Genomic DNA, 52,210 nt, shown 5'->3' on the forward strand with positions numbered 1-52,210 from the left:
AGCAACGGCGGTGGAAGCGACAAGGGCAGCGGACAGAACAGCAGCAACAACTTTCTTCATGAAATCTCCTGAAGCGCCGACTCATCTGAGTAAGACGCCTGTGACACGGCGACGAAAATCGCAGACCTGTGAACTTTACTGTATGAAGTGAATATGAAGTTTCCGACAATGGGTGTACCACCATCGACCGGCACTGTGAGCGAAAAAATGCGCGTCGGTGTCGGCGAATCTGGTCAAAGTAAGAGAAAAATGACCCGCTGATGTGACTAAGTTAAAGTTAAATTTGTTTCAATAACAAAACTCTTACTGATTCCTGTCAGCCGCCGCTGCGCGTGTCAGATGAAGAAAATTCTGTCAGTGGTTTGTGACACTTGCGGTCTCAGGGACGTGAATATTGCTGCTCGCTCGGTTGCAGAGCAGCATGTAGACCTTCCCAGATCTTGAGCAGGGGCCGCCCGTCTCTCGCCGCCGCCCACTGGGTCCACACCGGGCCACTCAGCAGACCCAGTTGCATGGCCTCAGCCAAGCCCGCCGCCACCCCAGCCGGCACGGGATACGGCACGGCCGCCGGAACAGCAGGCCGGGTCCGATCCCTAAAGTCCGGCAGGATGCGGCTGTTCAGATCCTTCGGCGCTTCCGCACCCCAGGCAATCGCGCCCGCCCAGACCTGGCGTTGCCACTGCCGCTGTTCCGCGTTGGTGTAGGCCCCGAGCGCATGCTGAATTCGGTCAAGTGGGGCGTCATACCAGTCGGCAGCAGGACTGACCAGGGCGAGGGTGCCGAGCGCCCCCGCCCAGTCGAAGGGGGGCCGCTATCGCCGTCCTTCTGGGGTGCCCGTATGGCCACCCACCAAGCCTGGAAATGCTCCGGGCCGGTCAAATCCTCAAACTCAGCCGGAGTCAGGTCCGGTAGCCGGCGCTGAATCAGGCCATAAATGGCCCGCGCCTGGTCGGGCAACTCCATCTCGTGCAAATGCCCCACGATGGCGATTTCTCGCCAGCTGGGGGACAGGTACGGCACCAGAATCGGGCCAAATGGGTCAGCGTAGTCGGGGTTGGGTTCCCCAAGGGCCGCCTCTGGGGCAGCGACCCGCAATTGGTGTTTCTCGTGTTGGTCCATCAGGTTCCCTGCCTTGTGATGGGAAGCGTCAGCCCGGCATGAATGCTCACAGCTCCTGCCTGCCCCTCAGGTGGCATCAGGCGGGGTGCGCGGGCTTGCAGGGCACCTCTCGGCACCCCCCAGCCATGCGCGGCCTTCTGCATGCGGGCCAGCGTCTTCCCGCGCTTGAGGGGTGCATGCAGGATGTACCCCTGGGCCTCAATGCGGTCGGGGTGCACGGTGCAGCCCAGCAGGCTCAGCTGTGGGAGGCGGCCACGCTCTCCTAAAACGATCAGTGGTATCTGCATGACTCACCTCCCAGGGTCAGGGCTTACAGATTGACGGTGGTCCAAGTCGGAGTCGTTGCGTTGGTGTCGCTCCAAGCCAGGGTGCCGCTCAGGTTGGCCGCAAACTGGGCCCGCTGGGTCTGGTTCGGCCCCGCCTGACGGTTGGGCGCCCCGATGTTCACCGTGGCCAGCAGGGCAAAGCCGTCATCGTACAGGTACACAATGCGCTCCCGGTTGTTCGGGCTGATGCTCATCCCCTTCGCGGTCAGGCGCCGCACCACGGGGTCGTCAATGGCCGCCAGCGTGCGGATGTTGGCCGTGAAATCGATACCGTTGGTGGTGCGAATCGGGGTGATGCGCCCGTGCACGTTGATGCTCTCTTCCATGCTGCTCAGCGTGGGGCTGAGTTCCTCAGCCAGTGGAATCTCCAGCAGATTGCTGAAGTTCGCTGTCGCGCCGCTGGCCACCGCCGCCGGGGCGGCCTGAATGGCCACACTGGTCGCTGTGGTTGCCACCGTGATGTCCGCCGTCGTGACCAGGGGCGTGGTGCCGAACACCAGCACACTGCCGGCGGGCACGAAGGTGGCGCTGGCCGCCGTGAGGCTAGCCGTGGTGGCCGCGCTGGAAATGTTGCTGGCCGCCGTCAGCACCGCAGCGGTGACGAGTGTCGTGCCGCCCGTGAGGATGAAGGCGCGGAGCTTGGTGCCGCTGTAGGTCTTCGGCGTGTTGTCAGCGGGTACGGCGGTAGGCAGATTGGCAACGTTGCTCATGTCAGAACTCCTTTGCTACGTGCTGTGCACGTAGGTGAGGGCGAAGCGCTGCCCGGCGTAATGGGTGCGCGTATCTCTATCGAATCGAGTGGGCATGGTGTCGGCCGGTGAGGCGCCGCCGTGCCGCAGGCGAAGAGTCGGGTGCCGGTCCACCTCGCCCGCACGGGCTTTCAGATGGGCCAGCAGAAGGTCCAGCGTGCGTTTGCCAGCCGCATTCGGGGCCGCGCCGTAGAGCATGACCAGCACCAGGCGCTGCCGCTCTTGAAAGCCGTGGCCCTGAACCGGGGCGCCTTCGGTCTCGCTGGTCACGGCGTAGATGGTGCCGGGTTCGGGCAAGGGGTTGGGCACCATGTGACTAGCCACCGCGCCGGTGTCATCGCGGGCCAGCCGCACCCCTAGACTGTCAAGAAGTTGATCCAGGGTCATCAGCAAACTCCGTGGTCGGTGCGATGATCTGCACCTCAAAGTGAGCAATGGCGCGCTCCGGTGCGGCCCAGACCGCGCGGCCCAGGATGAAGCCGTGCTGGGTGCACAGCGCGGACAGTTCCCTGAAAAAGGCATGGGCCTTTTGAGGATCAGCGGGCAGGACCGGCCCGGCTGTTCGGGTCAGAGTGGGCAGGAAGAACACCTCCAGAGCGTGGATTTCTACTGCAAGGCCGCCAGCGCGACCCGGATGCGCTGCACCAGTTCTGTGTCACTGGCCACTTTACTGAGCCAGGGCCGGGCGCCGTACCCGGTGGCGCGGCTGATGGGGCTGTTGGGTGGTATCGGAAACTCCAGGGCCCAGGCTTCCGGCGGCACCGGCGCCACGCTGTTCAAGGCACCGACAACCCAGCCACCGGCCCCCTGTTCCTTCCCCAGGCAGGCCAGCAACGCGCCGCCTTGCTTGGCTGGGTACTCCCCGGGGTTGCTGCTGGGGTTGGGCAGCCCAGGGTGATGGATGCCGCTGCCCGCTTGATTCAGCTTCTCGCGGAGAAAGACGAGCGTGGTGTCCGCGATGACTTCGAGGGCGGGCTGAAGATGCCGCCGCAGCCGCTCTTCCACGTCCGGGTGAAGCCGCAGGACGGTCATGCTGACCGGCCTTCTGGCGCACGGGCGGTGAACGTCCAGCACAGGCGCTGCGTGCCTTCATCCACGATGTCCCCGAGTGGGGTCAGCAGCAGCGGTTTGGGCAGCTCGCCGCCGAACACCTCGAACAGCAGGCCGGGATCATGCAGCGGCGCAGACCAGTGCGCCACGACCTCCCAGAGCGGCACCGCCATATCGGCGCCCAGGTCGGCTTTGTCCTTGGCGTCCAGCTGGTAGGCAATGCAGGGGAACTCGCCCAAAGACGTGCCGGCGCCAGGTGTGGTGGGGGTGGGGTTGGTCGGCAGCGGTGTGACCAGCTCCCCGCGCTCGTCGTATTCCGGCAGAGGCTGCTCGCCAGGGTCAGACGTGGCGGCCTGAGCCCTGAACACGTGCAGGGTCTGGCCCAGGGCAGGAAACACCTGATCCAGAATCGGGCGGGTGACGCTCTGGAGGTCTGCCGTGGTGATCAAAAACTCACCTCCACGTCCAAGCTCATGCTGCCCTGCTGCTGGGCTTCGCGCCGATCAGCCTGAACCTGGGCCCGTAGGTCAGCGGCCAGCGCACACCAGGCATCCGCATCACCAGATTGCGCGCCTCCACTCTGGCTGGCCGCCAGTTGCACCTCGACCTTGCCAATCTTCACCCCCTTCACAGCCGCCGCGACAGTCGCGCCAGCCCGCCGCGCGGCTGTGCACGCCGCTTCCAGCACCGCAGCGGCCACGAGCGCAATGCTCTGCCGGACACGAAAGGCGCGCTCCACATTCACCCGCTGGTCTGCCGGCAGCGCCTGGTGGTAAGCCCAGGCCGCAGGGCCAACCAGCTCTTCAAGTTCGTCCTGCTGGTCCTGGGTCAGCGCCACGGCTGATCACCTCCTGTCTATGATTGGGGCGCTTACTTCGCCTGCAAAGCCGTGAGGATGCTGTCAGCCAGTGCCTCTCCGATCTTGGGGAGAGCCACCAACCGCTCACGCGCGTCAGTCGGCAGCATCTGACGGCCTTCCAGCTCCGTCACGCGGGTTTCAGCCGTTTTGGCGCGCTCCTCGCTCTTGAGCCAGATCTTGCCGCCGCGTTCCAGGCGCTCGGCCTGATCCTGATGTTCGTCCAGCAGACGGCTCAGCACGGCGTCAGGGGTCTCGCCTTCCTGCGCCAGAGGCTTGAGCTGACTCAACAGGCTGTCCAGGTTCCCTTGCAACTGCCCGTTCAGGGTCTGGGCGGCGCGCAGGTCATCCGCACTGCTGCCTGGCCCAACTTCCGCTTCCTGCACCTCGCCCCCGTCTTCTGGGGCCAGGCCAAGAGCTGCTGCCAGCTCTTCAGGAATGGAAATCGGCCCTTCAGAAGGGCCGTAGGTCTTGCCGTCAAACTGCACCGTTTGCGGCATCCGCTTTACTTTGATCATTTTCACGAGGTCACCTCAGGGTGAGTGGAGTTGAAGGCCCGCGCTTACAGCATCGCGGTGGTCAGGATGACCAGCCGCTCTGGCGCGTCGTAGACCACCAGCCCGTTACTGGCGCCCTGGGCCACGGCGTGCATCGGGCGGCCCTGGGGGGTGTAGGCGTTCAGCCAGATGCCGGGCCGGCCATCGCCCTCCACCGTGGGGCCGATGTGAGTGCGGCCCAGACCCGGCCGGGTCAGCACCGTGCCGTCCTGCATGGTCACCATCACGTCGTTGCCGCCCACCACCGCGATCTTGCCGTCCGGCAACACCTGCTGATCGGCGTAGGTTTTGCCCACCTTGATCTTCACCGTGCGGCGGTAGCCCACCAGGGTGTAGCCCTCGCGCACATCGTTGCTCAGCGTCTGCGCCGAACCGATCAGGCGGCGCAAGGTCACGATCTTGATGTTGCCGCCCGCGCTGGTGGTCTCGCTCGTTACGGCCACCCGGTCAGCCTGGCTGTCCAGAATCTGGTGCAGCGTGTTCATAGACATGATGCGGCTGCGCGTGGTGCCCACGATGGCGTCAGCGCGGCGCATATCTGTCCAGAACTTGCTGGCCGAACCGCCATAGGCGTCATTCCCTGTACGGGAAGCGAACTTATTCGCGCTGGGCACGCCGTAGTCCACCGTGCCGCCGCGCAGCACCAGCTGGCCGGTGGTTAGGGCTTCGCCGCGCATCAGTTCGTAGCGGTCGGTGAAGCTCTGGCGGATGACCTTGTTCAGCCAGTTCACCACGAAGTTGCGAATGTAGGTCAGGCCGTTGCCCGCGATGACCCCGCCGCGAATGTTCAGGACCATCTGCTGCAACTCGCGTTGCTGCTGTTCGGTCATGACGGTTTCGGCCGTCCACTTCGCAATGGGCCGGCTGAAGGCGTCGATCTCCATGCCGCCCACTGGGGTGTAAGGGCTGTCCATCCCGGTTTCGCCGGCGGGCGTGGTGATGACCTTCATGGTGCCGCTCTTGGCCTCATAGCTGGCCCGCAGCTCTTCAGGCAGGATGGCCAGCAGCGGGTACTCGCTTTCCGGCACGGGTTGATTGGCCAGGGTGAAGAAGTCCTGAGGGGTGAGGGTGCTCAGGATGGCCTGAACGGTCAGGGCGTCGCCGCGCGGACCCAGGGCGGCGGACAGCAGCGTAGCGGCCAGCCAATACATCGGGGTGTGCTTCATGACTCTCCTTAGAGGCAGGGGAAAGAGGGCGAAGGGCTAGGTGACTTACTGCTGCAGGTAGAACCGCGCGGCCTTGGTCCGCACGGCCGTGGCCAGCACGGCGGGCGCGCCGGTGCTATCAGGGAGCTGGGCCTCGTACACGTTTCCGGCTGTCACCAGGCCGTAGCCACTGGGGCTGTCGGTGGGGGCGTCCTCGCGGGCGTCACTGAACAGCAGCAGGGTGTCCAGCGACCCGTCCGCCGGCACGATCTTGCCGCTGACCAGGCTGACAGCCGTGCCGCTGGGAATCAGGCGACGGCCAGCGGTGCCGTACTTGGCGTCGGTCCAGGCCGCCCAGTTCATCGGGGCGCCGGCGCCGTGGAAGTTCAGGGACGAGTAATCGGCAATCCACTGCGGCATACCGATGGTGCGCTTCTCGCCCCGCAGGGCAACAGCAGCGGCGCTGCCCAGCAGCAGCGCCGTGAGGGTCAGGAGTTTCTTCATGGGGAACGTCCTTTCAGGGCCAGAGAGGCCACTGGAATAGGGGCGGGATGTCCGTGAGGCCTCGCTTACTTGGCCGCCGCGCCCGGTTGCAGGGGATCGACGTAGGCACCTCCTTGCGTGGATTTCAGGGCATCCGTGAGCCACCCGGACCCACCAGAACTGCCGCCCTGATCACCCGACGAACCCGCGCTGCTGCCAGCGTCCTGACGGGCATAACTGGCCCCAGAGCCAGATCCGTCACCAGACGCACTGACCTGCAAGGCGGGCAGGTAGTCGTTCCAGTGCTGTTTGGCGTAGGCGGCCAGTTCATGCTCCGCGCCCTGGGCGTCTTTCACGTAGGCCACCTGCACCTTCTTGCCTTCGCGCTCGACCTCGCGGCTGGGCAGCACGGTCAGGCCATCGGCCTTGATACGGTCGCCCAGCACGGTGGGCTTGAAGCCAGCGTCGGTGGCGGCCGTGGCCAGGGTGTCCTTGAAGCGCCGATCAGTCAGTTCGGTACTGTCTTTTGCCCCCTGGTCCAGCTTGGTTTTCACCTCGTCGGGTTTGCCCAGAGCCACGTAGGCGTCGTAGGCCTTCGCTTCATCAGCCGTGAGCACGCGGGCGTCTTTGGGCACCTGATTGGCCTTGAGCGTTTCGTTCTGGCGTTCCAGGGTGGTCACGCGCTTCACCAGATCCGCATGGCTGGACTTTGCATGAGCAGCTTCGTTGCGTGCCTGCCACTCCTCTTCGGTTAAGCGGCCGTCGTTGGCGGGTGGGTCACCCTCCCCACGAATAGCGACGGTGTGGCTCAGCAGCAGGGCGGTCAGGGTCAGTAGATTCCGTTTCATGGTGTCCCTCCAAGGGGGCGAAGATCAGGTGGGTAGGCGTCCAGCTCCAGCGGCGCCAGCATCTCGACGCGGTGGGCGCGGCTGTAGTCGGACAGCAGGAACGCCGCCCAGCTGAAGGTGAGCGGCGTGTCGAAATTCGAGTCAGAGACCTGCACGGTCTCTTCGGTGGGTGTGATGGGCAGGGCCAGCGCCACCGAATGCAGCATGGGCGGCCCCGTGCCCGGAATCGCCACCAGCAGCGGCGCGTGCGAGGCGCCCACCACGTTGTCACGGGTGAAGCGGTCGCGGAGCGCAGTCCAGAAGGAGGTCTCTGTCACGGGCCCGTCTGACGGTGTCACCCAGAGCGGGAAGGCCATGAGGCCCTGACCAGCCAGGCGCACCGCAAATCGGGCGTCACTGACATCTTCCACGTGGGCCAACTGCGCTTCATCCCCGGTCAGGGCGTAGAGCGAGTGGTACAGGCAGCCCACGAGGCCGCTCTGCTGACGATGATGCAGGATCACGGCTTGACCTTGCCCTTCGGTTCCTTCAGATGCTTCAACCAGCGCACCGCGGACCAGGGAATGTGCAGGACATGGCAGACGCTGCCACCCTCAGACACGCTCTGGGCCAGGGAGATGCAGCGCCGGTTGGTGGCCACCACGAAGCCAGACGAGAAGCACAGCGCGACGGGGGTGTTCGAGCGCAGGGCGTCCCGCAGTTTCTTGGCCGGTAGCCAGTCGGTGCTGGCCACTTCGGTGGCGCTGTCTTCCCAGCGGACCAGCACCAGCGCGCCGGCCTTCAATTTGATCGGGGCAGCCTTCTTCACGATTTCACCTGGTGTTCCTGTGGCTTCTCCCGCTCGATCTGGGCGTCTTCCTGGCGGGGGTCGTCAATCCCCTGCCGTTGGCGGGCCCGCGCTTTGCTGATCAGGCCAGCGGCCACGTCCTCACGGTCTGCGCGGCGTTCCTCGGGGCTGGGGGGCACCACGCGGGGCCGCACCAGGCCTTCCACCTGCAAGGAAGCGAAATGGCCCGGCTGATTGGCCAGCGCCGCCACCAGGGCCAGAAAGGTTTCGATCACCTCGCGCACCGTGCTTTCGGCCAGGGCCACGGTGGGTTCACGGGCCACGTCGAAATCTGCAATGGCCACTTCCCGGCTGCGCCCGCTCGCGGTGGCGTCCTTGCCCATCAGCACGAAACTCTGGCCGGCCTCGCTGTACATGTTCAGCTGGCTGTGCTCCGTCGCACTGATCAGGGCCGCCGGGCTGACCGGCTCAAAGCGCCCGTACTCCGCTTTGCCCAGTGGCTCGTCACCCTGATATTTCCCCGCCGCATCCGCCTTGCGGTAGGTGGCTTGGCGCCAGAGCACCATGCTGCCTGCACCGGGCCGGGGGGCCTTGTAGACCCGCTTGGTCTGCCCCGGCTTCTCTGGATCAGGTACCACCTCGAACGGGGGTTCCACGTTGATGCCGTAGCGTTCCAGGAATCCGGCCAGCTCCGTGTTCCGCAGAATCATGGTGCTGGCCGTGTTGTACGCCATCTGGTTTTGCAGGAACTGCGCCGTGATCAGCGCCGGGGCAGTGAGTTCCAGGTAGTGAATCCGGCCGCCCAAGTCCAGGGCGGCACCGACAGGTGGGCCTATGTCACCTCTGAGCACGCGCAGCTGGGTTAGGCCGTCGTCGCCTACCGTGCTGACCTCGGCGCACTCGCGGTCCTCAGCATCTTGGTAGGCATAGACCGCGCTGCGGGTGAGGGTGTCGGGATGCTCCCAGACCCGCACCTGTTCCGGCTGGCCCAGGCATTCCAGCCGGACATACCGGGCGATGCCGGGCAAGTCTAGGCCCGCACGCACCTGCGCCTTTCCGTCTTGGCCCGCCACGAGTAGACCACCCGCCACCCGGAAGCGCAGAACGCCGCGACTTTCCCGGCGAGCAAACCGCAGCCCTTCACGGATGGTGCGCTCGATCAGGGCATTCCACCAGCCACTCACCAGGGCGTCTGCTTCCTGTTCGAGGGCGGTGCGGCTGTCGTCCTGTTGGCGGGTAGCGCCCAGCTGCGCCAGGTTCCAGCTGATGCGGGCACTGCTGCTGAACACATCACGGGTCAGGACTTCTTTGACCGTGTTCGTGCTGGTGAAGCTGCGGCGCAGAGCGGTTTGGAACTCATTCACCATGCCCTGCGCGCGGCGTTTGTCGGCTTCGGTGCCTTCATCTGGAACACGCACCATCGGGCCACGCCAGTAGGCAAAGTTCTGCTCACCGGCGCCGATAGGCTCGCCCAGGTGATGGCCGTGGTCCATATAGCGAGCCTGCTGGGCAGTAGCACTCAGGCCAATCTTGGCGGCGTCACGCAGCTCGCCCAGAGTGGCCGTGAGCAGGTTCAGGGTCAGGTACTTCATGCTTCACCTCCTTTAGCCCGTCCAGCCGGACCAGCCATACGAGCCGGTTTCTTCCGGCACTGGTTCGATTTCTTCTTCCAGCATCAACTCGGTCAAGGCCCACACCAGCGCGTCCATACGGTCAGGTGACTTCTCGCCCGGCACCCAGGTGGTCATCTGCCCTTCCAGGTCTGGGAAGACACCCACGTGAAAGACCTTCTTCTGGACGTACAAGGAACTGACCGGCTCAGCGCGCGTCTGCTTGCCCCGACTCGCCCACACCGGCACCACGTTCACCCGCCGATCAATGGTGCTGATGGTGTGCGCCACCATGTCACCGCCGTTGTTCTTCTCCGGCACGATGGCGTCGGCGTGGTGGTACTTGTAGGCGTCAATGCTCGTCTGTGCCCACTCGCTCGGGCTGAAGTTCCCGGACAGGTCGCCCATGACGTAGGCGTTCCCATGCGCGTCCTTGCCGGCCACGATGATCCCGGTCTCGGCACTGTCGCTGCTTTGGCTGGCCTGTGGATCCACCGCCACCACGATGCGCACAAGGTCCGGCAGATCCTCAAACTTGAGGCGGAAGCCCTCGCGGTTGAACATCTCGTATTTCCACAGCGCCCCTGGCGTGTCTTCCAGCAACTCGCCTTCAAGCTCCTGGCGGCCCAGGCGTGTCCCTTCGTACTTGCTGATGACGTTCCGCTTGAACTTCTCCGAGAGGTTGCCCAGATTCTCTGCGGTGCTGCCACCAGTCAGGACCGTGGTGTCTCCCTTCTTGAGTTCTCGGATGAGCCGCACCGGGCGCGGTGTGCCGGTCAAGACCACACGGGGGTCTTTCCCCAGGCGGAGCCCGAACAGCAGGTTGCTCCACGTGGTGTCCTCGGCGGTGCCCTGGTCGGCGTCATTCCACGTCGCTGGCTCATCCCCCCAGGCACCGTGATGCTGGGGGCCGCGCAGGCTTCTGGCCTTCTCACTGCTGAAACACTTGAACTTCGCGCCGTTGCGCAGGTACAGCTCCCCCATGCTCCGGTTCCAAGCCGTGTCTATGCTGCCACCCCGCAGCTCACTTTCGTCCAGCACGCTGAGCAGACCGGACACCCCTTCGACCATCACATCCCGAGCATCCGCTGCGGTCTGAGCCACCAGGGCGAAGCGGCCCCGCGGCGTCTCCCTGGCCCACTGGGCAATGGTCTCGGCACCCGTGCGAGTCTTGCCGAACCCACGGCCGGCGAGGATGAGCCACACGAACCAATCACCAGCAGGCGGCAGCTGGTTCAGGCGGGCGGTGGCGAGCCAGGTCTGCCGGCGGGACAGGCCGGTGCGGGCTTTCGGTGCCCTGGGGGTGATACGGGCGACGCGCTTCTGGGTGGCTTTAATCCGCGTCACCATCTCCAGCATCGTCCACCCCCTGCCCCAGCACGTCCCGGGTAATGGCAATCTCGCTCAGCGCCTTGATGGCGCCGGTCACCGCGCTGATGGTCTCAGCGTTCCCACCCTCAATGCCCCGGATCATCTCGCCCTGCTTGCGGATGGCCACGGTCAGGGTGAGGTTCAGTTCATTGGCCCAGTTCTGGGTGGTGACGGTGCGCGAAAGCTCTGCGTAGAACCGCGCAAGCTCGTCATCGGTTTCGAGCAGCTTGCGGTAGTTTTGCAGCGTCCTGATCGCAATTCCGTGGTGTTCGCAAGCTTGCGCGTCCCCTCGGAGGGCGGCGTCCACCAGCGCGCGGGCTGCTTTGGCGTTGTCTCGTTTGGGGGATGCCATAGGTCACCTCCTTAGGGGTATGAAAAAGCCCCACCTCAGCAGTGGGGCGGCCCTCTCCGCCTTCACTCGGGCGAGGTGTGTTGTTGGGTGAGGCTCAGCTGTCCAAGTCTGCGGTCACCGACTGAATCAGCACCCCCGACACACTGAACCCTGTGGGCTTCACCGCCACGTCGGTGAACCAGAACATGCGGTTGTGGTGGCCCTGCACGTCGCGGGCTTTCTGCGCGGCTGTCGTGACCCACTCGTCAGAGCCGGTGAACGTGTGCGTGGTGTCGTCGGTCAGGTGCAGGGTCAGCGTGGCCATGTCTCAGGGTAAGGGGAGCGCGCTTAAGCTGTCTGGTGGAAGCGGCAGGACTTGAACCTGCACGCCCTTGCGGGCAAGCGATGAGACCGCAGGGCTGATCAGGCCCACTCAAAGCCAACTCTGCCAATTCGTTCACGCTTCCAGAAGTACCCAGCCGCACGCATTCCACGGCAGTGCGGCTGGGGATCGTCTTTGGCCGTGCGTCGGTCACACGGGTGCTGGCGCGAATCATTCCAGCAAAAACCCCCGCAGGGAGCGGGGGCTCATCAGGTCAGGTTCACTTCAGGACACAGCCGAATGTCGCTGTGTACCGCTTGCCGCTGGCATTCACATTCACGATCTGCATGTATGAGTGATCAGCAGCAAGGTAAATCTCTGCGCCTCCATCAGTAGCCCGGCGCAGTTTGGTAGGCGTAATTCCGCTCTGAAGGTAGACGTCGAGCACATAGTTGACTGCGAAAGTCGTGGCTTGAACACGCTGCGCTTCAGTGGCCCAAGTGGGCAGTTCCTTGAGTGTGTAGCCGTAATGGGTGCAGGTTCCACCCGTAAAGGCTTTTGCATTGCGACTGATGGCTTTCTGCTGCGCCGGGCTGGCTGGCTGCATGTTGGGAATAGTTTGAGCCTGGGCCATACCGAAGAGAACGACAGCCGCAACCAAGAGTTGACGCATGTGAACAAGGTAGACGTCTCGTACTCACGCGAATCTTTCTAGGGAGTTCCAACGAAAAACCGCCCAGGCGGGCGGCTGATATTGACGTTTCGTGGAACTTAGCAAAATGCTAACTGTTTCAGACAGAATTCACAACTGGTCACCCGAAAAGCTCGGCCTGAACGATGCGAAGCGGACGTTCCGCATGGACATCGCCCAAACGCACCGCGAGGGTAAGCACGGCTATGGCATACCGGACAGCGCTCTCCCGGTTCTGTGACCAGCTGGTGCCTCTCAGCAAGCTCTCCATGCAGCTGTTGTCGTGACGGCGCAGGCGGTCCAGCATCCGGCCCAGCTGCACGGTCTCCGGCACCGCGCTCAGGGTCATGTCTGTGATGACCTGGCCGATCTCCACCTCGCTGATCTCGCCGGCGGGCGTGCGCAGGAAGGTCTTCTGGGGTGGGCCACCATCGCCCATCGTCAGGGCGTCAAAGTGGCCCTGCTCCCGGAAGGCGGCGTAACTGATCTTGGGCAGCACGGTGGGGTAATGCACGGCCCAGACGCGCAGGGCGGCGTACCACTGCTGGGCGTACAGGCGGGCCTCGCGGTGTTCGGTGCGCAGGGCGGTGAGGCGCCGCACCTGAGCCTGGCCCCGGTTGACGCTGATGGGGCGCTTCGTGCGGGGCTGTTGGGACATGGGCACCTCGGCGGGCAGGGTGAGGGTCATCGGTGCTGGCTCCTGTGGTGAGGCTTGCGGGGCGGTGGGACTTTCACGCGGCACCTCGTCTGGCCAGGCGCGGCCGGCGGATCACGGGCGGGTGGTCGGTGTGGTGCTGTGGCGTCCCGCTGCTCTTCGTCACGCTCAGCAGGCCGAGGTTGTAGACGTAATGGGGGGTGGTGTCCCGGATGCGCAGCCAGCCGCGCCGGGCGCGCTGATACCGGGCGGTGATGCGCCCCCGGAGCACAGGATCATCGGTGCGTTCCAAAGCCTGGCGGTACTCGCGCTCCTGCTGGCGTTTGCTGGTCATGACTGCCTCTGGCCAACGCTGGGGAGATCGCGCTGGCGGTTCAATTCCTCACACCAATCCAGCTCGGTCAGCAGGCCGCGTGCGATGGCGGCATCCACGGTGGCGACCTTGTGACCCTGAGCCTTCAGACGCTGGACTAGGACGGTGTGCGCCGCGTGGGCAGGGGACGCCGAATTGACGCGAGTGGGCGGGCCTTCAGAACGTGTGGGCTGTCTCACGGCGGGCCTCCAAACAGGGTGCTGGTGAGGGGCGTGATGGTGACCTGCACCTGGCCGCCGGGCACCACCGGCCCGCGCGTCACACGTAACTCGTCGATCAGCGAGTCATCCGCCCAGACCCCGGCGTGCGTCAGGGCGTCTTCCAGCGCTTTGGGCAGGTTGCTGAGGTCACGGGCGCGGCGATCTGGCACGCAGGCATGGAGGTGCAGCGCGAGACGGGCGCCGGGCGGCGTGGTGGGGCTGTTCAGGGCGCGGATCACGTCCCGCACGGCGCGGCGGTACTTCCGCCCTTCCAAGCTCAGCAGGATGCGGGCGGCCCAGGGTGGCGCACCGGGCTTCTTCGGCTTGCAGGGCACCAAGGCCGCGCGCCAGATGCTGTTGAGGGACGGTGGGAAGGGCAGCGTGAAGGTCAGAACAGAATCCGCAGGGCTGATTTGGGGTGTTCGCGCTGACTCAAACGTGCGTATTGCTTGACTCAAAGCCGGGTTTTGCGCAGTTTGTGAGAGCAGCGGAGGTGGACTAGTTTTGGACACCTGCGACTGAACTAGTCCATTAACCTGTTTTTCTTGCGCTGGGACGTGGGCAACGGGTGGACTACTTTTCAGCCCTTCTGCTTCCAGGCCCAGCTTCGCCCGCGTGGCTTCGCGCAGGGCCAGGTCAGGAATGCGGGCCAGATAGGTCTCCGCTGCCTGTCGGGTCGGGAAGGGGTTCACGCCGTCACCTTCCGCAGAACACCGCTGGGCACGATGGCGGTGTGTCCGTCTGGCCATTCCACCAGCACGTTGCCGATCACGCCGGGCCGGGGCACGGTCACCACAGTGCAACTGGTGCCGCGCCGGCTGTCGTCACCCTTGCCCAGCTTCGGGCCGTACCGATAGGCCTCACCCACCGTCAGCCAGCGGTACTTGGTGGCCATCAACCCTCACCTCCAGCGATGACGGCTAGGCGAGGAATCACAACTTCCCGTTCCCGGCCAGTGCTGGGATTGCGCACACGGACCTCCGTGAACCCCTTCCGGGCCTGAAGGTGCAGCGCACGGGTAATCTGGAGACTTTCCCGCACGGTGTCCGCGAGGCTGCCGTACTGGCCTTCCTCTGTCATTTGCTTCAGGGTTCTGAGGCTCCGGTCATCGAACGTAAACACCACGCGCTTGGACTTGATACCCATCAGCCCTTCACCTCTTCCACGAGGTTCAGCACGGCTTTCTTCAGCCAGTCCGCCGGCTCCCCATACGCCACCGTCGCGTGCGTCTCGGTGTCCACGATCAGCGCCTGCACCTTCGGATTCCCACTCGCATCCTGCTTGCCGACGATCCGCAGCTCCTGAGTTGGCGTGAGGTGCTGGGCCACGTAATCCATGACCCAATCCGTCCAGCCGCCGCGCCCATTGCTCCTGGCCTGCAGCTTGCTCTCCTCGATGTGCTGCTGCTGACGTTGCAGCCGTTCATGCGTGCCGGTGGTGACGTTCTCGGCGATGGCGGCTGCGCGCTGCTCGCCGGTCAGGGTGTGCAGCGGCACTTCAGCGCCCGTGTCGGGGTGCTGCACCGTGGCGTGCGCATCAATGCTGGCCGCCACTTCTGCCGCCGCCTTGACCTGACTCGTGCTGGGCTTCTCGCTACCCGTGGCCGTCTTCAAGTACTGGGCCACCGCGATGACCTTCTCAGGCTCCAGTTCCCCGATCACTTTGGCGGCCTCTTTCAGGTCACGGGCCTGCCGTTCGTTCTCGGGATGTAAACCAATGGTTGACAGGGTGTGCGTGGTTTCGGCGGCGTCCATCAGCTGCTGGGCGCGCTGGCGAGACCAACCCCAGACCTGCTCGCAGTAGTCACCGAAGGTGCGGTGCCCGGCGCGGTACAGGCGCTGGTCCCGGATGGTCAGCAGAGCTTCACCCACGGTCACGAAGCCTTGCCAGCCGCCTTGAATCACGCCCTCCAACTGGGTTAAGTGCTGCTGCTCTTGGGCGCTCAGCGACAATGGGGTATGGACGCCGATTTCTGGCCGCGCAATCTGCTTGCCCTCGCTGTGCTGCTGCCCTTCATCGCTTGGCTGGAGCGGTTCCCGCTGTCCCGGTGGCAACGCTTTGCCTTGCAGCTGGCCGTGGCGATTGTCGCGCTGGTCCTGTGGGATCTGGTCAAGCTCGTGTTGCCCTGACATCAGCCCTCACCCTCCGGCGCGGGCTGGGGCTGGGCGGGGAGGGCGGCCAACCATGCGCGGACACGCTGGTGTGTGTGTCCACCACGGCCACCGTACTGAATCAGCGTTGTCTGCGTGTCGTGCAACAGGTCAATGGCCTCGCCCAGCAGCGCCTCCGCCCCTGCTGCGGGGGCCTGCTGGTGGTCTCGCAAAGGGGAGTTCTCTACACCGCCCTCAGCACAAAAACGCCTCAGCGTGGCCCACACGTCAGCATCCACGGCCTTACCGTGTTCTTGGCGGTACTGGCAACGGTTGGCCATCAGCAAGACGTTCCTCAGTGCTTTCTGCGCCTGCACCTCTGCGGCGGCGGGGGCCGGAGTGGCCAGCACCTCTCTCAACTCCTGGGCGCAGATACGGAAGATGTCTGCACCCCCTTCCCACCGCGCTGCCGCCTCTGCCTGGGCTGCTGTGGCCCGTGCATCCCGTTGATCGGCACTCGCCTCCCAACGGCCCAGCAGCGCCTCAATTTCGGCCTTTTTCGGGGTCATCTCGTCATTGCTCGTCATGCGGCGGTCCTCGCTTTCCAGGCGGCACGCACCTGGTCCAGCGCTTCGGGTTGCAGCTGCCACAGGCCCTGGGCGCCACGGTGCGGAATGGGGACGGGCAGCGTCAGCAGGTCAGCCATGCGCCAGTGGTACTGGCCCTCAGCGGCCCACTTGCTGGGGTCGTTTTGTGTCACCTCGGCCAACCGGGCGACGGCCACGATGCCGGTGGGGCAGAAGGGCCGCGTGTTCTCGACAGTGGGCTCGGGGCTGACGCCGCGCATTATCTGCGGCTGGTAGTAGTGGCCAAAGTCCGGCAACTCGACGCCGGGAATGAGGCCCAGGTCCTGCATCCACTCCAGGGCGTGGGCAATCTCGTCGAGGTACTCGTCGTCCGATTTGCGGGGCAGGGCGCCGCCGTGCAGGGCGAGGTACATGCCCACCTGACCGCCCATGCGCGAGGGGTGCCACTTCCGGTTCTCGACGTCCTTACCGTGCAGGAACGCCCAGACCCAGGGGTGGCGCAGGGTAATGCCGCGAAGCACTGCGCGGGTCATGCGGCGGTCCAGGGCGCCGGGCTGACCAGGCGGCAGGTGCGGGTGTGCCGGTTGTGTACGCCCACCCGCACCGCGTCCACCCGCTCACTGGTCAGCAGGGCCAGGGTTTCCAGGCGGGCCACCGCCTTGCTGACCGTGCCACAGGCCAAGCCCGTGACGCGGGCGAGACCATTCAGGCTCTGGGCCGGCTGGGAGTAGACCGCGCTGAACACCTGGCGCTGCGTGCGGGTCAAAGTAGGCAAGGCCAGTGCGGGCTGGTCCTGTACAGTCGGCGCATGACGAGCGTGCATGACAGACCGAAACTGCTCCGTGCACTTGGCCTCGCGCTGGTGGTTATTGCGGTTGGTCTGAAGCTGGCTGATTTGGTGCAGACCACGGCCTATCTCGCCTTGGCGACGATAGGGATAGGGGTGGTGATGGGCGCCGAGTTGTGGAAGGTATGGATGCAGCAAAGAACCTGGCGAGCAGTCTTCTTGGAACTGCTGGGCATCCTGCTGGTCTTGGGCCTGATGTTCTGGCTGCTGTAGTCGGGCGTTCTTCGTCATGGGATTCACCTGGGGCGGCCCGATCAGCCGCCCCGTTCCTCGGTCAGTCAGCAGCGGGGTCGGTGTCGGGCAGCTCAAACGGCAGATCTTCACCAGGCGCTTTGGGTTCCAGCACCACGCGGGGCGGCACCGGCCCGGCGTCGGTGGTCGGCTCAGCAGCGGGCACGGCCAGGCCCAGCAGGGCGCGCACCTCGCCTTCCACCTGGGGCCAGTACTCGGCCAGCAGCGCACGCCACTCCGCCGCGTCCTGATCGTTGGTGCTGTTGGGGTCACTCCACTCGCCGGGGTCACGGCCGATCTGTTGCAGCAGCTGGCTGAGCTGCCCGAAGCCCAGCTGGGCCAGCAGCGCTTCGGGGGTGCCCATTTCTTGGGTGTTTTCTTGGATGTTGGAGGCTTCCTGTTCAACGGGAAACAGTGGTTCCTGGCCTTCCAGCGCGATGTTCTTCAACTCGTCCTGGATCTGGGTTTCGGTCTGCTCTTCCAACGTGGGCTGGTTACTGACCGTGCATTCCAGGCAGTTCGTGCTGTTCACCACCAGATCAGTGCTGAGCCCCGACTGCTCCAGGTCGCTCATCATCACGCGGGTGGTGCACACCACGGCACCATCCGCGTCAATCGTGATGTTGCCGCGCAGCACCACGGGCACGTCCACGCTGGGTAGATGGGTGCCATCTATGCGGGGCGTGACTTCCAGACGCAGCTTCCCGCCTTCCTGGGCTGCACCTTTCAGCGTGGGGATGTGCTCCAGCGTGAACTTGCGTTCAGCGCGGACACCCTGCGAAAAGGCCCATTTGAAATCCACAACACGGCCGCTGTCCTTATCAGTCTTGATGTTCGCCGTGATGAAGCTGAGGCCGAAGATGCCGTAGGTCTGCATGCGGTACTCCTTCCCTGGCCCACCGGCCAGGCGGTGGGGGTTAGAGAAGGGCGGGATTGCGGTTGAGATTGCCGAACCGCACGTACTCACTGCTGAACGACAACCGCACGGTGCCCACTGGGCCACTGCGCTGCTTGGCCACGATGACCTCGGCAATCCCTTGCTGGTCGGTTTCCTTGTTGTAGTACTCGTCCCGGTAGATGAACATCACCGTGTCCGCGTCCTGCTCAATGGCGCCGGACTCGCGCAGGTCGCTCAGCATCGGCCGGTGATTCGGGCGCATCTCGACCGCGCGGCTCAGCTGGCTGAGGACCACGATGGGAATTTCCAATTCCATCGCCAACTTCTTCAGGCTGCGCGAGATGGCGCTGACCTCCTGCACGCGGTTTTCGTTGCCGCCTTTGCCCGACTCGATCAGCTGGAGGTAGTCGATCAGCAGCAGGTCCAACTGCCCGGCCTGCCGGAGCTGGCGAGCGTCCCGCGCGATGCTGGCGCCGGTCTGGTCGGTGGCCTCGAAATAGGTGATGGGCAGAGCCCGCATCCGGCTGGCCTGAACTCGCAGGCGTTCGCGGTCCATCGCTGAGGTGGTGCGCTGACGGATGGCGTGGAGGTCCACCCCGGCGGCGGTGGCGAGGGCCCGCAGGGCCAGCGCCTTGGCAGGCATTTCCAGACTCGCCACACCCACATGGCCACCGTTGCGGGCCGTGTGCAGCCCGAAGCTGTACCCCAGAGCGGTCTTGCCCATGGCCGGGCGCGCGGCCAGCACGTACAGCGCCCCAGGCTCAAAGCCCAGGATCTGATCGTCCAGATCGGAGAAGCCGGTGCTTAGCGCGTTTGGGGCCGTGCTCTCAATGTCGGCCAGGGCGGCGTCAATGGCCTGCGCGTGCGTGGTGAAACCCTGTTTCCGGCGGTCTTCCAGCGCGCCACCGATCTGGGAGACCAGCGCCGCCAGTTCTTCCGCGCTGAGGTCACCTTCCGTGGCGTGATGAATGGCCTGATGACTGCGGCGGATGGTCTCTCGGCGGCCGTGCAAGCGGCGCAACTCAGCGGCGTAGTGCTCCGCGTAAAAGCCCGTGGTCTCGGCGGTCATGACCCCGGCCAGAAACGCGGCGTTGACCAGATGGCCCCGGCCGCTCTCCACAGCGCGGCCCAGAATCAGCCCAGCATCGTCCAGCGGTTGCCCAGCGGCGTGCAGGTCATGGAATAGGCCGGCCAGTTCCTTGGTCGCCGGGTTATGCCAGGCGTCCGGGGCCAGCGGCGCCAGAAAGGCCCAGGCTTCGGGGTCCACTAGCACGCTAGCCAGCGCCTGGCGTTCCAGGTCGTGGTTCTGGGGCAGGGGGCGCGGCGCGGTCACGAGAGGACCTCCAGCGTTTTGACCTGGCCTAGCGGCACGTCGGGGAAGTCAGGGTGGTCGGTAGCGATGCCCCGGCTCAGCACGGCCAGCACAGTGGCTTCGCTGCCGTCCGGGTACCGGACCCGCTGCCCAACAGCGAGGGTTGGGCGCTCTGGGGTAGCCGTGGTCTGCCCGTTCTGGCCTGCGTTCGGGTCGAATTGCATCCGCTTGCGAAGGGCGCCCCAGGGGTGGCTAAAGCTGCCGCTCTGAATCAGGTCCACAGCGTTGTGGCGCAGCACTTCGGCTTGCCCGGCGCCAATCCATTCGGCCCAGACGAGGACCTGCGCTTCCTGCGTGACCTGGGCCAGGCGGTTCAGGCGCACCCAGTCGCGCCACACCGGCAACAGCCCGGCGGCGCTGATCGAGTCCATCGCGGCGCGGTACGGCGAGCGCGCGGCGGCCGGCGGAACCTGTTTCAAACCATCGGCGTTCACGTTGTCTCCGTTGTGGTGAGCGTTTTTTGACTGATCCTGTGAGGGCGAAACCATTTGGGCCTCGCCAGAGGCCGCGCCGTCAGGCGCCTGCCCGGCCTGGGGTTGCTCCGGCCCTTCACCAACACCACCCGGCGAAACCTGGGTCAGGTCCGGCCCGGCTTCCAGCTCGCCCGCGCCGTTGTTGTTGGTAGAAAACGTAGAACTCAATAAGGAATAAGGATCTTGTTCTATGGGCGTCAAAATGTCGCCCGGCTTTTCCCGATAGGGCGTCAAATTGTCGCCCCCGGAAACACGGCGTTTTCCAGGCGTGAACGCGGGGCGGAAGCCGCAGAGCTGAATCTCGTCCAGCTCCTGCCGGCCCTCGTCATCCCAGTGCTTTGTGCGGGCGATCAGGCCGCTGTCTTCCAGCTGCTGCAGGTGGCGCTGAACGGTCTTGACGCTGCCTTCGGTCATGGCCGCCAGGTGGGTCTGCGGCACGCGGCAGACCCCGTGGGCGTCCGCGAAGTTAGCCAGGGCTACGAGGACGGCTTTGGCCTTGCCGGCTTTCTGATTCCAGGCCCAGACGGTGGCATGGGCGCTCACAGATCCACCTCTTCGCCCAGATCCCAAGCCAGGGAGGCTTGCGCGCCCCGGAGGCGCCGCCAAGCCACATCGTTCAGCCACAGCACCTCTTCGCGGTGCCCATTGCTCTGCGCCCGCGCCGTCGTGCTCACCGGGTGCCAGCCCACCAGCGTCTCGTCGTACAGCGCGCTGGGGTAGCCGCTCAGCACCACGGCCCCGAGGTGGCCCTGCAGAGTCGCCAGCAGTTCGGCGTGTTGCGCCTGCCCCTTCATCTCGCAGTCGTACAGCGTGCCGCCCGTACGGGTCTCACCCAGGTAAGGCGGATCCACGTACAGCAGCGTGTCGCGCTTGTTCACGCGGCGAATCAGCTTGCAGGCGTCCATGTTGCTGATCTGGACGTGGGCGAGGCGCTCAGCCGCAAAGAGGATTCGGTCCGGCAGACTCTGCCAGGCGGTCATCGGCGTTTGCTGGTCCACGCCCCGGAAGCGCCACCCACTGCGGTGGGCCACCGCGCGTTTCCCATAGGCCTGCCAGGTCACGGTCACGATCAGGCGGGCCCGTTCTAAGTCGCTGAGCCCTTCAGGTTGCTTGAGGGCGTGGTGTGCGGCCAGGTATTCGTCTTTCGCCCAGGGCGTCAAGGCCAGCAGATCGGCCAGCGCCTGGGGCTGCTCGCGCAGGACCTTGAACAGCAGCACCACGTTGCCGTCCAGGTCGTTGATGATCTCCAGCGGCGCGGCCTCTTTGTTGAAAAACACGCCGCCAGAACCGAAGTAAGGTTCCACGTAAACCTTGTGCGGTGGCAGGTGTCCGATGACCCAGTCCGCGACACGCCATTTGGAGCCCGGCCAGCGCAGGACAGGTGCAAGCACACTCATGCCATGCCCCGGAGGATGACGAAGTGCCAGAGGCGGTCCACATCACTGGGCCAGCGCAGGTGGGCGAGTTGCAAGGCGCGGGCCAGCTGCTCGATCTCCTCGTCGGTCATGCAGGCCAGACCGTGCGCGCGGGCCTGCCCCACCGCTTCCAGGGGCGCGCCCACGCAGGGCTGCTGGTGGATGGCCCGGAACTCAGCGGCCGTCGCCGGGAACCAGGCGTCAACCACTGGTTGCAGTGGGTCAACAGAAGCCGTCATTAGAACGGCGCTCCACTGAACTGTTCCTGCGCGGCTTTGACTTTGGCTGCGCGCTGCTCTGGGCTGAGGTGGCTGATGGCATTCAGCAGCCAGGTGGCCTCGGCTTCGCTGAGCTGCTTGGTGCTGACCGGCCCGGTGTGCTGGAGCAGGTGGCCCCAGACCATCGCCCGCACCGCACTGGTGTCGGCCCCCATCCCCTTCGCGGCGGCCTGTAGCTGCCCGATCTGGGCGGCCGTCGCCATCGGCTCGGCATCGGTTTGGGCGGCAGGCTGCTGGGCTTCCGATTGAGTCTGAGCAGGCTGTGCGTCCGTCTTCGGAGCGTGCTTCAGGCCCAGGGCTTTCAGGTCCGCGTGGCAGGCGCGGGCCGCGTCCAGATCCGCGCGCCAGTTGTACGTGTCGAGGATGCTTTGCACCTCAGCGGCCGGTGCTACTTTGCGCACCCGGTCCGTCATGTCCCCGATGCTGCTGGCCCAGCGTTGCAGCAGTTCCTCTTTGGGGGCAGGTTGCTGAGCGGGCACGGTGTGTGCGGGCGTCCCGGCGGCTTCTTGCACCTCGCGGGTCACATCAGTGCGCCGGCCCTGATCCACCTGAGCCGTCTCACGCTGGGCCTCTTCGTCCCAGCGCTCTTCCTGGGCGCACAGAGCCACATCAAACGCGCGGCGCATTGCCATGACCTCAGCCACCTTCACGGCCATCTCTGGGCCGTAGTCCTTGGCAATCTGGCCCGACTTCGGGTAGCGCCCGATGTACGTGAAGGGGCGGCCCATGTCCTTGCGGTACACGCTGACCTTCGCAGTGAAGTGGGTCTGGTCGCTGCCCTGGTCCAGCACTTCCATGCCGTCAAACACCCCGGAACGGTGCGCCACATGCAGCAGGCCATCACGGGTCACGTACAGGCGACCTTTGATGAGCAGGGCGTGTTTCAGGATGGGATCAAGGTCGTACTTCTGGCAGACCAGCAGCAGCGCCTGGGTGGCGGGGTCATTGGGATTCAGGCCTAGGTGCCGCATCACGGCGCCCTGGTCGAAGGTCGAGAGCATCAGGTTGGCGGTGGTCTTCTCAATGGCCGTCATGCCCGGCTCCCAGCGCGCACCGTGACTACGCCGTCATCTCCACGGACAGCGGCGCGGGCCTCCAGGGCGCGGGTCAGGTGGCCAGCGCGCAGGAAGGTCCCGCCCCGGCGGCGCTCAGCGGTGCTGGCTTCGGGTTCTGGCGTGGGGGCCACGTCCGGCAGGTTGTAGGCGGCGTAGGCCAGCAGCAGGGCCAGCACGATGGCAGCGGCAGCAATCGTCATTTCAGAACCTCCAGGGGCAACATGCGGGGACCAGCGCGCTCTTCACGTGGCGCGGCAGGCAGGGGCTGGCCAGCTTGGCGGGCTCGGTACTGGGCGACGGCTTGGTCCACTACGGCTTGCATCGCCTTGCGCTTGTACTCGGCGTTGTCCATCCGCAGGGCGCCGTTCATGCGGCGCCGCCTTCGCGCAGGAGCGCCCGTCCCAGCAGCACGGCCTCTTCCCGGCTCAGCGCGAAACTGACCACGCACTCCAAACCCAGCGCCTGTACGGACAGCGCTTCACCCTCCACTTCGGCCAGCGAGCCGCGCACCACCAAACAAATCGGCGTCTTGTCGCTGGCCACGATTTCCAGGGCAATGTCGCTCAGTACAGCTTCGTGCCGGTCATAGGCCCAGCCGGTCTTGGGCGAGGTCATGCCGCGCCGCCCTGGACCGTCAGGGGCTGGAAGGGCACCGTCTGCGGGTGGGCAGGCTTCACAGCGGAACGAATCTCCTTGAGGTCCCAGTGCCCGCAGACCGTGCCCTGGCCGTCCGTATCCGCGTTGCAGGGGCCGCCCACCGCGTAAACGCTGTGCAGGGTGCCGCACTGCTCACAGCGCAGGCCGGTCACACCAGCGGCCTTCAGGTCCATCACAAGCTGGCGGTGGCGCTGATCGGCGCGGTGGTCGCGCTGCTGCTCACGGCGCAGCTGGCCAGGGGTCAGGGTCAGGTCGAGTCCGGCGTTGGGGTTCGTGTTACTGTGCGTCATAAGGGTTTCTCCTTCCGCGCCGACTTCCGAGGGTCAGGGCGCGGTTTTTCGTTTCAGCGCTGGTTGCCCGCGCGCTGCCCACGCCCACGAGGGGCGGTCAGGGTGATGGGAATGGAGATGGCCTGCGGGGTGCTGGCTTTCAGGGCGCGCACCTTCCAGGCCTCGTACTCACTGCGCGGGACGCGGAACTGCCGGCCCACGCGCAGGCTTCTGATCTCGCCGGTTTCCAGCAGGCGGTAGACGTGGTCCCGGCCCAGCTGGGTTAGGGCGCGCAAGTCATCCACGGTCAGCAGGTCAGCGTCGAGGTGGGGGGCAGGGGAGGTCATGCAGGCACCTGCTCAGCGACTTTTAGAGTTTCATGACTAGACTCAGACAAAAAAAGAGCTTCGATAGAGACGTCCAAAGCCTTGGCAATGGGATGGGCGATACTCAGCAGTGTGTCCTTCACAGCGTTCTGTTCGTGCTTGCGTATTACATCTACGTGCACGCTGGCTTTGTCCGCCAACTCCTGTTGCGTCCACCCCCTGCTATCCCGCAAACTCTTCAGATTTTTGAGGCTAGTCATACAGGTGATTATAGAGTTCTGCGACTAGTAATGCAAGCCTAGTTAGGCGTGAAGGTTTTGCAAGTCAGGAAACTCTAAGCCTAGTCTTGGCGTACTAGCCCCGAAATGCTAGCCACCATGACTATGACCCAACCTCGAACACGACTAAAACCGCGCGACATACCGGCGTGGGCCACCGCGCTGCGAATACGTCGTACACAGTTAGGTCTCTCTCAAGAGGGCGTAGCAGACGCCTCGGAAGATGGCATTTCTCAAAAAGCCGTATCTGACTTAGAGACGGGACGTGTCCACCTCACCGATATGGCTCTAGGTCGAGTTATCGCTCTAGCTCGAGCACTGAAATGGTCAATGGTTGAGCTGCAAAGAGCAACAGGCGTTGACTTAGGCATTATGGACGCCACCCTGATCGGGGAAGGCACCGCCGACGTGTACCCGCTCACGGCCGCCCTGACGCCAGACAACCCCGGCGCCGCCCTTGACCACGACGTGGTGGCCCCAGGCATCAAGAAGCCCCTGCTCCTGCAAGCCGACACAGACGAGATGCACGGGACCAGCCCCGCCAGCATCCGCCCTGGCAGCGTCCTACACGTTGACCGCTCTGAAACCTCCCCTCAAGAGGGCTTGGTGTACGTCATCACGGACCATGAGGGCGCCCATGTCCGCCTTTACACCCCCACCCGCCTCGGTCCTGTGTTTCGAGCAGAGAACCGGCAGTACGAAGACGTTCCAGCCGCTGAAGCCCAGATCATTGGCCGCGTCGTATCCGTGGCCAGCGATTACAACCCGAACCTGAATTGAGGTGGAGAAACACTGATGCAAACGTATTTTTTGGCTCGTCGTTATGCCCCCAGCAAAGCCACTCTCGTCGGTTCCGTTAGCGCTGGAACGCTACTCGATCCCAACCCCTTCACCAGTCGCAAGCGCTTCAACATCCCGGTGCCTTTCCGCCGATTCGAGATGTTCGTGCTGCAGGTAGATGGCGACAGCATGACGCTGCCAGATGGCACGGGGCTAACCCACGGCGCCTATGTACTCGTGAACCGCCGGGAGATTCTGACTGAGCGTGGCTATGTGTTTGCATTCCGCCTGGCGGACGGCACCCACGTGGTGAAGCGCCTGCAGCTGTTCAATGGACGCCCGGCCATGTGGAGCGATAACACGGAGTACGAGCCAGTACAGCTAACCAGCAGCGTGCGTAACTGTGGGCACGTGTATGCCATGAGCCTGGATGGGGTGGCTTGGACATCGACAGGCTACCGGGGAACAGGGCGAGCCTCATAGACGTGGTGGCCCTGAGCCGGAAGAAGGTCCAGTTCCTGTAGGGGAGGGGAGTCCGTGGCCCACCACGTTCTGGAAATGTATGACTGTCTCGACGACTCTGGCTGGCGCCGGCTGTTCGAGCAGAACGACGTTGAGCCACAGTTCAGCCGACACGGTGAGGCCAGAAGCATCCTCTGCATCACCTGGAACAGCAGCGAGGTCCAGCTGCACGTCATCTTCCAGATGGTGGACAGCATCCTGAGACTGGCCAAGGCGCAATGCACCCTTTACACCAACGTGATTGAGCCGCCCTACCGGATGCAGCCAGACATCCTCGATCACGGCGAGATCTTTCACCAGTGGTGGCGTGGCCGCTTTCAAAACCTTCTGCTCTGGCCTGAAGGGGATGACCTCCCTGAAGCCCTCCGGCAAGCCGTGGTGCGCCTTTTTGTGGAAGGCCGCATCCATGAGTGGCCCGCCATCGTGCCCCAGGAAAATGGGCTGACCCTGCAAGTGATCATTGACCCCGCATGGCGGTCTCGCCGCGAGCAGGACTGCATCTGCGACACGTTAGAAGCACACAGCACGCCTGACCATGCTGTGCGCGTGGCGTTTGTTGCCCCGAAGCAGTCGCCGTACTTCCCCTGGGTCAAACGTCCAACCAATGAAGAGTCCAAGAGATAGTCCTGGCGCAAGCCAGGACTAGGGCCGGAAGTTCCTCATTTACGCCTCGTTTATCCGCCAGCCTCGCTATGGCGGCACCCGAACACATTCTACTCTGAGGGGAAAATATGGATATTGATGATCAGAGAGCGATTGAGGCTAATTTCGGCAGGGAGATCTTCTTTCAAGCTCAAGCGGCACTTGTGTTTCATGAAGGCATGATGCAGTTTTTAGAATCGGCAGATTTTAGCAATAATAACTTTACAACAGATCTTGACAATGAGCTGACTAATGCAGAAACAGTTCGTATCTACTTGGAAGCGCTCGTGAATCACTCTGCTGCTTTGTCGCGAATTTTCTTCTCTTCAAAAAATCTTGCACGCTCACAGCATCTTCGGGACTTATACGATGTTGCCGACGACTCTCCTATTTCCAAGCGCGATCTTAGAAATGCATTTCAGCACCATGACGAACGGATTGATGCATCTGGTAAGCGAATGAAGAAATTAGGTGAAGAGGCTTATCCTCAGAGATTGACATATTACATAGTTGATAGCGCTGGAAATTTCAAAGTTCAATGGCATAACGGCGAAATCGACTTTCCTGATGCGGTTTCTTTGATTGAAGAGCTGAAACGATTAATCGAGAAGGCTATACAGGTTCTTAAATTAAAAGAGGCACAACCTCCTCAATTCGAGCAAGACCCCTTACCCAAGGGGCACTTTATGTACCTCGAACAAGGGACTGAGGTGATCACTCACGAGCAATACCTCAAACAGACTGGGCAAGACCCAAACATGCCGTATCCTTCCCGCCCTTTAGGGGATGATCGCACCACCTAAATACAAGAAAATCAGTTTTCCCCTTACTGAAAAGGACTATCCATGCCCGCACGAAAATCAAACGGCGAGGGCAGCCTTCGCCTTCGCCCAGACGGCAAATGGGAGCTGCGCGCCACCCTCGAAGATGCCACTGGCCAGAAGCGCCGCATCAGCCTCTACGGCAGCACCCGCAAAGAAGTCACCGCCAAACGCGACGCCCTGAAAAGTGACGAAGCGGCCGGCGTCCTGGCCGCCCCCAACCGCCACACCCTGGAAACCTATCTCACCGCCTGGCTGGACCACGTTCAGCAGGAACTCAAGCCCACCAGCCACCAGAGCTACAAGTACCTCGTGGACCAGCATTTGGTTCCCCGAATTGGCCAGGTGCAGCTGCTCAAGCTGGCCCCCCTGCACGTCGAGGGCCTGATGTCCGGCATGCTGCGCGACGGCCTGAGTCCCCGTACGGCCGGGTACGCCCGCGCCGTGCTGCGCCGCGCATTGCAGCAGGCCCTGCGCTGGGGGCTCGTGGGCCGCAACGTGGCCCAGAACGTGGCCCCACCCCGCAAGACCCAGCAGGAAATGCAGGCATGGACCCCAGAGCAGGCTGCCAAGTTTCTGGAGACGGCCCAGGGTGACGCTCTGCATCCCCTGTTCTACTTGGCCCTGATGACCGGGCTGCGCCGCGGCGAACTGCTGGGCCTGCGGTGGCAGGACGTGGACGAGGCGGAGGGGAAGCTGCACATCCGGCAGAACCTGGTCATCGTGAACCACCGCCCGCAGTTCATTGATCCCAAGACCGCCCGCAGCCGCCGGAGCGTGCATGTCGCCGCTGAGACGATGGCCGTGCTGGGCCACCAGAGAGGGCATGTCGTGGCCATGAAAGGGAAGGCGGGGGCCCGCTGGGAAGATCATGACCTGGTCTTCCCCAGCAGTGTGGGCACGCCGCTGGGCACCTACACCCTGAACCGGACGTGGTGGGGCCTGATCAAGCAGGCGGAGCTGCCGCGCATCCGCTTCCATGACCTGCGCCACACCTACGCCAGTCTGGCCCTGGCCCAGAAGATCAGTCCCAAGGTGGTCAGTGAGCGGCTGGGCCATGCCAACGTGGCGTTCACGCTCCAGACCTACGCCCATGTGTATGAAGAGGAGCACCGGGCGGCGGCGCTGGATAGCTCTCAGCTGCTGGCCCCTCGGAGTCAACCTGCTCCGATTAAGGCCAAGCCAGTGGCGGCTGCCGCTCGCCGGCCAGCAGTCAAAACAGTGCGGCGCCGCAAACTGGGGTAAGTGTGCGGGCAAAAAAGCTATTGGGGTAAAACTGGCGTATTGCCGGGAAAAGACAGGACTGGGCAGGAAGTAGGGGAGACGAAGAAACCCCGCGCTGGGCGGGGCTTTTGTTCTGGTGGGACGTGTAGGACTTGAACCTACAACCCGCTGATTAAAAGTCAGCTGCTCTACCGATTGAGCTAACGTCCCACACCGCTGCACCCGCACGAGGCGCGTTCTTCAGCGGGAGTGAGTATACGGAGGTCGGCCAGACCTGTCAACGCCCCGCTTAGCGCTTGAGGTTCGGCGGCACGTTGGGGAGACGCGGCGGCTTCATGCCTTTGCCGCCAGGGCCCGTCATGCGGCCCAGCATCTTCATCATGTCCTTCATCTGCTCGTGCATTTTTAGCAGCTTGTTGATGTCCTGAACAGTGTGACCACTGCCGGCCGCAATGCGCTTGCGGCGGCGCCCGTCAATCAGCTTGGGGTTGCGCCGCTCTTTGAGGGTCATGCTGGAGATCATGGCGTCAATGCGCTGAATCTGCTTTTCATCCACATTGAAGCCTTCAGGCAGTGCGCGGCTCATGCCGGGAATCAGTTTTAGCAAGTCGCCCAGTGGCCCCATCTTGCGAATCTGGCGCAGCTGGGTCAGCAAGTCTTCCAGGTCAAAATCGCCCGGCTTCTTGACCTCCATGGCCTTCAGGTCGGCCTGCTGAGCACGCTCGATGAGGCCCAGCACATCGCCCATGCCCAGGATGCGCCCGGCGACCCGGTCAGGGTAAAAAGGTTCCAGCCCCGTCAGCTTCTCGCTGGTCCCCGCAAAGTAAATGGGCTTGCCCGTCACGCTGCGCGCTGAGAGGGCCGCTCCGCCGCGCGCGTCGCCGTCCATCTTCGTGACCACCAAGCCCGTCACCGTGACGCGCTGATCAAAGGTCTGGGCCACGTTCAGGGCTTCCTGACCCGTCATGGCGTCGACCACCAGCAGCGACTCAGTGGGCTGCATGGCCGCTTGCAGGTCGGCCAGCTGGTCCATCAGGGCCTCGTCAATCTGCAGGCGGCCGGCGGTGTCCACAATCACGAGGTCGCGGAAATCGGTTTTCAGGTGATCGTCTACCCGGCGTTTGGTTTCACTGGGGGTCTCGCCGTCGGCCACCTTCAGAATCGGGACCCCCACCTGCCGGGCCAGCACTTCCAGCTGATCACGCGCTGCCGGGCGCTGGGTGTCGGCCGCCACCAGCAGGACGCGCCGGCCCTTGCTCTTGTAGTGGGCGGCCAGTTTGCCCGTGCTGGTCGTCTTGCCGGCCCCCTGCAGGCCCACCATGAACCACACGTTCCCCTCGGTCTTCAGCTCGGGCTGCGCCGCCTTGCCCCCCAGGGTTTCAATCAGCTCGTCGTGCACCAACTTCACGACCGTCTGCCCGGCATTCAGGCTGCCCATGACTTCCTGGCCCACAGCCTTTTCGCTGACCTTGGCCACAAAATCCTTGGCCACGCTGAAGTTCACGTCGGCTTCCAGCAGGGCCATCCGGATTTCGCGCATGGCGGCTTTCACCTGCGCCTCGGTCAGCTGGCGCTCTTTGCCCACCCGGTCCAGAATGTCCTGCAACTTGTTGCCCAGGGACTCAAACATGTTGCGAGGCTACCACGCAGGGCAAACAGGCAAAGGTGTCGCCGCCGCGTCCAGTAGGGTGCGGGGCATGTGGAAAAAGGTGGGGGTAGGGTTGGCGCTGGTGGGGCTGAGTGCCTGCACGCTGTTGCCCGACCGGGAAGCGGAGGAGCGGGCAATGTGGATGGCCACCTATCAGCAGCAGGAGGCGCAGGGGCAGAGGTACGCCAAAGCCTTTGAGCCGCTGCCTTTTGAGTTTCGGGGCGTGCGGTGGCGGGTCTGTGAACCTGGGCGCACCTGCGAGGTCAGTGTGGTGTCTGGCTCGGGGACGGCCACCGAGCCGCAGTTGCGGGCTGCTTTGCGCCTGGCTGGTCTTGAGCCGCCCACCACTGGTTTTGAAGTGACGCGCGCCCCTGCCTTTCCGGTTTCGCAGGCTCAGACAGGGCCGCTGCGCGCTGAAGTGCGTATGCCGAGAACAGCGCAAATGGGCCAGATGCTGACTCTCGCCGTCACCCTGCACAACGAAACGCGGCGGTCAGTGTCACTCTTTTCCGGGGAGCGGCCACTGAACGCCGTCATTCACGACGCACGCGGCGAAGCGGTGCGCTGGTACACCTCTGACCTGATTTCCCCTATGGAGTTCGGTCAGGTCTGTCCAACTGGTCCATGTCACTGGGACCGTCTTCAGTTGAATGCCCCCCTTGACCGCTTCAACCGCTGGCTGCCGCTGCCGCCCGGCGAGTACACCGTCACCGTCCGAATGACGCGCGTGTTCGCTGACGAGCAGGAACTCAACCTCACCTTCCCGCCGCAGTCGCTGACCATCCGCTAGCGTGCAGCCATGAGCAAACTTGTGCGCGACCGCATCCCTGAACTGTTTGGTGGGCAGACCACACCTCTGGATGACGCGGCTTTTCGTGCCGCCCTGCGCGCGAAATTGCAAGAAGAGGTCGCGGAATATCTGGAAAGCGGAGACCTAGAGGAACTGGCCGATGTGCTGGAAGTCGTGCTGGCGCTGGCCGAACTGGATGGCGTGGACGAAGCTGGGTTGAACACCCTGCGGCGCCAGAAAGCAGAGGCGCGTGGTGCCTTCACTCGCCGCCTGTGGTGGACGGCAACCTAACGCCCGTTAGGCACGGCGCGCTAAACTGCCTGCATGACCAAAGCTGTGATTGTGGCGGCCAGCCGCACGCCCACTGGGAAGTTTCTGGGCGCCCTGGCTGATGTGCCGGCTGTCGAACTGGGGGCCATCACCCTGCGCGAGACTCTGAAGCGTGCGGGGCTCAGCGCCGAACTGGTTGAGGAAGTCATCCTGGGCCAAGTCGTGCAGGCGGGCAGTGGACAGAACCCAGCTCGCCAGGCCGCCCTGCGTGCGGGCCTAACGCATGAGGTCGGCGCGCTGACGATCAACAAGGTGTGTGGCAGCGGCCTCAAGGCGGTCATTCTGGCGGCCCAGAGCATTCGCGCCGGCGACCAGCGCGCGGTGCTAGCAGGCGGCATGGAATCCATGAGCAACTCGCCTCACCTGCTGCCCGGCGCCCGCAAGGGCTACCGCCTGGGGCACGCGCAGGTGCTGGACGCCAATACCCATGACGGCCTGTGGTGTTCCATCAACGACGAAGGGATGGGCCTGACCGGCGAGCGTGTGGCCGAGAAATACAGCATTGGCCGCGAGGAGCAGGACGCCTACGCGACGGCCAGCCACCAGAAAGCTGTCGCTGCGCAGAAGGGCGGGCGCTTCACGGATGAGATCGTGCCAGTGACGGTACAGGGCCGTAAGGGCGACGTGACGGTGGACACTGACGAAGGCCCCCGCGCTGATACCAGCCTGGAAACCCTGGGCCGCCTGAAGCCTGCTTTCAAGAAAGACGGCTCGGTGACGGCGGGCAATGCGCCCGGCCTCAACGACGGTGCGGCCAGTCTGCTGGTGGTCTCTGAAGAGGTGGCCCAGGCCCACGGCTTGCCGGTCCTGGCTGAAATTACCGGCTACGCGACAGGCGGCCTGGCCCCCGAGTGGGTCATGATGACCCCGGTGCCCGCCACCCAGAAGCTGCTGGAGAAGCTGGGGATGACGGCCGGTGACGTGGATTTGTGGGAACTGAACGAGGCCTTCAGTGTGCAGAGTTTGGCTGTCAGCCGCGAACTGGGCCTGGACTCGGCCCGCGTGAACGTGAACGGCGGCGCGGTGGCGCTGGGCCACCCCATCGGCGCTAGCGGCGCGCGCATTTTGGTCACGCTGCTTCACGCCCTGAAGCAGCAGAACAAGGAAACGGGTGTGGCGACCCTGTGCATGGGCGGCGGCAATGGCCTGGCCCTGGCTGTGAAACGGGTAGGCTAGGCGCATGGCAATCCTGTGGATGATCGAAAGCACCTACCTGAAGATGGGTGAAGAACTCGCCGCCGTGACCCCCGCCCACCGCGAGTGGCTGGATCAGCACTACCGTACGGGCCTGTTTCTGACCAGTGGCCGCAAGGTGGACCGCACCGGCGGCGTGCTGCTGGCCCAGGCGGAGACCCTGCAGGAACTGGTGGACATCTTCGACGGTGACCCCTTCGTGCAAAAAGGCTGTGCGCGCTACCGCTACACGGCGTTTACGCCCGTCAAGCGCAGCCGTGCCGTGGACCTTGAGGGCGTGCCGCTGGTGGAATGAAGGCGCTGGCCCTAGCCCTAATGCTGGGCGGCGTGGGAAGCAAGGCCGGGTTTCTCGGCACGGCCACGCCCCCGCTACGGACCGCCATCTGTCAGCCGGGCGGGTGTGTGCTGCTGGGCCGCCAGACACTCCAGACGGAGTTGGGACTCACCTTTACCGAACACCGTGTAGCAGTGCCGTCGCTCAAGGATCCGCTGAGGTTTGGCGTGGATGGACAGGGACAGATTCAGTGGGCAGAGGTGAGCGTGTCTGGCCCCTTCCCAGCTGCGGCCGAGCTGTCTGTGCTCGTCCGCTTTGTACAGGCCGCGACCGGGCGCTGGGTCAATACAACCCAAGTTCAGCGCTGTCTCAAATCGGCCCGTCAGAACGCAGCACGCTCGGTCTCTCTGATCGAATTGGACCGGGCGGGGGTGGTCTGTGTGGCCAGCGGACCGAACGGTCCGTTCAAGCTGGCGGCTTCTCTGGGGCTTCCCCATTAGCAAGGACGTGAATCTATGAAATTCGGAGTGATTGGCGCTGGACAGATGGGCGGCGGGATTGCCCAGGTCGCCGCACAAAGCGGTTTTACGGTGGTCGTGCAGGACATGAAGCAGGAATTTCTGGACCGGGGCCAGGGTGTTATTCAGAAGTCTCTGACCAAGCTGCATGAGAAGGGGAAGCTGCAACACACCCCTGAAACGATCCTGGGCCGTATCCACTTCACCACCGACCTGGCCGACTTTGCCGACTGCGATCTAGTGGTGGAAGCCATCGTAGAGAACGAGGCGGTTAAGGCCGACCTGTTCCAGCAACTGGGGCAGATTGTTAAGCCGGACGGCATCCTGGCCAGCAACACCAGTTCCATTCCGATTACCAGCTTGGCGACGGCCAGCGGGCGCCCAGAGCGCTTTATCGGTATGCACTTCATGAACCCGGTGCCGCTGATGCAACTCGTTGAAGTGATCCGCGGCTATAAAACCAGCGACGAGACCGCGCGCATCGTGACCGAAACCGCCACTGCAATGGGCAAGACGCCGCTGTCCTGCAACGATTTCCCCGGCTTTGTCTCCAACCGCATCCTGATGCCCATGCTCAACGAGGCCATTCAGTGCGTCATGGAAGGCGTCGCCGAGCCCGAGGCCATTGACGGCATCATGAAGCTGGGCATGAACCATCCGATGGGACCGCTCACCCTGGCCGACTTCATCGGCCTGGACACCTGCTTGGCCATCATGGAGGTGCTGCATAAGGGCCTGGGAGACGACAAGTACCGTCCCAGTCCGTTGCTGCGCAAGATGGTGCAGGCCGGGCTGCTGGGCCGCAAGAGTGGTCAAGGCTTTTACACCTACTGACGCTTCGCCGCCTGACTCGGCTCATGGCCCACGGGCGCCCCTGTGTTAGAACGGGGGCCGATGAAACAATTCTGGTGGAGCGTGGCGGCGTTGGGTGCCCTGAGTTTGAGTGGAGCGGCCAGCGCCGCTGACGTGCGCCTGGGGCTAAACAGCTCGCTGGGTCTGGGCTGTCAGGTGGCTGGGGTGCGCGCGGGGGTGCAAGAAGGCCGGCTGGGCTTTTATGGCCAGGCGGCCTTCTGCCTGAGCAACGTGGAGGGCCGGGCGGGCGGCGCCGCGTTTGGGGTAGGGGCCAGCTTCGATATTTTCAGTACGGCTGGCCTAACCGCCTACGCGCTGCTTGGGGGCGACGTGCAGAATGGCACTGCGGTGGTGCATGGGGGCCTGGGCCTGCGCTACGGAGTCCCGCTGGTGCCGGTGGAGGCGTATGTCGAGGCGGGCGTGCAGCGCATCAATACGCCACTTCAGGCCATCTTTGGGCCGCGCCTGGCCCTGGGCGTGAACTACAAAGTCAATGTGGCGAACCTACAGGGCACCCTGCCCACAGCGGCGCCAGCAGGCGAGGTCAGCAGCACGGGCGCGCCGGCCAGCTGTCAATTGACCCCCGAGCAGGATGCTATTGGGGCGCAGACCACAGCGGCGGCAGCAGCCGAATCTGCCCTTTCAGCGGCGGCTGGGGCCTACGCCGCTGGCTTCTCTAACTTCTCCTACAAGGTGACCACGACGAGCAGCAGGGTCGTGGGCAACAGTGCCGTGGTGAGGGGCAGCGTCACCATCAGCCTGACCTCACGCAGCAGTGGTGAGCGCATCACAGACACCTACAGCGGCATCATCACCCTGGAGCGCGCCGACTGCGGGTGGGTGGCCACCGGCTACAGCCGCGAATAACAGGCAGAAGCTGGGGAAGCAGGCCACATGCGGGCTTGCTTCCCCAGCTTCTGCTTCATGGCATCATCGGGCGCGTGACTGTCGTCGTCCGGCCTCTGTACGCCAACGTCTTCCTGCTGACCACGCCGCAAGGCCGGCTGCTGGTGGACAGCGGCGCAGCGTGGTATGCCCCGGCTTTTGCGGGGCTGCTGCGGGCCTTTGTTCCAGACGCCCTGCTGCTCACGCACGCACATGTGGACCACGCTGGTAGCGCCTTTCTGGCCGCTCGCGCCGGCGTGCCAGTGCTGGCGCATCCACTGGAACATCCGGCCCTGCTGGGTCAGGTGCATGACCTGCCCTACCCGGCCCGCCGCCCAGAACTGGGGCGCGTGATTTCCCGTCTGCACCCCAAGGTGCCGGCCGCCGCGCTACGGGCCATCCTGCCGGGCGAAGACGTGTTGGGCTGGGAGGTGGTTCATCTGCCGGGGCATACCGCTGGGCAGATCGGGGTGCGCCGGGGGGATACGCTGATCGCCGCTGACGCCGTGGTGAGCGCCTCAGATGGCGCTCATCTGCCGAGAGCCGCCTACAACCATGACCATAACCAGGCGCTGGCGACCCTCAAACGTATCGCCGCGATGGACACCAGCGTCATCTGGCCCGGCCACGGCGGTGTCCTGAGCCGCGCCCAGGTGGCCGCGCGGGCCGTGCGTGACGATGAAGCGTCAGGGTTATCGGCTGGAACTGCGCGGAGAGGAAACTCAGGGCCAGCCTGAAGAACGCAGAAGCCAAAGAGGTAGATTCTCAAGGTATTCGGGGAAAGCGACGCAGATTGCGCATGCTCTCGTCCTGGCAGCGGAATCCAGAGCGGCCAGCGGTGATGACCCTTCAGCGTTTCTCAGGCGAACGAAGTCAGTGACAAGAGACGGCAGTGCCAACGGCATTTAGGAGGGTTTTTGGTCCCTCAATGCCGTTGGCACCCACTGTTGGGTTCCCTGCTTTCTTGCCCTCCTGCTCATGAGGGGACAAAGGGCCGGGGCCTCACCGGGTTAGCGGCGATCCTGCGCCGACCTGGCCCATGACCGCCCTGCCCCCCGCCTCCCTATCTCCTGGCCCGGTAATGCCGAATCAAGGCATTTGTGCTGCTGTCATGGTGTAACTCTGGCGTCCCGGCGCCGTGCAACTCGGGCACAATCTGACTTGCCAGCACCTTGCCCAGCTCCACACCCCACTGGTCGAAGGAGTTGATGTTCCACACAGCGCCCTGCACAAAGACCTTGTGTTCGTACAGGGCGATCAGGGCGCCCAGGATGCGGGGGGTCAGGCGGTCAGCCAGGATGGTGTTCGTGGGCCGGTTGCCGTCAAAGACGCGGTGCGGGGCCAGGTCAGCCAGAACGCCCTCGGCCAGCACCCGCTCCAGCGATTTGCCAAACGCCAGGGCCTCGGTCTGGGCAAAGACGTTGGCCATCAGGAGGTCGTGGTGCGGCGCCCCATTCGGTAGCGGCAGAGGATTGAGGGTCTGGCAGAAGCCGATAAAGTCGCAGGGAATCAGCTGGGTACCCTGGTGAATCAGCTGGTAGAAGGCGTGCTGACCGTTCGTGCCCGGCTGGCCCCAGATGACGGGGCCGGTTTGATAGTCCACCTCCTGCCCGTCCAGCGTGATGTGCTTGCCGTTGCTCTCCATGTCCAGCTGCTGCAGGTAAGCCGGAAAATAGGCGAGGTACTGATCATAGGGCAGGACGGCGTGCGTGGCCGCCCCGAAAAAGTTGTGATACCAGACGCCCAGCATCGCCAGCAGCACCGGCAGGTTCTGTTCCAGCGGCGCTGCGCGGAAATGCTCGTCCATCTCGTGAAAGCCGGCCAGGAGCTCGTGAAAGTGCGCCGGGCCCACCGCCAGCATCAGGCTCAGGCCGATGGCGCTGTCCAGGGAGTAGCGGCCCCCCACCCAATCCCAGAAGCCGAACATGTTGGCCGGGTCAATACCGAAGGCCTGCACGGCCGCCGCATTGGTAGACACGGCGGCAAAATGCCGGGCCACAGCGGCCTCGTCCCCCAGCGCCGAGAGCAGCCAGCTGCGGGCCGAGGCCGCGTTCGCCATCGTTTCCTGGGTGGTGAACGTCTTGGAACTGACGATAAACAGCGTTTGTGCTGGGTCGAGGTCGCGGGTCTTTTCGACCAGGTCAGTGCCGTCCACATTCGAGACGAAGCGCAGCGTCAGGTCGCGCTGGGCATAGTGCTTTAAGGCTTCGGCGGCCATCACTGGCCCCAGGTCGCTGCCGCCAATGCCGATGTTGACAATGTTGCGGATAGGCTGGCCAGTAAAGCCGCGCCACTGGCCGCCGCGCACGGCCTCCGCAAAGGTCGCCATGCGGCCCAGCACCTCCTGCACATCGGGGACGACGTTGCGGCCGTTCACCAAGACGCTCGCTCCCCCCGGCGCCCGCAGGGCCGTATGCAGCACGGCGCGGCCCTCGGTCACGTTGATCGTGTCGCCGGCCAGCATGGCGTCACGTCTGGCCTCAACGCCTACTGTGCGCGCCAGGTCAAAGAGCAGGCGCAGGGTCTCGCCGGTTACGCGATTCTTGCTGTAGTCCAGATAAAGGCCGGCGCCCTCGGCCCGCAGCGTCTCGCCGCGCGCTAGGTCGGCGTCAAACAGGTCCCGCATCGTCGTGGCCGCCAGGTCGCGGTGGTGGTTCAGCAGGGCCTGCCAGGCGGGGGTCTGAGTGATGGTCATGCGCTCTCCCTTTGGGTAGGCGGGGAAAAAGCCTGCCCTGAACGTCCGGGAGCATACCTGTTGCGCCCCCACGCCCGCGCCGGGGCTGTCCACATCCCGCACTCACCCTGTTCTTAGGGCCGTCAGAGAATTGTGCGAAGTCACCGCCTACCCTGGGTCTATGACCAGGAAGGCCAGGGACGCGGCGCAGTCGACATGGGGGGTATGGGGTACGCCCTACCTGAATGACGACCCCCGTCCCCAGACCCCCCCCCAGCCAGAAGCGGCCCGCCCGCTCTCGCCGGAAGCCATTCGCCGCGCCATTCAGGCTGAAGAGCAGCGTCAGGTCTTCGCGCTGCTGGGCCGCCTGCGCCGGGGCCGACCCTCGTAAGACGGATTGCCGCTTCATGACGGCATAGCTGAAAAGGGACTGCCCGCGCTTCCAGAGCGCAACATCTGTAGCCTCTCCTTCTCGCTCTGCTCGAATTTTACCCGGCAGAAGGCCCGGTTCAACCGGAGTCCGTAGGACACTCGCGTTTTTTAGGCCACGCGGCCCCGCGCTTATCAGGCGTCAGGGGCCGCGTTCCATTTGGCAGGCCGCCGGCCCTTCCATCTGACCTCTGGCCGCGCTTGAATGCAGCCGTCTGTTTCTCTCTGCCTCTTGCCAGTGCTGCGGAGGCTTCTCGCGCTGCTTTCTGGAGTGTTCCCATGACTGCCTCTGCCAACCCCGCTGTTTCCCTGACCGACCTGAATGACCGCGACGTGGTCATCGTGTCGGCTGTCCGCACCCCTATCGGCGCCATTCGCGGCGCGCTGTCGTCTGTTCGCCCTGACGACCTGGCGGCGCTGGTTATTCGTGAAGCGGTGGCCCGCGCCGGGGTGCCGGCCGAGGCCATTGAAGAGGTGATTTTCGGCTGCGCCAACCAGGCCGGCGAGGACAACCGCAACGTGGCACGCATGGGCGCCCTGCTGGCGGGCCTGCCCGACACAGTGGCGGGCCTGACGGTCAACCGCCTGTGCGCCAGTGGCCTGTCGGCCGTCAACACCGCGGCGCGCGCCATTCGCAGTGGAGAGGGCGACGTGTATGTGGTGGGCGGCGTGGAAAGCATGACCCGCGCGCCGCTGGTCATGTCCAAGGGCGGCGCCCCCTTTGCCAACGGCAACGTGACCGCTTTTGACACCACGTTGGGCTGGCGTTTTCCCAACCCCGCGATGGAAGCCCTGTTTCCCCTTGAAGCGATGGGGGAGACCGCAGAAAACATCGTGGAGCGCAGCCGTGAGGGGGCCTACGCCGGCGGCGAGATTACCCGCGCCGATCAGGACGCCTTCGCCCTGAATTCTCAGCGGAAGGCTGTAGATGCCATCAACGCCGGGCATTTCAAGGCCCAAACTGTTCCTGTAGAGGTGAAGAGCCGTAAGGGCGTAACGGTTGTCGACACCGACGAGCACCCCCGCATGAAAAAAGAAGGAGACGCCTACGCCCTGGCCACCGACGAGGCCACCCTGGCGGGCCTGAAACCGGCTTTCCGCAAGGGTGGCAGCGTCACGGCGGGCAACGCCAGCGGCCTGAACGACGGCGCGGCGGCCCTGGTGCTGATGTCGGCGGGCAAGGCGCGTGAGCTGGGGCTTGCTCCGCTGGCCCGCTGGCTGGGCGGCGCCTCGGCGGGCGTGGAGGCGCGCGTGATGGGGCTGGGGCCGATTCCCGCCACCCGCAAGGTGCTCTCTCGCACAGGCCTGAGCGTGGCCGACCTCGACCTGATTGAACTGAATGAGGCGTTTGCGGCGCAGGCCCTGGCGTGTGTGCGCGAACTGGGGCTGGACGAGGAAAAGGTGAATGTAAACGGCGGCGCCATCGCCCTGGGGCATCCCCTGGGCATGAGCGGCGCGCGCTTGATCGTGGCGCTGACGCACGAACTGGCGCGCCGGGAAGGCCGGTACGGTCTGGCAACCCTGTGCGTGGGCGTGGGCCAGGGCGAAGCCGCCATTATCGAGCGGGTCGAGGCGTGAAGACCGTTCCCATAATCACCGCTGCTGAAGCCGCTGCCAAGGTCCAGAGCGGGCAGACCCTGCTGGTGGGGGGCTTCGGCATGACGGGCAACCCGGTGCATCTGGTGCATGCCCTGGCCGAAACCGACGTGCAGGGGCTGACCTACGTGGCCAACAATGTCTCGGAGCCGGGGCTGAGTGGTGGCCGCCTGCTGCGCAACCGCCAGATCAAGAAGGCGGTTGGGTCATATTTCACCTCCAACCCGGAAGCGGTGAAGGCCAACCAGGAGGGCTGGCTGGAAGTGCAACTGCTGCCGCAGGGCACGCTGGCCGAGGCCATCCGCGCGGGTGGCGCGGGCCTGGGCGGCTTCTACACGCCCACGGCGGCGGGTACCCTGATTGCCGGGGATGCCGACGTGCGTACCCTGAATGGCCAGGAGATGGTCTTTGTGCCGGCCCTGTGCGGCGACGTGGCCTTCATTCGCGCGTGGCGGGCCGACACGGCGGGCAACCTCCAGTACCGCCTGACTGAGCAGAACTTCAACCGGGCGATGGCCACCGCCGCTGACCTCGTGATTGCCGAGGTCGAGGAGATCGTCCCCGTGGGCACCATTGCGCCGGGTGAGGTCCATACGCCAGGCCTGTACGTGGATTTCCTGGTGCAGGGCACCCTGTCGGCCGAACATCTGGGTAGCAGCGCCAGCGTGAAGGGCGGCGCCAAGAAGGTGGACGAGGCCCGCATGAATATGGCCCGCCGCGCCCTGAAAGAACTGCACCGGGGCGATGTGGTCAACCTGGGCATCGGCATTCCGACGCTGGTGGCCGACCTCATCACGCCGGAGCACGGCGTCAACCTGCACACCGAAAACGGGATGCTGGGTGTCGGCCCGGCCCCCGAAGACGGCGGCGCGCTGGACTACCCGGTCAATGCGGGCAAGATTCCGGTCACGGCCCTGGCCGGAGCCAGCTACTTTGACAGCGCCGATTCGTTTGCCATGATTCGCGGGCGGCATGTGGACGTGGCCGTGATGGGCGGCCTTCAGGTGGACGCCCACGGCAACCTGGCCAACTGGGCTGTGCCGGGGAAGCCCCTGCTGGGCGTGGGCGGCGCGATGGACCTGGCGGGCGGCGCCCGGCGCCTGATTATCACCATGAGCCACACTGATCCCGACGGAACGCCCAAAATTGTCCCCGACTGCACCCTGCCCCTGACAGCCCGGGGCGCCGTGGACCTGGTGATTACCGACAAAGCCGTCTTTGAGTTTAGAGCGGGCCAGCTGACCCTGACCGAGCTCATGCCGGGCGCCACGCTGGACGAGGTGCGCGCCGGGACGGGCGCAGCGTTTGTCGAGGCATTGAGGACTGAAACAGCGACGGTGTAGAGCGCGCGGCGATTGAGACGAATTGTTGAGTCGGTTCTGATTTCGACACTGCCTGACCCCCACCGTTTGCCTAAGCGGTGGGGTCAGACTGTTCCGAATACGCCACGAACTGGTTCACCTTCGCAGAGCGGCCAGAAGGAGCAAAACGCCCCTCCGCGCGTGGCATTTACACCTGCGTTCCGGGTTGTTCGTGGGAGAGAGAGCCGTTCGCGTCAGGTGTTGCCTTTATGCCCCCTGAGCCTGTGGCTCACTGCGACTATTTCGCCTCAAAGGCTAGTCGGGAACTTCTGCAGCACGGGGGCGTACTTGAATTGTGACGGAAGCAGGAATGAGCAGAAGAGCCTCCAGTTTCTTCCTGATGAACGTCATTTTTCCCTCGGCGTCCAGTCAACGCCGCAGTAGGGAGCGGAGGTCAGCGAACTCTCGTCTCAGCACCGTAGCCCAGGAGGTAACCCCCAGCTCAACCGGCAGACATGGCGTGTGCTGACCCTCAGGTGTGGTCAGTGGTCCCAGCCGGATGCCGTCCGTGTCCAGAAATCCGGCCTTTGTCCCACTCCTAATCGGACCCCGTCTCAGGAGAGTCTCCATGATTCATCTTTCGCAGCGCAGACTCCACATTCTCAGGGCCCTTTACCTCTACATCGTTGTTGGCTTGACCCTGTTCATCTTCATTCCCGCCCTGCTCAGTCCTGATCAGCCTTCACCCGCTGGCCTCCTACTCCGCTCCCTCATGGTTGGCACTGCCCTCCTGGCCCTGATGGGCCTGCGGTATCCAGTCAAGATGATTCCTCTGCTTCTCTTTGAGCTGTTCTGGAAGTCCATCTGGCTGCTGGCCGTGGGCCTTCCCCGCATCTTGGCCGGTTCTCTGGATGAGGGGACCATCACCGATTTGATTGCCTGCCTGATGGGCGTCATTCTGGTGCCGCTCGCGTTGCCCTGGCGTTACGTCCTCCATCAGTACTGGCAGACCCCCGGTGACCCCTGGAAGACGCCAGTGAAGGCGCATGGTCCCGCCTCTTCCAAGACCTGACCGCTCTTCCCAGAGCAGAGGCCCGCCCACAGGCTCAAGGTGACGGCGGGCCTCAACACGTTTTGCTGGTACCAGAGCACACGGGCGCCCGTTGGTGAATCCTGCACGGCAGCCCCGACCGCCTGTGGACGCTCATGGGCTCTCCTTCAGTCACTTTGGTCCCCTCCACCCCTCACTGCTTCCGGCCTCGTGCCCCCCGCCTTTACCTTCCCGTCAGACTGTGCCGCGCCCTGAAAGCCCACCGCTAGACTTTGCCCCATGAATGAACCGCTTCCGCTGGACCACGGTCACCTGCAACAACTCGTGACAGCGGACCTCGTGCGCCCCGACCACCTGCTGGGCGCGCACCCCACCTCCGAACATGGCGTGGACGGCGTGCGCTTTGGCGTGTGGGCGCCGAACGCGCACCACGTCAGTGTGGTGGGCGATTTTAACGGCTTCAACGGTTTTGACAACCCCCTGGAGCGCCTGGATTTTGGGTTCTGGGGCGGCTTTGTGCCCGCTGCGCGTCACGGCCAGCGCTATAAATTCCGTATCACTGGTGGCGACGGCCGCACCGAGGACAAGATGGACCCTTACGGCACCTTTTTCGAGGTGCGCCCGGCCACCGCCAGCATCATCTGGAACCAGCCCTTTACCTGGACGGACGGCGACTGGATGAAAGGCCGCGACCCCGGCTTTGAGCGTCCGGTCAGCATCTACGAGGTTCACTTGCCGTCGTGGGCCCGCCGGGACGACGGCTGGTTCATGAATTACCGCGACCTCGCGCACCGCCTGGGCGAGTACGTGGGGTACATGGGCTACACCCACGTTGAACTGCTGGGGGTCATGGAGCACCCCTTCGACGGCTCGTGGGGCTATCAGGTCACGGGGTACTACGCCCCCACCAGCCGCATGGGCAGCCCCGAGGACTTCAAGTATTTTGTCAATCACCTGCACTCTCTGGGCATCGGCGTGATTCTGGACTGGGTGCCGGGGCATTTTCCCACCGACAGCGCGGGCCTGGCCCATTTTGACGGCGGGCCTCTCTATGAATATGCCGACCCCAGACGGGGCTTTCACCAGGACTGGAATACTTACATTTTCGACTACGGCCGCAACGAGGTCGTGATGTTCCTGATCGGCTCGGCCCTCAAGTGGCTGCAGGACTTCCACATTGACGGTCTGCGGGTGGACGCGGTGGCCAGCATGCTCTACCTGGATTTCTCACGCACAGAGTGGGTGCCCAATATCCACGGCGGGCGCGAGAACTTGGAGGCCATCGCCTTTCTCAAACGCCTCAACGAGGTTGTGCACCACATGGCGCCCGGCTGCATGATTGTCGCCGAGGAAAGCACTTCGTTTGCAGGTGTGACGACCCCCACCCCCTTTGGTCTGGGTTTTGACTACAAGTGGGCGATGGGCTGGATGAACGACAGCCTGCGCTATTTCGAGCAGGACCCCATCTGGCGCAGCCACCACCACCACGCGCTGACCTTTTTTAATGCCTACCGCACCAGCGAGAACTACGTGCTGGCCATCAGCCACGATGAGGTCGTGCACCTGAAAAAGAGCATGGTCGCCAAGATGCCGGGCGACTGGTACGCCCAGCGGGCCGGCTACCGCGCCTTTCTGGCCTTGATGTGGGCCACCCCCGGCAAGAAACTGCTGTTCATGGGCCAGGAGTTTGCCCAGCCGACCGAGTGGAACCACGACGCCGGCCTGCCCTGGCACCTGGCCGACCACCTCGACCACCGGGGCGTGATGAATCTGGTGCGGCGCCTCAATGGGCTGTACCGCACCCGCAGCGACTGGCATGTGTCTGAGACAAAAGAAGAGGGGCTGCTGTGGGTCAGCGCAGATGATGTTGAGCAGAGCGTCTACGCCTTCGTGCGCCGTGACCACCAGAGCGGCGCCTGGAGCGTCGTGGTGGCCAACCTGACGCCCGTGTACCGCGAAGCGTATCCCACCGGTGTGCCCCAGGGCGGCGAGTACCGTCTGCTGCTGTCCACCGATGACGGCGAGTACGGCGGCTTTGGCACCCAGCAGCCGAACCTCAGTGCCAGTGACGAAGGCTGGCACGGCCAGACCCACCACCTGCGCCTAAACCTGCCGCCCAACAGCGTGCTGGTGCTGGCGCCCATAGAGGCAACCGTGACGAGCGACGACCGCTAAGAGCGGTACAGCAGCGAGAAAGGCACCGGGGTCTGGGCCTGAGGTGGCCCTCAAGGTTCTTGAGCGGCAGGGTTTGTGAACCATGGCCCGAGTGCCATAGGGCTAGCGCCTAGCCTTCAAGGGAAGGGAACCCTGTGCATTGGCCCTCAGTGGCCCGGACTGCACGGATACGGACCTCGATTGAATTGAGCAGAATGCCAGGTGGAATCTGAGCGGACTCGGAAAGCTCCGCAGCAGGGGGAGAAGGAACAGATGCAGATTTCGCGGTATGGAAGCGCAGACGGTGCCTTTTCGGCTGAGCTGTAATTAAGTGGAATCCGCATGAGAGGAGGGGTCAGGGCGGTCAGCACAGGCAACAAGCGGGGGGAATTGGGCGTCCTGGCAGCTTCCTTACGGAGCCTGGGATGGTGGCGGTGGATGTCGGCGCACTCGCTCGCTTCTGCGCGCGCGGCCTGGGCCGCTTCCTGTGGTCTCATGCGGGCATGACCCCTCCTGACCCTGCCCCCCGCCCGGCGCCGGATGGCCTGACCATCCTGAGTTTTGCGTTGCTGGCGCTGCTGGCTGCTTTGCTGCTGTGGCCGCTGCTGACTGGTGGCGCGCTGCCCAGCTCCGCTGTGGTGGGCGGGGTGCTGCTGGCCCGGTTGGGGGTCCAGGTGCTGCGGGCCCGCCACGATGAACGCCTGCGCCGCCCGGCCAGCTGGGCCATAGATCTGCTGCTGATCGCCCTGATTTTTGGTCAGATCAGCCGTCAACCGAGCTGAGACGAGGAGACTCCTCGCTCGGCTTCGACACTGCCCAAGTGCAGTCGAAGACTACGGCAGTGTGATTCAACATCATTCCCACTCCAGACGAGGACAGTACAGAACGTTCTGCGCCTCACCTGCCCATCGAACCTCAGGAGCAGAGTGGGGCCATTCTACGGGGAGCCCGGCGACTCTTCGCCTTGCCATGTACCCGAGCCAGTGGGTCAGCTGTGCTGCTGGTGCTGACCCACAGCGGTTTGGCTTGAACTGATTGTCGCAGCCCAACGTCACGACGGTCTTAAGAGCCTGAAGGTCAGATGTGAGCATAGGCACAGTTGTCCAGCCCGTTCTAACCTCGCGTCAGGATGGCGCGGGCACAATGGCGCGCGTGACCCTTGCCAGTCTGCTGGGGGCGGCGCGCCCCACGCACAGACTGCACAGGACCTATCAGCGCCTGCTGGGCGCCGAGGTGGCTGTGCAGATCGTGGCCGGCACCCGTGAGCAGGCCGAGCAGGCGCAGCAGGACGCCCTGAACGAAATTGAACGCCTGAGCGCTGTCCTCAACCGTTTTGACCCCAGCAGCGAACTGCGGCGCTGGCTGTCTTTCCCCGGCGCCGAGTGTGTGCCCCTGAGCCTGGACCTGACGGCCGTCCTGCGCCTGACCGACCACTGGCGCCTGCAAAGTGGCGGGGCACTGCATCCCGGCGCCGACGCTTATGGTCCCCTCTGGGCGCAGGCTGTGCGTACCGGCCAGCTGCCTGCGCCAGGACAGTTGCAGCGTCTGGCCAGCGCTCTTCAGGCGGCGCCCTGGACCCTGCACGCGGACGGCACGGCCACGCTGCACACCCAGGAGCCGCTCGGCCTGGACGCCCTGGCCAAAGGCTACATCGTGGACCGGGCCGCCGCAGTGGCCTCGCGGGGCAGTGGGGTGCGCAGCGTGATGGTGAACGCCGGGGGCGACCTGCGCGTCGTGGGCAAAGCGGCCCTGAAGGTGCTGGTGCCCGACCCCTTTACCGCCCGCGACGGCGCCCCGCCTGCGGCGCAGGTGCGCCTGAAAGACTGTGCCCTGGCCACCAGTGGTAGCGCCCAGCGGGGCTATCAGGTCGGCGAGCAGTGGTATTCGCACCTCTTTGACCCGCGCACCGGCTGGCCTGTGCAGGCGGTGCCCGGCGTGACGGTGACCGCTCCGGACTGTGCCACGGCCGACGCCCTGGCCACGGCGGTCAGTGTCATGGGCGTGCAGACGGGACTGGCCTGCGTGGACGCCCAGCCGGGCTGCGCCGCTCTGCTGGTCACCGCTGACGGCCAGCGGCACCCCAGCCGGGCCTGGCGGGGGCGTCTGCTGGCCCGCCGTTAGGTCCAGCTGGCTGCTCTGGCTGTGGGGCCCAGGGCTATCCTGCCGGACATGAGCGCCCCGCATCCCCTGACCCCCGAACAGGTCACTGCCTTCTACGACGCCCACCGCACCGTTCGCCTGTACCGCACGCAGCTGGACGGCTCGCCGCTGCCTTTGCTTGAAGCCCACCTGGAGGCCATCCTGCACGCCGCGCAGCGCGCGCCTACCGACGCCACCGCGCAGCTGTATTCCCTGATTCGCCTGACCCGGCCCGAGGTGCGTGCGCAGGCAGCGGCCCTGACGAACAACGCCCACCTGGCCACTGCCAGTGAGGCGTTTGTGGTGTGTGCGGATGTCCGGCGCACGGCGAGGGTGCTGGAAGTCAGTGGGCGCGCGGCGGGGCACTGGCCTGCTGTCGCGGTGCATTTTGGGCTCGGAGACGCCGTGATGGCGGGCACCAACCTGCTGACGGCGGCTGAACTGCTGGGCTACCAGGGCTGCTGGATTGGCGGGGTGCTGAACGGCCTGGACGGTCTGCTGGACCTCCTGAAGTTGCCGACTGGCGTGCTGCCCTTCGCGGCGCTGACGATTGGCCTGCCTGCCGAGGCCCCGCCCCAGCGCCCACGGGTGCCCCGTCCTCTGGTCATTCACACCAACGAGTACCACGACGGCACTCCCGAACAGTTACACGAAGCGGTGGCCGTGATGAATCCGATTGCGGCGCGCGGGGACAAGCCCGGCGACTGGGCGCGGCTGCTGGGAGCGTACTTTGGCGTGGGCGGCGGCATGGAGGGCCGAGAGCCGCATCTGGTGGCCGCCCTGAAACGCCAGGGGCTGTGGGCGGGTGGCGAGGAGGAAGGGACCTGGAGACCGGCGCAGCCAGAGCCAACAGGGGAGAACGCGGGCTGACGGGCAGGGTGTCTATAAACGGGTGGCTTTGTGAGGCCAGAGCGACAGAAGGCCACCCTCAGAGCCTCATGGCCGCGTGAGCAGAGCTTCTGCGTGATGGCTGGAGTGGTCTCTCGCACTCCTGGCGACGGAGACGGACCCCCGAGCGGTCAGATTCGTCCAAACCTCATAGCGGCGACTCAGTTCGCTTTGGGGCCGGGGACGCCTCTCCATACCGCCTACGCCACGGGCTCTTGCCGAGCCTCTCTCTTGCGCCTGAGAGACGGTTGAGGCTGACGCCCCTTGGCTGCACTGGGCTTCAACACCAGAGAACGACACTGCAAAAAAGGAGATCGTCTCTTCAGGTGTGGCGTTGGCGCGCCAGTTCTGGTTGATCTCTGGACGGCGGGCCAGGTCAGACACCCGCACGGGGCCTCCCCCTGGCCCGCCCCTACAATGGCCGCGTGAGCGCCCCGAAGCCTGCCCCCACCCCCGACCTGGCCACCCTGGCCGCCCGCGCAGGCGAGGAAGCCCGCCCCAACCGCTCGGCGCCGCTGGTCGAGCCGATCTACCAGAGCACGGTGTACGCTTTCGCCGACTTGGACGACCTGGACCGCGCCATGAGCGGCGAGCAGCCTGCCAGTTTCTACTACCGCAACGGCACGCCCAACGCCGCCACCCTGGAACGCGCCCTGGCCGCACTGGAAGGCACCGAGGCGGCGCTGGTGGCGGGCAGCGGCATGGCGGCCATCAGCGCGGCGCTGCTGGGGGTACTCCGGGCTGGGGACCACGTGATTACCGACGCCCGCGTGTACGGCGTGACCTACGCCCTGCTGGCCGAGGAATTCCCACGGCTGGGCATTGAGGTGTCGTTTGTAGACGCCTGCAACCATGAGGAGGTCGCGGCCGCCTTCCGTGAGACCACGCGCGTGCTTCACGTCGAGAGCCTGACCAATCCCCTGATGACGGTGCCCGATCTGCCGGCCCTGGCCGCGCTGGCCCATGAACACGGCGCGCTGCTGAGCGTGGACAATACCTTCGCCAGTCCCGCCATGCTGCGCCCTGCTGAACACGGCGCCGACCTGGTAACGCATTCGGTGAGCAAGTACCTCAGCGGGCACAGCGCGGCGTTTGGGGGCGTCGTGTGTGGCCGCGCCGACCTGGTGGCCCTGGCGCGCACCCGCCTGCTGCGCCTGGGCGGCACCATGAGCGCCTTTGACGCCTGGATGACCCTGCAAGGTCTGAAGACCCTGGGCCTGCGCATGCGCGCCCACAGCGGCAACGCGCAGGCGGTGGCCGACGTGCTGGTCAACCATCCGCGCGTGAAGGCGGTGTACCACCCAGGCCTCAGCGACCATCCGCAGTTTCACCTGGCGATGGACCTGTTCCCAAACGGCTTCGGCGGCATGCTGAGCGCCGAGATTGAGGACGCGCCCGGCTTCGTCAAGGCGCTGGCGGGCCGCATTCCGCTGGCCCCCAGCCTGGCGGATGTCGTGACCACGCTGTCGTGGCCCTGGGGCACCTCTCACCGCCCGCTGCCCGAGCCCGAACGCCGCCGCCTGGGCATTACGCCGGGCCTGCTGCGCCTGAGCATCGGCATTGAGGACATCAGTGACCTGCTGGGCGAATTTGAAGCGGCGCTGGAGGAGTAATACGGACTCTGTTTGAATCGAGCAGAATGCCGGGTGGAATCCGAGCGGACTTGGAAAGCGGCGCAGCAGAGCGAGCAGCAACAGATGCGGATTTCGCGATATAGAAGCGCAGACGGTGCTTGTCCGGCTGTGCTGCAATTAAGTGGAATCCGTATAAGCACAGAGAAGAGGCCCAGACGCAAAAGGTCTGGGCCTCCTCCTCTTTGGTTCGCCTTACGCTAGCGCTTTAATCACGGCGTTAGTGAATTCATCGGTGCCGGCGGTGCCGCCCAGATCGCGGGTACGGGGGCCTTCGGTCAGCACCTTGTTCACGGCGGTGTCGATGCGGCGGGCCGTCTCGTGGTCGCCCAGGTGGTCCAGCATCAGCACGGCGGCCAGGATGGTGGCGGTGGGGTTGCTGACGCCCTGCCCGGCGATGTCCGGCGCGCTGCCGTGAACGCTTTCAAAGATGCCGAACTGGTCGCCCACGTTCCCGCTGGCGGCGATACCCAGCCCGCCCACCAGCCCGGCGGCCAGGTCTGACAGGATGTCACCGAACATGTTGGTCATGACCATCACGTCGAACTGCTGGGGGTTGCGCACCAGCTGCATGGCGGCGTTGTCCACGATCATGGTGCTCGTGTTCAGGCCGTCCACCGTGGCGGCGTGGTCCAGAATCGTGTTCAGGAACAGGCCCTGCGTGACGGGCAGCACGTTGGCCTTGTGGACCACTGTCAGGCGCTTGCCACGCTTCATGGCGAGGTTGGCGGCAAACTGGCCGATGCGCAGGCTGGCGTCCTTGGTAATCACCGTGTCGGCAATGGCGGTGTCGCCGTAGCGGCGCTCCTGCTCGACGTACAGGCCCTGGGTGTTTTCCCGGACGATGACCAGGTCCACGTTTTCGTAGGCGCCGGGCACGGGGCGGGTTCTGGTGGGGCGCACGTTGGCGTACAGCCCGTACTTCTGGCGCAGGTGGCGAATGGCACCGAAAAAGCCGGCGGGCTTTTCGCCGCTGGGGCTGGTGGCCGCGCCGAAGAGGGTCGCGTGGGTGTTTTCCACGGCGTCGTACGTAGCCTGGGGCACGCTGGTGCCGTGGTCGAGGTAGTACTCGTAGCCGGCTTCGGCGTCAATGTATTCGGCGCTGAAGCCAGCGGCGTCCAGCACACGGCGGGCGGCCGGAATGACTTCGTGGCCGATGCCGTCGCCCTCAATCAAGCAGATGCGGTAAGTCGCCATAACCTGAGCAGTGTAAGCCAGGAAGGTGAAGCGCTTCACCTGTTTCTTAAGGTGTTCGGCGTTACCCGGCGCGTGACGCGAGCAGCTGAGCCGCCAGGTCTCGGGCCAGCAGCGGCCCCAGCAAGAAGCCCTTGCTGCCCAGCCCCGTCAGCCGCCAGGTGCCGTCCGGCTGCCGTCCTGTGCTCACCCCCGAGAGCCGCGAGCCAGTCCAGCGGCCGGTCACCTGCGCCCCTCGCAGGTCTGTCAGCCGCAGGCCCTTGCCCAGCAGCCAGCCCAGAGAAGGGAGGGGCAGCGCCTCAGGGTGCCAGGTGGGGGCGGGCGTCTCAAACGTGGCGCCCAGGACGCCCCCTTCCCTGGCCGGAGCCAGGTAAGCCCCGAAACTCACGGGGGTCTGCGTGACCGCGCGGTCCAGCGTCAGCAGCGTGCCCATGCGGTGCGTGGCCGCCTCGCCCGCCCAGGCCACGCCTGCCGAGCCCCCGCAGAACACCACCGCGTCGGCCTTCAGCTGGCCGGCCCTGGGGCAGTGAACCTCCTGAGCATTCCACCCTGACGCCCTGTCCTGCACGACCCGCGCGCCACTGGCCGCCAGCAGCGCCGCCGTCAAGGCCCGGCCGTCCAGCCAGCCGCCGCCTGGGAGAGACAGCACATGCGCCCAGCCAGGGGCCAGAGGCTCCGGCGAATCTTCCGGGCGTAGCCAGGCGCGGGCCAAGTCGGGCGGCAGGTTCCGTTCAAAGCGGGCGCGCGCCTTATCGTCTGGCACCGGGCGCAAGACGCCGCTCTGGCCGTGCGGCACGGCAAAGCCCTGCGCCTCCAGGTCCCTCACCAGCCTCCAGGTAAAGCCCATGCCTGCCAGCGCCTGTGGGTCCACCCCGCCCGATTGCCCCCGCACCGGGTTGACCAGCGCGCTGGGCACCTGGCTGGCCGTGTGGGCGCCCGCATCCACCACCGTCACGCTGGCCCCACCCCGCGCCAGACAGTAGGCGGCCGACGCCCCGGCGATACCGGCCCCGATAACGGCAATGTTCAAGGCGTTGTGTCTCCTGCGGCCCGCACCTCATGACCCGCCGCCTGGACGGCCCGCAAGCACTCCCGCTTGCCGGGCGCGCCTGGGCGCCGCTCGACCCGCAGCCCCGCCGCCGTCAGCGCCCGGCGCACATGCCCGGCCGCGCTGTAGGTACCCAGCACGCCGCCAGGGGTCAGCGTGCCCGCCAGCCGCGTCACGAAGTCGGGGGTCCAGACCTCTGGATTGCGCGACGGCGAAAAGCCGTCCAGATACAGGGCGGTGGCCCATCCCGGCGGCAGGTCGGCGCTCAGGACATCGGCAAAAGTCACCGTGGCCCGAATGCCCGCTGCCTCAACCTCCAGTTCACCGCGTCCGCCGCCCTCCTCTGGCCAGGCGGCCAGCAGTGCCGCCCAGACGGGGTGGTCGGCCCCCTGGCCGTCTTCCCCGGCCACCGCCCGCAGCACCGCACGCGGGGCGGGGTCAAATTCGTAGGCGCGGTAGTGCAGCGGCGCGCCCCTGGCCGCCGCGTCGGCAACCGTCGCCCGGAAATTGACGCCCAGCCCGAAGCCCACCTCTAGCACGCGGGGGGCCGGATGGTCATGCGTGCCGGTGCCTTCCACAAAGACATGCCGCGCCTGGGCCGCCGCGCCGTGCCGGGACCCGTAGGCCTCGCCGTAGCGGGCGCTGTGGGCGGTGCGCGAACCGTCTGGGGTCAGCAGCACGGCAAAGGCGGGCGTCTCATCGCGGGTCATAGAGGCCAGGATAGGGGGTGTGGGGACGGCGTCCCCCCAGCTGTCCGGGCGCGGCCGCCATACTGCCTCCATGAGCCTCCCCCTGAACGTCATCATCGGCGCTGGAAGTCAGGCCTGGCCCGGTTGGCTCCCCACGCAACGAGGCCAGCTCGACCTCAACAACCGCGCGAGCTTTGAACACTATTTCGGTGATCGCCGCGCCGATGCGTTTCTGTGTGAGCATGTCTGGGAGCACCTCACACTCGAACAGGGGCAAGCGGCCGCGCAGCTCTGTTTCGACTTTCTCAAACCAGGCGGCTTCCTCCGCTGCGCGGTTCCTGACGCGAATTTTCCAGATGAGGCGTATCAACGCACCGTGCAGGTCGGTGGCCCTGGCCCAGCCGATCACCCCGCCGCCGATCACCAGATCGTATATGACGCCTGCCAGTTCAAGGCCGTATTTGAGGGCGCGGGCTTTGAGGTGGAGCTGCTGGAATACTGCGATGAGCAGGGCCGCTTTCATTACCACGGCTGGGACGTTACGGCGGGGCCGATCTACCGCTCACTGATGCTTGACCACCGCAACCGTGACGGCAAGCTCGGCTGTGTCTCCATCATCCTGGACGCCAGGAAACCCGAAGAGGCGTGACTTGACCGCCTGCGCAGCGCAGGCCATTCAGCTGCACA

General features: G+C 64.9%; 71 protein-coding genes, 2 tRNA genes and 1 pseudogene. 26 read left to right on the forward strand and 48 right to left on the reverse strand.

Annotated elements, in window-relative coordinates; genetic code table 11:
• Nucleotides 1-379: 379 nt before the first annotated feature.
• From K7W42_RS17920 to K7W42_RS18050, 27 genes are all read right to left on the reverse strand, one after another.
• On the reverse strand, nt 380-562 hold the full coding sequence (locus K7W42_RS17920; RefSeq protein ID WP_224576335.1) for a hypothetical protein: 183 nt from the start codon (nt 560-562) through the stop codon (nt 380-382).
• 56 nt (nt 563-618) lie between these two features.
• Nucleotides 619-1,119, reverse strand: a complete 501-nt coding sequence (locus tag K7W42_RS17925; RefSeq protein ID WP_224576337.1) for a hypothetical protein — start codon at nt 1,117-1,119, stop codon at nt 619-621.
• Nucleotides 1,119-1,406 (reverse strand): hypothetical protein, encoded by a 288-nt coding sequence (locus tag K7W42_RS17930; RefSeq protein WP_224576339.1) that lies wholly within the window; start codon nt 1,404-1,406, stop codon nt 1,119-1,121. Before K7W42_RS17930 ends, K7W42_RS17925 begins: the two co-directional genes overlap by 1 nt.
• Before the next feature lie 23 nt (nt 1,407-1,429).
• Complete coding sequence (locus K7W42_RS17935; RefSeq protein ID WP_224576341.1) at nt 1,430-2,155, reverse strand: hypothetical protein; 726 nt, start codon at nt 2,153-2,155, stop codon at nt 1,430-1,432.
• A gap of 15 nt (nt 2,156-2,170) precedes the next feature.
• Nucleotides 2,171-2,581: a hypothetical protein gene (locus K7W42_RS17940; protein ID WP_224576343.1), complete on the reverse strand. Its 411-nt coding sequence runs from the start codon at nt 2,579-2,581 to the stop codon at nt 2,171-2,173.
• Nucleotides 2,559-2,783, reverse strand: a complete 225-nt coding sequence (locus tag K7W42_RS17945; RefSeq protein WP_224576345.1) for a hypothetical protein — start codon at nt 2,781-2,783, stop codon at nt 2,559-2,561. Before K7W42_RS17945 ends, K7W42_RS17940 begins: the two co-directional genes overlap by 23 nt.
• Nucleotides 2,784-2,800: 17 nt before the next feature.
• A complete protein-coding gene (locus K7W42_RS17950) occupies nt 2,801-3,226 on the reverse strand; it encodes a hypothetical protein (protein WP_224576347.1) in 426 nt (141 codons plus the stop codon).
• The gene (locus tag K7W42_RS17955; RefSeq protein ID WP_224576349.1) at nt 3,223-3,693 is read right to left on the reverse strand and encodes a hypothetical protein; all 471 of its coding nucleotides are present in this window, start codon (nt 3,691-3,693) and stop codon (nt 3,223-3,225) included. The genes K7W42_RS17950 and K7W42_RS17955 overlap by 4 nt, the downstream gene beginning before the upstream one ends.
• Complete coding sequence (locus K7W42_RS17960; RefSeq protein ID WP_224576351.1) at nt 3,690-4,082, reverse strand: hypothetical protein; 393 nt, start codon at nt 4,080-4,082, stop codon at nt 3,690-3,692. Before K7W42_RS17960 ends, K7W42_RS17955 begins: the two co-directional genes overlap by 4 nt.
• A 32-nt stretch (nt 4,083-4,114) precedes the next feature.
• The gene (locus tag K7W42_RS17965; RefSeq protein WP_224576353.1) at nt 4,115-4,624 is read right to left on the reverse strand and encodes a hypothetical protein; all 510 of its coding nucleotides are present in this window, start codon (nt 4,622-4,624) and stop codon (nt 4,115-4,117) included.
• A gap of 38 nt (nt 4,625-4,662) precedes the next feature.
• Entirely contained in the window at nt 4,663-5,823 is a 1,161-nt protein-coding gene (locus K7W42_RS17970; protein WP_224576355.1) for a major capsid protein, read from the reverse strand.
• 45 nt (nt 5,824-5,868) lie between these two features.
• Entirely contained in the window at nt 5,869-6,306 is a 438-nt protein-coding gene (locus K7W42_RS17975) for a hypothetical protein (protein WP_224576357.1), read from the reverse strand.
• 65 nt (nt 6,307-6,371) lie between these two features.
• Nucleotides 6,372-7,133, reverse strand: coding sequence for a hypothetical protein (locus K7W42_RS17980; RefSeq protein WP_224576359.1), 762 nt, complete (start codon nt 7,131-7,133; stop codon nt 6,372-6,374).
• Nucleotides 7,130-7,636, reverse strand: a complete 507-nt coding sequence (locus K7W42_RS17985) for a hypothetical protein (protein ID WP_224576360.1) — start codon at nt 7,634-7,636, stop codon at nt 7,130-7,132. Before K7W42_RS17985 ends, K7W42_RS17980 begins: the two co-directional genes overlap by 4 nt.
• Nucleotides 7,633-7,941 carry a hypothetical protein gene (locus K7W42_RS17990; RefSeq protein ID WP_224576362.1) on the reverse strand — a complete coding sequence of 103 codons (309 nt, stop codon included), beginning with the start codon at nt 7,939-7,941 and terminating at the stop codon, nt 7,633-7,635. The genes K7W42_RS17985 and K7W42_RS17990 overlap by 4 nt, the downstream gene beginning before the upstream one ends.
• Nucleotides 7,938-9,512, reverse strand: a complete 1,575-nt coding sequence (locus K7W42_RS17995; RefSeq protein ID WP_224576363.1) for a hypothetical protein — start codon at nt 9,510-9,512, stop codon at nt 7,938-7,940. The genes K7W42_RS17990 and K7W42_RS17995 overlap by 4 nt, the downstream gene beginning before the upstream one ends.
• Nucleotides 9,513-9,524: 12 nt before the next feature.
• Nucleotides 9,525-10,889: a terminase large subunit domain-containing protein gene (locus tag K7W42_RS18000; RefSeq protein ID WP_224576365.1), complete on the reverse strand. Its 1,365-nt coding sequence runs from the start codon at nt 10,887-10,889 to the stop codon at nt 9,525-9,527.
• The gene (locus K7W42_RS18005; RefSeq protein ID WP_224576367.1) at nt 10,864-11,253 is read right to left on the reverse strand and encodes a hypothetical protein; all 390 of its coding nucleotides are present in this window, start codon (nt 11,251-11,253) and stop codon (nt 10,864-10,866) included. The genes K7W42_RS18000 and K7W42_RS18005 overlap by 26 nt, the downstream gene beginning before the upstream one ends.
• Before the next feature lie 94 nt (nt 11,254-11,347).
• Nucleotides 11,348-11,557: a hypothetical protein gene (locus tag K7W42_RS18010; protein ID WP_224576368.1), complete on the reverse strand. Its 210-nt coding sequence runs from the start codon at nt 11,555-11,557 to the stop codon at nt 11,348-11,350.
• 33 nt (nt 11,558-11,590) lie between these two features.
• A tRNA-OTHER gene (locus tag K7W42_RS18015) sits at nt 11,591-11,699 on the reverse strand.
• Between the two features lie 135 nt (nt 11,700-11,834).
• The gene (locus tag K7W42_RS18020; RefSeq protein ID WP_224576370.1) at nt 11,835-12,227 is read right to left on the reverse strand and encodes a hypothetical protein; all 393 of its coding nucleotides are present in this window, start codon (nt 12,225-12,227) and stop codon (nt 11,835-11,837) included.
• 139 nt (nt 12,228-12,366) lie between these two features.
• Nucleotides 12,367-12,933 (reverse strand): hypothetical protein, encoded by a 567-nt coding sequence (locus tag K7W42_RS18025; RefSeq protein WP_224576371.1) that lies wholly within the window; start codon nt 12,931-12,933, stop codon nt 12,367-12,369.
• A 43-nt stretch (nt 12,934-12,976) separates the two neighbouring features.
• Complete coding sequence (locus tag K7W42_RS18030) at nt 12,977-13,234, reverse strand: hypothetical protein (protein ID WP_224576372.1); 258 nt, start codon at nt 13,232-13,234, stop codon at nt 12,977-12,979.
• A gap of 214 nt (nt 13,235-13,448) precedes the next feature.
• Nucleotides 13,449-14,222, reverse strand: a complete 774-nt coding sequence (locus tag K7W42_RS18035; protein ID WP_224576373.1) for a RusA family crossover junction endodeoxyribonuclease — start codon at nt 14,220-14,222, stop codon at nt 13,449-13,451.
• Nucleotides 14,162-14,368, reverse strand: coding sequence for a hypothetical protein (locus K7W42_RS18040; protein ID WP_224576374.1), 207 nt, complete (start codon nt 14,366-14,368; stop codon nt 14,162-14,164). Before K7W42_RS18040 ends, K7W42_RS18035 begins: the two co-directional genes overlap by 61 nt.
• Nucleotides 14,368-14,619, reverse strand: coding sequence for a hypothetical protein (locus K7W42_RS18045; protein WP_224576375.1), 252 nt, complete (start codon nt 14,617-14,619; stop codon nt 14,368-14,370). Before K7W42_RS18045 ends, K7W42_RS18040 begins: the two co-directional genes overlap by 1 nt.
• Nucleotides 14,619-15,377, reverse strand: a complete 759-nt coding sequence (locus tag K7W42_RS18050) for a hypothetical protein (RefSeq protein ID WP_224576376.1) — start codon at nt 15,375-15,377, stop codon at nt 14,619-14,621. Before K7W42_RS18050 ends, K7W42_RS18045 begins: the two co-directional genes overlap by 1 nt.
• A gap of 54 nt (nt 15,378-15,431) precedes the next feature.
• Here K7W42_RS18050 and K7W42_RS18055 point away from each other — a divergent pair, with 54 nt between their 5' ends.
• Nucleotides 15,432-15,602, forward strand: coding sequence for a hypothetical protein (locus tag K7W42_RS18055; RefSeq protein ID WP_224576377.1), 171 nt, complete (start codon nt 15,432-15,434; stop codon nt 15,600-15,602).
• 2 nt (nt 15,603-15,604) lie between these two features.
• Here the strand turns inward: K7W42_RS18055 and K7W42_RS18060 are convergent, their stop codons facing one another.
• The 3 genes from K7W42_RS18060 to K7W42_RS18070 are packed head-to-tail and all read right to left on the reverse strand — an operon-like array spanning nt 15,605 to nt 16,973.
• On the reverse strand, nt 15,605-16,150 hold the full coding sequence (locus K7W42_RS18060) for a hypothetical protein (protein ID WP_224576379.1): 546 nt from the start codon (nt 16,148-16,150) through the stop codon (nt 15,605-15,607).
• Complete coding sequence (locus K7W42_RS18065) at nt 16,147-16,683, reverse strand: hypothetical protein (protein ID WP_224576381.1); 537 nt, start codon at nt 16,681-16,683, stop codon at nt 16,147-16,149. Before K7W42_RS18065 ends, K7W42_RS18060 begins: the two co-directional genes overlap by 4 nt.
• Nucleotides 16,680-16,973, reverse strand: a complete 294-nt coding sequence (locus K7W42_RS18070) for a MarR family transcriptional regulator (protein ID WP_224576383.1) — start codon at nt 16,971-16,973, stop codon at nt 16,680-16,682. The genes K7W42_RS18065 and K7W42_RS18070 overlap by 4 nt, the downstream gene beginning before the upstream one ends.
• Between K7W42_RS18070 and K7W42_RS18075 the strand changes: the two genes are divergently transcribed.
• Nucleotides 16,959-17,210 (forward strand): hypothetical protein, encoded by a 252-nt coding sequence (locus K7W42_RS18075; protein WP_224576385.1) that lies wholly within the window; start codon nt 16,959-16,961, stop codon nt 17,208-17,210. The two genes, K7W42_RS18070 and K7W42_RS18075, sit on opposite strands and share 15 nt — an antisense overlap.
• Before the next feature lie 61 nt (nt 17,211-17,271).
• Here K7W42_RS18075 and K7W42_RS18080 read toward each other — a convergent pair whose 3' ends face one another.
• The 12 genes from K7W42_RS18080 to K7W42_RS18135 are packed head-to-tail and all read right to left on the reverse strand — an operon-like array spanning nt 17,272 to nt 24,231.
• Complete coding sequence (locus tag K7W42_RS18080; protein WP_224576387.1) at nt 17,272-18,105, reverse strand: hypothetical protein; 834 nt, start codon at nt 18,103-18,105, stop codon at nt 17,272-17,274.
• A 40-nt stretch (nt 18,106-18,145) separates the two neighbouring features.
• Nucleotides 18,146-19,459 carry a replicative DNA helicase gene (locus K7W42_RS18085; RefSeq protein WP_224576389.1) on the reverse strand — a complete coding sequence of 438 codons (1,314 nt, stop codon included), beginning with the start codon at nt 19,457-19,459 and terminating at the stop codon, nt 18,146-18,148.
• A complete protein-coding gene (locus tag K7W42_RS18090; RefSeq protein ID WP_224576391.1) occupies nt 19,456-20,514 on the reverse strand; it encodes a helix-turn-helix domain-containing protein in 1,059 nt (352 codons plus the stop codon). Before K7W42_RS18090 ends, K7W42_RS18085 begins: the two co-directional genes overlap by 4 nt.
• Nucleotides 20,511-21,368, reverse strand: coding sequence for a DNA adenine methylase (locus tag K7W42_RS18095; RefSeq protein ID WP_224576393.1), 858 nt, complete (start codon nt 21,366-21,368; stop codon nt 20,511-20,513). The genes K7W42_RS18090 and K7W42_RS18095 overlap by 4 nt, the downstream gene beginning before the upstream one ends.
• On the reverse strand, nt 21,365-21,625 hold the full coding sequence (locus K7W42_RS18100) for a hypothetical protein (RefSeq protein WP_224576395.1): 261 nt from the start codon (nt 21,623-21,625) through the stop codon (nt 21,365-21,367). The genes K7W42_RS18095 and K7W42_RS18100 overlap by 4 nt, the downstream gene beginning before the upstream one ends.
• Nucleotides 21,625-22,698: a recombinase family protein gene (locus K7W42_RS18105; protein ID WP_224576397.1), complete on the reverse strand. Its 1,074-nt coding sequence runs from the start codon at nt 22,696-22,698 to the stop codon at nt 21,625-21,627. Before K7W42_RS18105 ends, K7W42_RS18100 begins: the two co-directional genes overlap by 1 nt.
• A complete protein-coding gene (locus K7W42_RS18110; protein ID WP_224576399.1) occupies nt 22,695-22,919 on the reverse strand; it encodes a hypothetical protein in 225 nt (74 codons plus the stop codon). The genes K7W42_RS18105 and K7W42_RS18110 overlap by 4 nt, the downstream gene beginning before the upstream one ends.
• On the reverse strand, nt 22,916-23,089 hold the full coding sequence (locus K7W42_RS18115) for a hypothetical protein (RefSeq protein WP_224576401.1): 174 nt from the start codon (nt 23,087-23,089) through the stop codon (nt 22,916-22,918). The genes K7W42_RS18110 and K7W42_RS18115 overlap by 4 nt, the downstream gene beginning before the upstream one ends.
• Nucleotides 23,086-23,334, reverse strand: coding sequence for a hypothetical protein (locus tag K7W42_RS18120; RefSeq protein WP_224576403.1), 249 nt, complete (start codon nt 23,332-23,334; stop codon nt 23,086-23,088). Before K7W42_RS18120 ends, K7W42_RS18115 begins: the two co-directional genes overlap by 4 nt.
• Nucleotides 23,331-23,666 (reverse strand): hypothetical protein, encoded by a 336-nt coding sequence (locus K7W42_RS18125; protein WP_224576405.1) that lies wholly within the window; start codon nt 23,664-23,666, stop codon nt 23,331-23,333. Before K7W42_RS18125 ends, K7W42_RS18120 begins: the two co-directional genes overlap by 4 nt.
• 53 nt (nt 23,667-23,719) lie before the next feature.
• A complete protein-coding gene (locus K7W42_RS18130) occupies nt 23,720-23,992 on the reverse strand; it encodes an excisionase family DNA-binding protein (RefSeq protein WP_224576407.1) in 273 nt (90 codons plus the stop codon).
• Nucleotides 23,989-24,231 (reverse strand): helix-turn-helix domain-containing protein, encoded by a 243-nt coding sequence (locus tag K7W42_RS18135; RefSeq protein ID WP_224576408.1) that lies wholly within the window; start codon nt 24,229-24,231, stop codon nt 23,989-23,991. Before K7W42_RS18135 ends, K7W42_RS18130 begins: the two co-directional genes overlap by 4 nt.
• 123 nt (nt 24,232-24,354) lie before the next feature.
• Between K7W42_RS18135 and K7W42_RS23325 the strand changes: the two are divergent.
• The 6 genes and pseudogenes from K7W42_RS23325 to K7W42_RS18165 form a co-directional block, all read left to right on the forward strand.
• Nucleotides 24,355-24,561 (forward strand): annotated as a pseudogene (locus tag K7W42_RS23325) (helix-turn-helix domain-containing protein); the annotation flags it as partial.
• A 60-nt stretch (nt 24,562-24,621) separates the two neighbouring features.
• The gene (locus tag K7W42_RS18145; RefSeq protein ID WP_224576468.1) at nt 24,622-25,029 is read left to right on the forward strand and encodes a S24 family peptidase; all 408 of its coding nucleotides are present in this window, start codon (nt 24,622-24,624) and stop codon (nt 25,027-25,029) included.
• Nucleotides 25,030-25,044: 15 nt separating this feature from the next.
• The gene (locus tag K7W42_RS18150; RefSeq protein ID WP_224576409.1) at nt 25,045-25,512 is read left to right on the forward strand and encodes a S24 family peptidase; all 468 of its coding nucleotides are present in this window, start codon (nt 25,045-25,047) and stop codon (nt 25,510-25,512) included.
• Between the two features lie 54 nt (nt 25,513-25,566).
• Nucleotides 25,567-26,175 (forward strand): hypothetical protein, encoded by a 609-nt coding sequence (locus K7W42_RS18155; RefSeq protein WP_224576410.1) that lies wholly within the window; start codon nt 25,567-25,569, stop codon nt 26,173-26,175.
• A gap of 107 nt (nt 26,176-26,282) precedes the next feature.
• Nucleotides 26,283-26,996 (forward strand): hypothetical protein, encoded by a 714-nt coding sequence (locus tag K7W42_RS18160; RefSeq protein ID WP_224576411.1) that lies wholly within the window; start codon nt 26,283-26,285, stop codon nt 26,994-26,996.
• A 42-nt stretch (nt 26,997-27,038) separates the two neighbouring features.
• A complete protein-coding gene (locus K7W42_RS18165; RefSeq protein ID WP_224576412.1) occupies nt 27,039-28,259 on the forward strand; it encodes a tyrosine-type recombinase/integrase in 1,221 nt (406 codons plus the stop codon).
• A 113-nt stretch (nt 28,260-28,372) separates the two neighbouring features.
• Here the strand turns inward: K7W42_RS18165 and K7W42_RS18170 are convergent.
• Both K7W42_RS18170 and ffh read right to left on the reverse strand, forming a co-directional pair.
• A tRNA-Lys gene (locus K7W42_RS18170) sits at nt 28,373-28,448 on the reverse strand.
• A gap of 79 nt (nt 28,449-28,527) precedes the next feature.
• Nucleotides 28,528-29,868: a signal recognition particle protein gene (ffh, locus tag K7W42_RS18175; RefSeq protein ID WP_224576413.1), complete on the reverse strand. Its 1,341-nt coding sequence runs from the start codon at nt 29,866-29,868 to the stop codon at nt 28,528-28,530.
• A gap of 67 nt (nt 29,869-29,935) precedes the next feature.
• On the opposite strand from ffh, the gene K7W42_RS18180 reads away from it, so the two are divergent.
• The 8 genes from K7W42_RS18180 (at nt 29,936) to K7W42_RS18215 (ending at nt 35,466) form a co-directional block, all read left to right on the forward strand.
• Entirely contained in the window at nt 29,936-30,676 is a 741-nt protein-coding gene (locus tag K7W42_RS18180) for a hypothetical protein (protein ID WP_224576414.1), read from the forward strand.
• Nucleotides 30,677-30,685: 9 nt separating this feature from the next.
• Entirely contained in the window at nt 30,686-30,967 is a 282-nt protein-coding gene (locus K7W42_RS18185) for a nucleoside triphosphate pyrophosphohydrolase (RefSeq protein ID WP_224576415.1), read from the forward strand.
• 33 nt (nt 30,968-31,000) lie between these two features.
• Nucleotides 31,001-32,182, forward strand: a complete 1,182-nt coding sequence (locus K7W42_RS18190) for a thiolase family protein (RefSeq protein ID WP_224576417.1) — start codon at nt 31,001-31,003, stop codon at nt 32,180-32,182.
• A 4-nt stretch (nt 32,183-32,186) separates the two neighbouring features.
• Complete coding sequence (locus K7W42_RS18195) at nt 32,187-32,495, forward strand: YciI family protein (RefSeq protein ID WP_157457472.1); 309 nt, start codon at nt 32,187-32,189, stop codon at nt 32,493-32,495.
• Nucleotides 32,492-32,974 carry a hypothetical protein gene (locus K7W42_RS18200; RefSeq protein ID WP_224576419.1) on the forward strand — a complete coding sequence of 161 codons (483 nt, stop codon included), beginning with the start codon at nt 32,492-32,494 and terminating at the stop codon, nt 32,972-32,974. Before K7W42_RS18195 ends, K7W42_RS18200 begins: the two co-directional genes overlap by 4 nt.
• 15 nt (nt 32,975-32,989) lie before the next feature.
• Nucleotides 32,990-33,826: a 3-hydroxyacyl-CoA dehydrogenase family protein gene (locus tag K7W42_RS18205; RefSeq protein ID WP_224576421.1), complete on the forward strand. Its 837-nt coding sequence runs from the start codon at nt 32,990-32,992 to the stop codon at nt 33,824-33,826.
• A 60-nt stretch (nt 33,827-33,886) separates the two neighbouring features.
• Entirely contained in the window at nt 33,887-34,711 is an 825-nt protein-coding gene (locus K7W42_RS18210) for a hypothetical protein (protein WP_224576422.1), read from the forward strand.
• A 74-nt stretch (nt 34,712-34,785) separates the two neighbouring features.
• Complete coding sequence (locus K7W42_RS18215; protein ID WP_224576424.1) at nt 34,786-35,466, forward strand: MBL fold metallo-hydrolase; 681 nt, start codon at nt 34,786-34,788, stop codon at nt 35,464-35,466.
• 326 nt (nt 35,467-35,792) lie between these two features.
• Here the strand turns inward: K7W42_RS18215 and pgi are convergent, their stop codons facing one another.
• Nucleotides 35,793-37,424 carry a glucose-6-phosphate isomerase gene (pgi, locus tag K7W42_RS18220; RefSeq protein ID WP_224576426.1) on the reverse strand — a complete coding sequence of 544 codons (1,632 nt, stop codon included), beginning with the start codon at nt 37,422-37,424 and terminating at the stop codon, nt 35,793-35,795.
• 160 nt (nt 37,425-37,584) lie between these two features.
• Here pgi and K7W42_RS18225 point away from each other — a divergent pair, with 160 nt between their 5' ends.
• The 9 genes from K7W42_RS18225 (at nt 37,585) to K7W42_RS18265 (ending at nt 48,574) form a co-directional block, all read left to right on the forward strand.
• Nucleotides 37,585-37,794 (forward strand): hypothetical protein, encoded by a 210-nt coding sequence (locus tag K7W42_RS18225; RefSeq protein ID WP_224576428.1) that lies wholly within the window; start codon nt 37,585-37,587, stop codon nt 37,792-37,794.
• Between the two features lie 317 nt (nt 37,795-38,111).
• Nucleotides 38,112-39,410 (forward strand): thiolase family protein, encoded by a 1,299-nt coding sequence (locus K7W42_RS18230; protein ID WP_224576430.1) that lies wholly within the window; start codon nt 38,112-38,114, stop codon nt 39,408-39,410.
• Nucleotides 39,407-40,771, forward strand: a complete 1,365-nt coding sequence (locus tag K7W42_RS18235) for a 3-oxoacid CoA-transferase (protein ID WP_224576432.1) — start codon at nt 39,407-39,409, stop codon at nt 40,769-40,771. The genes K7W42_RS18230 and K7W42_RS18235 overlap by 4 nt, the downstream gene beginning before the upstream one ends.
• Nucleotides 40,772-41,501: 730 nt before the next feature.
• The gene (locus K7W42_RS18240) at nt 41,502-41,801 is read left to right on the forward strand and encodes a hypothetical protein (RefSeq protein WP_224576434.1); all 300 of its coding nucleotides are present in this window, start codon (nt 41,502-41,504) and stop codon (nt 41,799-41,801) included.
• Nucleotides 41,802-42,059: 258 nt separating this feature from the next.
• Nucleotides 42,060-43,955, forward strand: a complete 1,896-nt coding sequence (locus tag K7W42_RS18245; RefSeq protein WP_224576436.1) for a 1,4-alpha-glucan branching enzyme — start codon at nt 42,060-42,062, stop codon at nt 43,953-43,955.
• A gap of 482 nt (nt 43,956-44,437) precedes the next feature.
• Nucleotides 44,438-44,716 carry a hypothetical protein gene (locus K7W42_RS18250; RefSeq protein ID WP_224576439.1) on the forward strand — a complete coding sequence of 93 codons (279 nt, stop codon included), beginning with the start codon at nt 44,438-44,440 and terminating at the stop codon, nt 44,714-44,716.
• 361 nt (nt 44,717-45,077) lie between these two features.
• Nucleotides 45,078-46,055: an FAD:protein FMN transferase gene (locus K7W42_RS18255; protein ID WP_224576441.1), complete on the forward strand. Its 978-nt coding sequence runs from the start codon at nt 45,078-45,080 to the stop codon at nt 46,053-46,055.
• 48 nt (nt 46,056-46,103) lie between these two features.
• Nucleotides 46,104-46,943 carry a nitroreductase family protein gene (locus K7W42_RS18260; protein ID WP_224576443.1) on the forward strand — a complete coding sequence of 280 codons (840 nt, stop codon included), beginning with the start codon at nt 46,104-46,106 and terminating at the stop codon, nt 46,941-46,943.
• Between the two features lie 443 nt (nt 46,944-47,386).
• Complete coding sequence (locus K7W42_RS18265) at nt 47,387-48,574, forward strand: trans-sulfuration enzyme family protein (RefSeq protein WP_224576444.1); 1,188 nt, start codon at nt 47,387-47,389, stop codon at nt 48,572-48,574.
• 213 nt (nt 48,575-48,787) lie between these two features.
• Here K7W42_RS18265 and K7W42_RS18270 read toward each other — a convergent pair whose 3' ends face one another.
• The 3 genes from K7W42_RS18270 to mnmC2 all read right to left on the reverse strand — a co-directional run bounded on the left by K7W42_RS18270 (nt 48,788) and on the right by mnmC2 (nt 51,544).
• Complete coding sequence (locus tag K7W42_RS18270; RefSeq protein ID WP_224576447.1) at nt 48,788-49,789, reverse strand: isocitrate/isopropylmalate dehydrogenase family protein; 1,002 nt, start codon at nt 49,787-49,789, stop codon at nt 48,788-48,790.
• 61 nt (nt 49,790-49,850) lie between these two features.
• Nucleotides 49,851-50,816 (reverse strand): FAD-dependent oxidoreductase, encoded by a 966-nt coding sequence (locus K7W42_RS18275; protein ID WP_224576449.1) that lies wholly within the window; start codon nt 50,814-50,816, stop codon nt 49,851-49,853.
• Nucleotides 50,813-51,544 (reverse strand): tRNA (5-methylaminomethyl-2-thiouridine)(34)-methyltransferase MnmC2, encoded by a 732-nt coding sequence (gene mnmC2 / locus K7W42_RS18280; RefSeq protein ID WP_224576451.1) that lies wholly within the window; start codon nt 51,542-51,544, stop codon nt 50,813-50,815. The genes K7W42_RS18275 and mnmC2 overlap by 4 nt, the downstream gene beginning before the upstream one ends.
• 70 nt (nt 51,545-51,614) lie before the next feature.
• Here mnmC2 and K7W42_RS18285 point away from each other — a divergent pair, with 70 nt between their 5' ends.
• Nucleotides 51,615-52,172: a class I SAM-dependent methyltransferase gene (locus K7W42_RS18285; protein ID WP_224576453.1), complete on the forward strand. Its 558-nt coding sequence runs from the start codon at nt 51,615-51,617 to the stop codon at nt 52,170-52,172.
• The last annotated feature ends 38 nt before the right edge of the window (nt 52,173-52,210 follow it).

Source organism: Deinococcus betulae, assembly GCF_020166395.1.
Lineage (GTDB): Bacteria > Deinococcota > Deinococci > Deinococcales > Deinococcaceae > Deinococcus > Deinococcus betulae.

Coding starts and splice junctions, on each gene's coding strand:
- K7W42_RS17925 (WP_224576337.1), bottom strand. CDS start 1,119: ATGGACCAACACGAGAAACACCAATTGCGGGTCGCTGCCCCAGAGGCG.
- K7W42_RS17930 (WP_224576339.1), bottom strand. CDS start 1,406: ATGCAGATACCACTGATCGTTTTAGGAGAGCGTGGCCGCCTCCCACAG.
- K7W42_RS17935 (WP_224576341.1), bottom strand. CDS start 2,155: ATGAGCAACGTTGCCAATCTGCCTACCGCCGTACCCGCTGACAACACG.
- K7W42_RS17940 (WP_224576343.1), bottom strand. CDS start 2,581: ATGACCCTGGATCAACTTCTTGACAGTCTAGGGGTGCGGCTGGCCCGC.
- K7W42_RS17950 (WP_224576347.1), bottom strand. CDS start 3,226: ATGACCGTCCTGCGGCTTCACCCGGACGTGGAAGAGCGGCTGCGGCGG.
- K7W42_RS17970 (WP_224576355.1), bottom strand. CDS start 5,823: ATGAAGCACACCCCGATGTATTGGCTGGCCGCTACGCTGCTGTCCGCC.
- K7W42_RS17975 (WP_224576357.1), bottom strand. CDS start 6,306: ATGAAGAAACTCCTGACCCTCACGGCGCTGCTGCTGGGCAGCGCCGCT.
- K7W42_RS17980 (WP_224576359.1), bottom strand. CDS start 7,133: ATGAAACGGAATCTACTGACCCTGACCGCCCTGCTGCTGAGCCACACC.
- K7W42_RS17995 (WP_224576363.1), bottom strand. CDS start 9,512: ATGAAGTACCTGACCCTGAACCTGCTCACGGCCACTCTGGGCGAGCTG.
- K7W42_RS18000 (WP_224576365.1), bottom strand. CDS start 10,889: ATGCTGGAGATGGTGACGCGGATTAAAGCCACCCAGAAGCGCGTCGCC.
- K7W42_RS18005 (WP_224576367.1), bottom strand. CDS start 11,253: ATGGCATCCCCCAAACGAGACAACGCCAAAGCAGCCCGCGCGCTGGTG.
- K7W42_RS18010 (WP_224576368.1), bottom strand. CDS start 11,557: ATGGCCACGCTGACCCTGCACCTGACCGACGACACCACGCACACGTTC.
- K7W42_RS18020 (WP_224576370.1), bottom strand. CDS start 12,227: ATGCGTCAACTCTTGGTTGCGGCTGTCGTTCTCTTCGGTATGGCCCAG.
- K7W42_RS18025 (WP_224576371.1), bottom strand. CDS start 12,933: ATGACCCTCACCCTGCCCGCCGAGGTGCCCATGTCCCAACAGCCCCGC.
- K7W42_RS18030 (WP_224576372.1), bottom strand. CDS start 13,234: ATGACCAGCAAACGCCAGCAGGAGCGCGAGTACCGCCAGGCTTTGGAA.
- K7W42_RS18035 (WP_224576373.1), bottom strand. CDS start 14,222: ATGGCCAGACGGACACACCGCCATCGTGCCCAGCGGTGTTCTGCGGAA.
- K7W42_RS18040 (WP_224576374.1), bottom strand. CDS start 14,368: ATGGCCACCAAGTACCGCTGGCTGACGGTGGGTGAGGCCTATCGGTAC.
- K7W42_RS18045 (WP_224576375.1), bottom strand. CDS start 14,619: ATGGGTATCAAGTCCAAGCGCGTGGTGTTTACGTTCGATGACCGGAGC.
- K7W42_RS18055 (WP_224576377.1), top strand. CDS start 15,432: ATGGACGCCGATTTCTGGCCGCGCAATCTGCTTGCCCTCGCTGTGCTG.
- K7W42_RS18060 (WP_224576379.1), bottom strand. CDS start 16,150: ATGACGAGCAATGACGAGATGACCCCGAAAAAGGCCGAAATTGAGGCG.
- K7W42_RS18065 (WP_224576381.1), bottom strand. CDS start 16,683: ATGACCCGCGCAGTGCTTCGCGGCATTACCCTGCGCCACCCCTGGGTC.
- K7W42_RS18075 (WP_224576385.1), top strand. CDS start 16,959: ATGACGAGCGTGCATGACAGACCGAAACTGCTCCGTGCACTTGGCCTC.
- K7W42_RS18070 (WP_224576383.1), bottom strand. CDS start 16,973: ATGCACGCTCGTCATGCGCCGACTGTACAGGACCAGCCCGCACTGGCC.
- K7W42_RS18080 (WP_224576387.1), bottom strand. CDS start 18,105: ATGCAGACCTACGGCATCTTCGGCCTCAGCTTCATCACGGCGAACATC.
- K7W42_RS18095 (WP_224576393.1), bottom strand. CDS start 21,368: ATGAGTGTGCTTGCACCTGTCCTGCGCTGGCCGGGCTCCAAATGGCGT.
- K7W42_RS18100 (WP_224576395.1), bottom strand. CDS start 21,625: ATGACGGCTTCTGTTGACCCACTGCAACCAGTGGTTGACGCCTGGTTC.
- K7W42_RS18105 (WP_224576397.1), bottom strand. CDS start 22,698: ATGACGGCCATTGAGAAGACCACCGCCAACCTGATGCTCTCGACCTTC.
- K7W42_RS18110 (WP_224576399.1), bottom strand. CDS start 22,919: ATGACGATTGCTGCCGCTGCCATCGTGCTGGCCCTGCTGCTGGCCTAC.
- K7W42_RS18115 (WP_224576401.1), bottom strand. CDS start 23,089: ATGAACGGCGCCCTGCGGATGGACAACGCCGAGTACAAGCGCAAGGCG.
- K7W42_RS18120 (WP_224576403.1), bottom strand. CDS start 23,334: ATGACCTCGCCCAAGACCGGCTGGGCCTATGACCGGCACGAAGCTGTA.
- K7W42_RS18125 (WP_224576405.1), bottom strand. CDS start 23,666: ATGACGCACAGTAACACGAACCCCAACGCCGGACTCGACCTGACCCTG.
- K7W42_RS18130 (WP_224576407.1), bottom strand. CDS start 23,992: ATGACCTCCCCTGCCCCCCACCTCGACGCTGACCTGCTGACCGTGGAT.
- K7W42_RS18135 (WP_224576408.1), bottom strand. CDS start 24,231: ATGACTAGCCTCAAAAATCTGAAGAGTTTGCGGGATAGCAGGGGGTGG.
- K7W42_RS18145 (WP_224576468.1), top strand. CDS start 24,622: ATGGACGCCACCCTGATCGGGGAAGGCACCGCCGACGTGTACCCGCTC.
- K7W42_RS18150 (WP_224576409.1), top strand. CDS start 25,045: ATGCAAACGTATTTTTTGGCTCGTCGTTATGCCCCCAGCAAAGCCACT.
- K7W42_RS18160 (WP_224576411.1), top strand. CDS start 26,283: ATGGATATTGATGATCAGAGAGCGATTGAGGCTAATTTCGGCAGGGAG.
- K7W42_RS18165 (WP_224576412.1), top strand. CDS start 27,039: ATGCCCGCACGAAAATCAAACGGCGAGGGCAGCCTTCGCCTTCGCCCA.
- ffh (WP_224576413.1), bottom strand. CDS start 29,868: ATGTTTGAGTCCCTGGGCAACAAGTTGCAGGACATTCTGGACCGGGTG.
- K7W42_RS18180 (WP_224576414.1), top strand. CDS start 29,936: ATGTGGAAAAAGGTGGGGGTAGGGTTGGCGCTGGTGGGGCTGAGTGCC.
- K7W42_RS18185 (WP_224576415.1), top strand. CDS start 30,686: ATGAGCAAACTTGTGCGCGACCGCATCCCTGAACTGTTTGGTGGGCAG.
- K7W42_RS18190 (WP_224576417.1), top strand. CDS start 31,001: ATGACCAAAGCTGTGATTGTGGCGGCCAGCCGCACGCCCACTGGGAAG.
- K7W42_RS18195 (WP_157457472.1), top strand. CDS start 32,187: ATGGCAATCCTGTGGATGATCGAAAGCACCTACCTGAAGATGGGTGAA.
- K7W42_RS18200 (WP_224576419.1), top strand. CDS start 32,492: ATGAAGGCGCTGGCCCTAGCCCTAATGCTGGGCGGCGTGGGAAGCAAG.
- K7W42_RS18205 (WP_224576421.1), top strand. CDS start 32,990: ATGAAATTCGGAGTGATTGGCGCTGGACAGATGGGCGGCGGGATTGCC.
- K7W42_RS18210 (WP_224576422.1), top strand. CDS start 33,887: ATGAAACAATTCTGGTGGAGCGTGGCGGCGTTGGGTGCCCTGAGTTTG.
- pgi (WP_224576426.1), bottom strand. CDS start 37,424: ATGACCATCACTCAGACCCCCGCCTGGCAGGCCCTGCTGAACCACCAC.
- K7W42_RS18225 (WP_224576428.1), top strand. CDS start 37,585: ATGACCAGGAAGGCCAGGGACGCGGCGCAGTCGACATGGGGGGTATGG.
- K7W42_RS18230 (WP_224576430.1), top strand. CDS start 38,112: ATGACTGCCTCTGCCAACCCCGCTGTTTCCCTGACCGACCTGAATGAC.
- K7W42_RS18240 (WP_224576434.1), top strand. CDS start 41,502: ATGGTTGGCACTGCCCTCCTGGCCCTGATGGGCCTGCGGTATCCAGTC.
- K7W42_RS18245 (WP_224576436.1), top strand. CDS start 42,060: ATGAATGAACCGCTTCCGCTGGACCACGGTCACCTGCAACAACTCGTG.
- K7W42_RS18250 (WP_224576439.1), top strand. CDS start 44,438: ATGACCCCTCCTGACCCTGCCCCCCGCCCGGCGCCGGATGGCCTGACC.
- K7W42_RS18255 (WP_224576441.1), top strand. CDS start 45,078: ATGGCGCGCGTGACCCTTGCCAGTCTGCTGGGGGCGGCGCGCCCCACG.
- K7W42_RS18260 (WP_224576443.1), top strand. CDS start 46,104: ATGAGCGCCCCGCATCCCCTGACCCCCGAACAGGTCACTGCCTTCTAC.
- K7W42_RS18270 (WP_224576447.1), bottom strand. CDS start 49,789: ATGGCGACTTACCGCATCTGCTTGATTGAGGGCGACGGCATCGGCCAC.
- mnmC2 (WP_224576451.1), bottom strand. CDS start 51,544: ATGACCCGCGATGAGACGCCCGCCTTTGCCGTGCTGCTGACCCCAGAC.
- K7W42_RS18285 (WP_224576453.1), top strand. CDS start 51,615: ATGAGCCTCCCCCTGAACGTCATCATCGGCGCTGGAAGTCAGGCCTGG.